General features: G+C 67.9%; 58 protein-coding genes, 1 tRNA gene and 1 pseudogene (1 of these 60 cut by a window edge). 24 read left to right on the forward strand and 36 right to left on the reverse strand.

What is annotated here, in order from left to right:
• Positions 1 to 80: 80 nt before the first annotated feature.
• Complete coding sequence (locus AU193_RS01860; RefSeq protein WP_064420661.1) at positions 81 to 1,106, forward strand: PAS domain-containing protein; 1,026 nt, start codon at positions 81 to 83, stop codon at positions 1,104 to 1,106.
• Here AU193_RS01860 and AU193_RS01865 read toward each other — a convergent pair.
• From AU193_RS01865 to ssd, 7 genes and pseudogenes are all read right to left on the reverse strand, one after another.
• Positions 1,103 to 1,435 (reverse strand): annotated as a pseudogene (locus tag AU193_RS01865) (Rv3654c family TadE-like protein); the annotation flags it as partial. The gene AU193_RS01860 and the pseudogene AU193_RS01865 overlap by 4 nt on opposite strands.
• 10 nt (positions 1,436 to 1,445) lie before the next feature.
• A complete protein-coding gene (locus AU193_RS01870; protein ID WP_082682793.1) occupies positions 1,446 to 1,727 on the reverse strand; it encodes a TadE family type IV pilus minor pilin in 282 nt (93 codons plus the stop codon).
• 41 nt (positions 1,728 to 1,768) lie between these two features.
• On the reverse strand, positions 1,769 to 1,972 hold the full coding sequence (locus tag AU193_RS01875) for a DUF4244 domain-containing protein (RefSeq protein WP_064420662.1): 204 nt from the start codon (positions 1,970 to 1,972) through the stop codon (positions 1,769 to 1,771).
• 26 nt (positions 1,973 to 1,998) lie between these two features.
• Entirely contained in the window at positions 1,999 to 2,571 is a 573-nt protein-coding gene (locus AU193_RS01880) for a type II secretion system F family protein (protein WP_064420663.1), read from the reverse strand.
• Entirely contained in the window at positions 2,568 to 3,344 is a 777-nt protein-coding gene (locus AU193_RS01885; protein WP_064420664.1) for a type II secretion system F family protein, read from the reverse strand. Before AU193_RS01885 ends, AU193_RS01880 begins: the two co-directional genes overlap by 4 nt.
• Entirely contained in the window at positions 3,341 to 4,507 is a 1,167-nt protein-coding gene (locus tag AU193_RS01890; RefSeq protein WP_064420665.1) for a TadA family conjugal transfer-associated ATPase, read from the reverse strand. The genes AU193_RS01885 and AU193_RS01890 overlap by 4 nt, the downstream gene beginning before the upstream one ends.
• Complete coding sequence (gene ssd / locus AU193_RS01895; RefSeq protein WP_305728592.1) at positions 4,504 to 5,565, reverse strand: septum site-determining protein Ssd; 1,062 nt, start codon at positions 5,563 to 5,565, stop codon at positions 4,504 to 4,506. The genes AU193_RS01890 and ssd overlap by 4 nt, the downstream gene beginning before the upstream one ends.
• Before the next feature lie 414 nt (positions 5,566 to 5,979).
• Here ssd and AU193_RS01900 point away from each other — a divergent pair, with 414 nt between their 5' ends.
• Positions 5,980 to 6,837, forward strand: coding sequence for an HAD-IB family hydrolase (locus tag AU193_RS01900; protein ID WP_064420667.1), 858 nt, complete (start codon positions 5,980 to 5,982; stop codon positions 6,835 to 6,837).
• Between the two features lie 486 nt (positions 6,838 to 7,323).
• Here AU193_RS01900 and AU193_RS01905 read toward each other — a convergent pair whose 3' ends face one another.
• Positions 7,324 to 8,082: a hypothetical protein gene (locus AU193_RS01905; RefSeq protein ID WP_064420668.1), complete on the reverse strand. Its 759-nt coding sequence runs from the start codon at positions 8,080 to 8,082 to the stop codon at positions 7,324 to 7,326.
• Between the two features lie 111 nt (positions 8,083 to 8,193).
• On the opposite strand from AU193_RS01905, the gene acs reads away from it, so the two are divergent.
• Entirely contained in the window at positions 8,194 to 10,161 is a 1,968-nt protein-coding gene (gene acs / locus AU193_RS01910) for an acetate--CoA ligase (protein ID WP_064420669.1), read from the forward strand.
• Positions 10,162 to 10,179: 18 nt separating this feature from the next.
• On the opposite strand, the gene AU193_RS01915 is transcribed toward acs, so the two are convergent.
• Positions 10,180 to 10,818, reverse strand: coding sequence for a S1 family peptidase (locus AU193_RS01915; RefSeq protein WP_064420811.1), 639 nt, complete (start codon positions 10,816 to 10,818; stop codon positions 10,180 to 10,182).
• A gap of 216 nt (positions 10,819 to 11,034) precedes the next feature.
• On the opposite strand from AU193_RS01915, the gene AU193_RS01920 reads away from it, so the two are divergent.
• Together AU193_RS01920 and AU193_RS01925 are read left to right on the forward strand one after the other, a co-directional pair.
• Entirely contained in the window at positions 11,035 to 11,544 is a 510-nt protein-coding gene (locus AU193_RS01920) for a phage holin family protein (protein ID WP_064420812.1), read from the forward strand.
• Positions 11,545 to 12,486 (forward strand): alpha/beta fold hydrolase, encoded by a 942-nt coding sequence (locus AU193_RS01925; RefSeq protein ID WP_064420670.1) that lies wholly within the window; start codon positions 11,545 to 11,547, stop codon positions 12,484 to 12,486.
• On the opposite strand, the gene marP is transcribed toward AU193_RS01925, so the two are convergent.
• Genes marP through nth form a run of 4 tightly spaced genes read right to left on the reverse strand, consistent with a single transcriptional unit; the run spans position 12,483 to position 15,798 of the window.
• Positions 12,483 to 13,670, reverse strand: a complete 1,188-nt coding sequence (gene marP, locus AU193_RS01930) for an acid resistance serine protease MarP (RefSeq protein ID WP_064420671.1) — start codon at positions 13,668 to 13,670, stop codon at positions 12,483 to 12,485. The two genes, AU193_RS01925 and marP, sit on opposite strands and share 4 nt — an antisense overlap.
• On the reverse strand, positions 13,667 to 14,443 hold the full coding sequence (locus tag AU193_RS01935) for a CoA pyrophosphatase (protein WP_064420672.1): 777 nt from the start codon (positions 14,441 to 14,443) through the stop codon (positions 13,667 to 13,669). Before AU193_RS01935 ends, marP begins: the two co-directional genes overlap by 4 nt.
• Positions 14,440 to 15,099, reverse strand: a complete 660-nt coding sequence (locus AU193_RS01940; RefSeq protein WP_064420673.1) for a TlpA disulfide reductase family protein — start codon at positions 15,097 to 15,099, stop codon at positions 14,440 to 14,442. The genes AU193_RS01935 and AU193_RS01940 overlap by 4 nt, the downstream gene beginning before the upstream one ends.
• An 18-nt stretch (positions 15,100 to 15,117) precedes the next feature.
• Complete coding sequence (gene nth / locus AU193_RS01945) at positions 15,118 to 15,798, reverse strand: endonuclease III (RefSeq protein WP_172798196.1); 681 nt, start codon at positions 15,796 to 15,798, stop codon at positions 15,118 to 15,120.
• A 246-nt stretch (positions 15,799 to 16,044) separates the two neighbouring features.
• Between nth and AU193_RS01950 the strand changes: the two genes are divergently transcribed.
• Positions 16,045 to 16,338, forward strand: a complete 294-nt coding sequence (locus tag AU193_RS01950; protein ID WP_064420814.1) for a hypothetical protein — start codon at positions 16,045 to 16,047, stop codon at positions 16,336 to 16,338.
• 88 nt (positions 16,339 to 16,426) lie between these two features.
• A complete protein-coding gene (gene crp / locus AU193_RS01955; RefSeq protein WP_064347819.1) occupies positions 16,427 to 17,101 on the forward strand; it encodes a cAMP-activated global transcriptional regulator CRP in 675 nt (224 codons plus the stop codon).
• A gap of 58 nt (positions 17,102 to 17,159) precedes the next feature.
• On the opposite strand, the gene AU193_RS01960 is transcribed toward crp, so the two are convergent.
• From AU193_RS01960 to AU193_RS23010, 3 genes are read right to left on the reverse strand one after another with little or no spacing between them, the layout of a single operon-like run.
• Complete coding sequence (locus AU193_RS01960; RefSeq protein ID WP_064420674.1) at positions 17,160 to 17,936, reverse strand: MBL fold metallo-hydrolase; 777 nt, start codon at positions 17,934 to 17,936, stop codon at positions 17,160 to 17,162.
• Entirely contained in the window at positions 17,933 to 18,388 is a 456-nt protein-coding gene (locus AU193_RS01965; protein WP_064420675.1) for a RidA family protein, read from the reverse strand. The genes AU193_RS01960 and AU193_RS01965 overlap by 4 nt, the downstream gene beginning before the upstream one ends.
• Entirely contained in the window at positions 18,385 to 18,546 is a 162-nt protein-coding gene (locus AU193_RS23010; protein WP_156425081.1) for a DUF4177 domain-containing protein, read from the reverse strand. Before AU193_RS23010 ends, AU193_RS01965 begins: the two co-directional genes overlap by 4 nt.
• Before the next feature lie 104 nt (positions 18,547 to 18,650).
• Between AU193_RS23010 and AU193_RS01970 the strand changes: the two genes are divergently transcribed.
• The gene (locus AU193_RS01970; RefSeq protein WP_064420676.1) at positions 18,651 to 19,670 is read left to right on the forward strand and encodes an ArsA-related P-loop ATPase; all 1,020 of its coding nucleotides are present in this window, start codon (positions 18,651 to 18,653) and stop codon (positions 19,668 to 19,670) included.
• 31 nt (positions 19,671 to 19,701) lie between these two features.
• A complete protein-coding gene (locus AU193_RS01975; RefSeq protein ID WP_064420677.1) occupies positions 19,702 to 20,826 on the forward strand; it encodes an ArsA family ATPase in 1,125 nt (374 codons plus the stop codon).
• A 21-nt stretch (positions 20,827 to 20,847) separates the two neighbouring features.
• On the opposite strand, the gene AU193_RS01980 is transcribed toward AU193_RS01975, so the two are convergent.
• The gene (locus tag AU193_RS01980) at positions 20,848 to 21,204 is read right to left on the reverse strand and encodes a WhiB family transcriptional regulator (RefSeq protein ID WP_064420678.1); all 357 of its coding nucleotides are present in this window, start codon (positions 21,202 to 21,204) and stop codon (positions 20,848 to 20,850) included.
• A 296-nt stretch (positions 21,205 to 21,500) separates the two neighbouring features.
• On the opposite strand from AU193_RS01980, the gene ponA2 reads away from it, so the two are divergent.
• The 5 genes from ponA2 (at position 21,501) to AU193_RS02005 (ending at position 27,558) form a co-directional block, all read left to right on the forward strand.
• Positions 21,501 to 23,966 carry a transglycosylase/D,D-transpeptidase PonA2 gene (gene ponA2, locus AU193_RS01985; RefSeq protein WP_064420679.1) on the forward strand — a complete coding sequence of 822 codons (2,466 nt, stop codon included), beginning with the start codon at positions 21,501 to 21,503 and terminating at the stop codon, positions 23,964 to 23,966.
• 72 nt (positions 23,967 to 24,038) lie between these two features.
• Positions 24,039 to 25,001, forward strand: coding sequence for a metallophosphoesterase (locus tag AU193_RS01990; RefSeq protein WP_064420680.1), 963 nt, complete (start codon positions 24,039 to 24,041; stop codon positions 24,999 to 25,001).
• Positions 24,998 to 26,119: a PLP-dependent cysteine synthase family protein gene (locus AU193_RS01995; protein ID WP_371259124.1), complete on the forward strand. Its 1,122-nt coding sequence runs from the start codon at positions 24,998 to 25,000 to the stop codon at positions 26,117 to 26,119. Before AU193_RS01990 ends, AU193_RS01995 begins: the two co-directional genes overlap by 4 nt.
• 252 nt (positions 26,120 to 26,371) lie before the next feature.
• Positions 26,372 to 26,445: transfer RNA gene (locus AU193_RS02000), tRNA-Pro, on the forward strand.
• Positions 26,446 to 26,538: 93 nt separating this feature from the next.
• On the forward strand, positions 26,539 to 27,558 hold the full coding sequence (locus AU193_RS02005; RefSeq protein ID WP_172798187.1) for an iron-containing redox enzyme family protein: 1,020 nt from the start codon (positions 26,539 to 26,541) through the stop codon (positions 27,556 to 27,558).
• Here AU193_RS02005 and AU193_RS02010 read toward each other — a convergent pair.
• Both AU193_RS02010 and AU193_RS02015 read right to left on the reverse strand, forming a co-directional pair.
• Positions 27,538 to 27,762 (reverse strand): CDGSH iron-sulfur domain-containing protein, encoded by a 225-nt coding sequence (locus AU193_RS02010; protein ID WP_064420682.1) that lies wholly within the window; start codon positions 27,760 to 27,762, stop codon positions 27,538 to 27,540. The two genes, AU193_RS02005 and AU193_RS02010, sit on opposite strands and share 21 nt — an antisense overlap.
• Positions 27,759 to 28,454, reverse strand: a complete 696-nt coding sequence (locus AU193_RS02015) for a HemK2/MTQ2 family protein methyltransferase (RefSeq protein WP_064420683.1) — start codon at positions 28,452 to 28,454, stop codon at positions 27,759 to 27,761. The genes AU193_RS02010 and AU193_RS02015 overlap by 4 nt, the downstream gene beginning before the upstream one ends.
• Positions 28,455 to 28,578: 124 nt before the next feature.
• Here AU193_RS02015 and AU193_RS02020 point away from each other — a divergent pair, with 124 nt between their 5' ends.
• Positions 28,579 to 29,250: a hypothetical protein gene (locus AU193_RS02020; protein ID WP_064420684.1), complete on the forward strand. Its 672-nt coding sequence runs from the start codon at positions 28,579 to 28,581 to the stop codon at positions 29,248 to 29,250.
• Here AU193_RS02020 and AU193_RS23295 read toward each other — a convergent pair whose 3' ends face one another.
• From AU193_RS23295 to AU193_RS02030, 3 genes are read right to left on the reverse strand one after another with little or no spacing between them, the layout of a single operon-like run.
• Positions 29,251 to 29,412, reverse strand: coding sequence for a hypothetical protein (locus AU193_RS23295; protein WP_164674022.1), 162 nt, complete (start codon positions 29,410 to 29,412; stop codon positions 29,251 to 29,253). It abuts the gene before it with no gap.
• A gap of 11 nt (positions 29,413 to 29,423) precedes the next feature.
• Positions 29,424 to 30,410 (reverse strand): LLM class F420-dependent oxidoreductase, encoded by a 987-nt coding sequence (locus AU193_RS02025; RefSeq protein WP_064420685.1) that lies wholly within the window; start codon positions 30,408 to 30,410, stop codon positions 29,424 to 29,426.
• 50 nt (positions 30,411 to 30,460) lie between these two features.
• Positions 30,461 to 30,925 (reverse strand): GatB/YqeY domain-containing protein, encoded by a 465-nt coding sequence (locus AU193_RS02030; RefSeq protein WP_064420686.1) that lies wholly within the window; start codon positions 30,923 to 30,925, stop codon positions 30,461 to 30,463.
• 71 nt (positions 30,926 to 30,996) lie between these two features.
• Here AU193_RS02030 and AU193_RS02035 point away from each other — a divergent pair, with 71 nt between their 5' ends.
• From AU193_RS02035 to AU193_RS02055, 5 genes are read left to right on the forward strand one after another with little or no spacing between them, the layout of a single operon-like run.
• Positions 30,997 to 32,184, forward strand: a complete 1,188-nt coding sequence (locus tag AU193_RS02035) for a hypothetical protein (protein ID WP_172798189.1) — start codon at positions 30,997 to 30,999, stop codon at positions 32,182 to 32,184.
• A 1-nt stretch (position 32,185) separates the two neighbouring features.
• Positions 32,186 to 32,839 (forward strand): DUF4129 domain-containing protein, encoded by a 654-nt coding sequence (locus AU193_RS02040; protein ID WP_064420688.1) that lies wholly within the window; start codon positions 32,186 to 32,188, stop codon positions 32,837 to 32,839.
• On the forward strand, positions 32,836 to 33,984 hold the full coding sequence (locus tag AU193_RS02045) for a DUF4350 domain-containing protein (RefSeq protein ID WP_064420816.1): 1,149 nt from the start codon (positions 32,836 to 32,838) through the stop codon (positions 33,982 to 33,984). Before AU193_RS02040 ends, AU193_RS02045 begins: the two co-directional genes overlap by 4 nt.
• On the forward strand, positions 33,981 to 34,943 hold the full coding sequence (locus AU193_RS02050) for a MoxR family ATPase (RefSeq protein WP_064420689.1): 963 nt from the start codon (positions 33,981 to 33,983) through the stop codon (positions 34,941 to 34,943). Before AU193_RS02045 ends, AU193_RS02050 begins: the two co-directional genes overlap by 4 nt.
• Positions 34,943 to 36,265, forward strand: coding sequence for a DUF58 domain-containing protein (locus AU193_RS02055; RefSeq protein WP_064420690.1), 1,323 nt, complete (start codon positions 34,943 to 34,945; stop codon positions 36,263 to 36,265). The genes AU193_RS02050 and AU193_RS02055 overlap by 1 nt, the downstream gene beginning before the upstream one ends.
• Here AU193_RS02055 and AU193_RS02060 read toward each other — a convergent pair.
• Positions 36,262 to 37,254, reverse strand: a complete 993-nt coding sequence (locus AU193_RS02060) for a stage II sporulation protein M (protein WP_064420691.1) — start codon at positions 37,252 to 37,254, stop codon at positions 36,262 to 36,264. The genes AU193_RS02055 and AU193_RS02060 overlap by 4 nt on opposite strands.
• A 28-nt stretch (positions 37,255 to 37,282) precedes the next feature.
• Here AU193_RS02060 and AU193_RS02065 point away from each other — a divergent pair, with 28 nt between their 5' ends.
• Positions 37,283 to 38,137 carry an RDD family protein gene (locus AU193_RS02065; RefSeq protein WP_064420692.1) on the forward strand — a complete coding sequence of 285 codons (855 nt, stop codon included), beginning with the start codon at positions 37,283 to 37,285 and terminating at the stop codon, positions 38,135 to 38,137.
• A gap of 59 nt (positions 38,138 to 38,196) precedes the next feature.
• Here the strand turns inward: AU193_RS02065 and glpK are convergent, their stop codons facing one another.
• Positions 38,197 to 39,774: a glycerol kinase GlpK gene (glpK, locus tag AU193_RS02070; RefSeq protein ID WP_064420693.1), complete on the reverse strand. Its 1,578-nt coding sequence runs from the start codon at positions 39,772 to 39,774 to the stop codon at positions 38,197 to 38,199.
• Position 39,775: 1 nt separating this feature from the next.
• Here glpK and AU193_RS02075 point away from each other — a divergent pair, with 1 nt between their 5' ends.
• Entirely contained in the window at positions 39,776 to 40,609 is an 834-nt protein-coding gene (locus AU193_RS02075) for a class I SAM-dependent methyltransferase (RefSeq protein WP_371259125.1), read from the forward strand.
• Between the two features lie 127 nt (positions 40,610 to 40,736).
• Here the strand turns inward: AU193_RS02075 and AU193_RS02080 are convergent, their stop codons facing one another.
• From AU193_RS02080 to AU193_RS02090, 3 genes are read right to left on the reverse strand one after another with little or no spacing between them, the layout of a single operon-like run.
• Complete coding sequence (locus tag AU193_RS02080) at positions 40,737 to 41,876, reverse strand: acyltransferase (protein ID WP_064420694.1); 1,140 nt, start codon at positions 41,874 to 41,876, stop codon at positions 40,737 to 40,739.
• Between the two features lie 28 nt (positions 41,877 to 41,904).
• Complete coding sequence (locus AU193_RS02085) at positions 41,905 to 43,563, reverse strand: catalase (protein WP_064420695.1); 1,659 nt, start codon at positions 43,561 to 43,563, stop codon at positions 41,905 to 41,907.
• 55 nt (positions 43,564 to 43,618) lie between these two features.
• Positions 43,619 to 44,437 carry an MBL fold metallo-hydrolase gene (locus AU193_RS02090; RefSeq protein ID WP_064420696.1) on the reverse strand — a complete coding sequence of 273 codons (819 nt, stop codon included), beginning with the start codon at positions 44,435 to 44,437 and terminating at the stop codon, positions 43,619 to 43,621.
• Between the two features lie 130 nt (positions 44,438 to 44,567).
• Between AU193_RS02090 and AU193_RS02095 the strand changes: the two genes are divergently transcribed.
• Positions 44,568 to 46,052 carry a hypothetical protein gene (locus tag AU193_RS02095; RefSeq protein ID WP_064420697.1) on the forward strand — a complete coding sequence of 495 codons (1,485 nt, stop codon included), beginning with the start codon at positions 44,568 to 44,570 and terminating at the stop codon, positions 46,050 to 46,052.
• A 30-nt stretch (positions 46,053 to 46,082) separates the two neighbouring features.
• Here AU193_RS02095 and egtE read toward each other — a convergent pair whose 3' ends face one another.
• The 8 genes from egtE to AU193_RS02135 all read right to left on the reverse strand — a co-directional run bounded on the left by egtE (position 46,083) and on the right by AU193_RS02135 (position 53,255).
• Positions 46,083 to 47,198: an ergothioneine biosynthesis PLP-dependent enzyme EgtE gene (gene egtE / locus AU193_RS02100; protein ID WP_064420698.1), complete on the reverse strand. Its 1,116-nt coding sequence runs from the start codon at positions 47,196 to 47,198 to the stop codon at positions 46,083 to 46,085.
• Positions 47,195 to 48,160 (reverse strand): L-histidine N(alpha)-methyltransferase, encoded by a 966-nt coding sequence (gene egtD / locus AU193_RS02105; RefSeq protein ID WP_064420699.1) that lies wholly within the window; start codon positions 48,158 to 48,160, stop codon positions 47,195 to 47,197. The genes egtE and egtD overlap by 4 nt, the downstream gene beginning before the upstream one ends.
• On the reverse strand, positions 48,157 to 48,849 hold the full coding sequence (gene egtC / locus AU193_RS02110) for an ergothioneine biosynthesis protein EgtC (protein WP_064420700.1): 693 nt from the start codon (positions 48,847 to 48,849) through the stop codon (positions 48,157 to 48,159). Before egtC ends, egtD begins: the two co-directional genes overlap by 4 nt.
• Positions 48,849 to 50,234 carry an ergothioneine biosynthesis protein EgtB gene (gene egtB / locus AU193_RS02115; RefSeq protein WP_082682796.1) on the reverse strand — a complete coding sequence of 462 codons (1,386 nt, stop codon included), beginning with the start codon at positions 50,232 to 50,234 and terminating at the stop codon, positions 48,849 to 48,851. Before egtB ends, egtC begins: the two co-directional genes overlap by 1 nt.
• Positions 50,231 to 51,526, reverse strand: a complete 1,296-nt coding sequence (gene egtA, locus AU193_RS02120) for an ergothioneine biosynthesis glutamate--cysteine ligase EgtA (RefSeq protein ID WP_064420818.1) — start codon at positions 51,524 to 51,526, stop codon at positions 50,231 to 50,233. The genes egtB and egtA overlap by 4 nt, the downstream gene beginning before the upstream one ends.
• A gap of 123 nt (positions 51,527 to 51,649) precedes the next feature.
• Positions 51,650 to 52,249 (reverse strand): sensor domain-containing protein, encoded by a 600-nt coding sequence (locus AU193_RS02125; protein WP_064420819.1) that lies wholly within the window; start codon positions 52,247 to 52,249, stop codon positions 51,650 to 51,652.
• A gap of 54 nt (positions 52,250 to 52,303) precedes the next feature.
• Complete coding sequence (locus AU193_RS02130) at positions 52,304 to 52,732, reverse strand: organic hydroperoxide resistance protein (protein ID WP_172798191.1); 429 nt, start codon at positions 52,730 to 52,732, stop codon at positions 52,304 to 52,306.
• A gap of 145 nt (positions 52,733 to 52,877) precedes the next feature.
• On the reverse strand, positions 52,878 to 53,255 hold the full coding sequence (locus AU193_RS02135) for a hypothetical protein (RefSeq protein WP_371259126.1): 378 nt from the start codon (positions 53,253 to 53,255) through the stop codon (positions 52,878 to 52,880).
• Positions 53,256 to 53,398: 143 nt separating this feature from the next.
• Here AU193_RS02135 and AU193_RS02140 point away from each other — a divergent pair, with 143 nt between their 5' ends.
• On the forward strand, positions 53,399 to 54,616 hold the full coding sequence (locus AU193_RS02140) for an oxygenase MpaB family protein (RefSeq protein ID WP_064420702.1): 1,218 nt from the start codon (positions 53,399 to 53,401) through the stop codon (positions 54,614 to 54,616).
• A 15-nt stretch (positions 54,617 to 54,631) separates the two neighbouring features.
• Here AU193_RS02140 and AU193_RS02145 read toward each other — a convergent pair whose 3' ends face one another.
• On the reverse strand, positions 54,632 to 56,563 hold the 3' portion of the coding sequence (locus AU193_RS02145) for an Ig-like domain-containing protein (protein ID WP_064420703.1). Its footprint extends 1,185 nt past the window's final position; the window shows 1,932 of its 3,117 coding nt (coding positions 1,186–3,117); its start codon lies off the right edge, out of view; the stop codon is at positions 54,632 to 54,634.

The following is a 56,563-nucleotide window of genomic DNA, read 5'->3' on the forward strand; positions in this document are numbered from 1 at the left end:
GTCTTCGGCCATCTCCACACCGACCAAACCAACCGACAAGAGCCTTGCCAACCGGCAGCGGCTTGACATAGGAGAAACCTATGACCCACGACTGGTTGCTCGTGGAGACGCTGGGCAGCGAACCCGTGGTGGTCGCGCAGGGCCGTCGAACCCAGAACCTGATCCCGGTCAGTGCCTTTCTGCGGCGTAATCCGCATCTCATGGCCGTCCAGACCGCGATCGGCGAAACGGTGCGCGGGAGACAGGGCTTGAGCAGCATCACCCCGAAGAACGACCGTGTCATCCGCACCGAGGTCGTGCAGATGACCGATGGCCGGATTCACGGCGTACACGTCTGGATAGGTCCGCCCGACATGGAACCTCCGGAGCGGCCCGTGCCCGGGCCGCTGGTCTGGGATCTCGACACCGGAACCGCGACGGCGACACCGGAATCCATGGCCAACAGCGGCTGGGACTCGCATCAGGAGCCGACCCAGCACCGCACATTCGCCGATGACTTGCCGATGCGGGAGCTCAACCCCAGCGAAGCCCAGGTGTTGACGATGGCGATCAAACGCGAGCCGGGCACCACGTTCTGCAGTACCTGGGACGTCACCGACCACCGCGGCGAGGCGATCAGTGTCGGCTTCGTGACGCGGACGGTGCTGGAATCCGGCGATGACGGCCCGGACCGGCTGTTGTGCCGAGCGATGAACTGGCGCAGCGAACGGGAGGAAGAGGTAACCGGACAGGATCGCCTGGCTCAGCGAATTCTCAACGGGCTGGCCCAGCCTGGTGTGCACCGCGCGCTGGTGGACCCGACGAACTGGACCTTGTTGAAGTGGCTCGACGATCCCGCGCCGTTCTTCGACTGGCGGGTGAGCCTGGCCGGCGAGCACGCTGTGCATCCCGATGACCGCGGCGAGATGGAGCGGTTAGCCGTCGAATTCGGCACCGGTATCGCCTCCGGTGTGCTGCGCATGACCGGTGTCGGCGGCAACGAGTGGGAACCGGTGCATGTGACGGTGAACCGGGTCGAACTCGACGACGACGTGTATGCCGCACTCGCAACGCTGCGCCGTCCCCATGCCACCGAGATCGCCCAAGCGGACCGACGTGAACCCTAGTTGCTGACATCGGCAGGGCCCGCGCGGGCCACCGCACGCGCGGCGCCCGCCCCGAACCGGCCTAACGTCACTGGGACCTCCACGGCGACAACGATATCCAGACCGGTTACGTCGCACCGCGCCATGTGGGTTCGCATGGCATCAGCCACCGCCGCCGCCCACGTGCAGGCTTCATCTGGGCCCATAGCGATCCGGTGCGCAGCCGCCAACGCGCCAAGGTCAGCGGCCGCTTGGGCGCGATGTCGCGCCGTCACCACCACACCGACGTAAGCGGCACCCACGGCGATCGTCACCGCGATCGCGATCATCGCCGCGGCGACGATCGTGGCCGAACCCTCGTCAGGCCGAGCCCGGTTCCACCGCCGCCACCGCTCGCGCCTCGACGGTGAACCCGGGCAGTATCGCCGACTGCGCGCTGACGGTGGAGATGACGAACTGACCGTCGCGGTGGGTGACCACGGTGGCTCCGTCTGGTGCGAGATCGCGTGCCGCCGCAACACCGTCGTGGCCACGGGCCGCCAGGCGTGCGGCCTCGCGCGCGGCGTCGACACACCGGATGTGCATCGACACCGCCGTGAGGCCGGCCAGACACAGGACGAGCACGGCGACCAGCGCCGCCACCGCGAACGCCGCCTCGACGGTGGCGCCGCCCCGCTCACCGGCTAGACGTTGGTGTTGAGCGCGCGGCTGATGATGTTGGTCAGCGCGCTGACGATCGAGTCGCCCGTGACGACCGTGTAGAGGATCGCGCCGAACGCGGCAGCCGCGATCGTACCGATCGCATACTCGACGGTCGACATTCCGTCGTCGGCCACGATCAGCATCGTCAGCCGTGCGTAAAGCGTCCGAATTCTGTTGCCCATCATCACTTTTTCTCCCCAATCGTTATCCTTCACCACAACATCCCGGACCGCAGCACGTCTCCGGCCAGCCCGGCGACGACCGGGATGATGCCCAGGCAGAAGAACGCCGGCAGGTAGCACACCCCCAGCGGCCCCGCAATCAGTACGGAGGCGCGTTCGGCCGCGGCTCGGGCGGTGTCCGCGGCGTCGTCACGTGAGCGGACTGCCAGTGCACTGACCCCTTGCGCGAGGGCGGTTCCGGAGGACGCCGACCGGCGTGCCAGCCGCAACAGCGCGTCGACGCTGCGATCGCCGTCGGGTGCAGTAGCCCACGCGGTCGACGGGTCGGCGCCCAGGGCAAGCAGATCCGCCGCACGGAGCAACACCCGGGCTACGCGCGGCGGCGCGGACGGCGCCGCGGCGGCTGCGGCGCAGGCCACCGCCATCCCCGAATGCAGGCAAGCCGCCAGAACGTCGAGCGCGGACGCGAATGCCAACGGGTCTTCTGACCGAACCACGCTGGGTGATACGCGATTCGGGCTGCGAGCACCCCGGATGCGCTCTCGGCCATCGGTGCCGCCGAGAAGCGCGGCGATCGCCAGTAGCAGCGCGGCGAAAGTCATCCGACCACCCGGCGGGTGATCCGATCCGACCAAACCAACCCCAGACACGTCAGGCCGGCACCGATGGCCAAGAGCCATTGGCCGGTCGAAAACAGGAAGCGCAGTGGTTGCGCACCGATCAATTCGCCGAGCCCGACGCCGAGCAACGGCAGGGCGGCGAGCACGGTGGCGGTGGTCCGGGCGCCGGCCATTCCTGCGCTCACCTGAGTCGAGAACCGTTCTCGCGCAATGATATCCCGCTGCGCGGTGTGCATCAGTGTCGCGATGGCAAGGCCGTGCGACTGAGCCAGATACCAACATACCGCGAGCCGTTGCCAATACGGGAGCAACGCCGATCGTCGTGCCACGCTCATCAACCCGGCCGCGACATCGCCTCCCATCCGCGCCCTGGCCGCCACCGTGCGCAGTGATGCCGCGACCGCGCCTTCAGCCTCGTTGGCCGCCGTGTCGAAGGCCGCGACCACATGGACGCCGATCCGCAGTTCCCCGACCAGGACGTCAAGCGCACCCTCCAGCGCATCGGCTTCCTTCGCCCGCTCCCGCTCTCTGCGCCGGCGACGGCTGCGGGCTTCGACGGTGACCGCAGCGACCACCGCCGCCACCACGACCCCGAGCGGAGCAACGACGATCAGGACGACGAGGGCGACGCTCAGCCACAGTGCCAGCGGGACGCGCCACGCACGGCGGCGTCTGCGGGGCGTCGGTGTGTACCGCCGCCGCGGACCGGGGGCGGTCAGAAGCGCCAGCGCCAAAGCCAACGCGGCGGCGCTCACGACCCGCCCCGCTCGCGGATGAGATCGCTCAGTCGCTGAGCGCCGCAGCCAAAGCCGTGCCCGAGACGCCACGCCGTCAAGGCACGGACCCGGCCGTCGGCGCCGGCCGTCAACACCGCGATCTCACTGAGCCGGCGCCTCCCCGCCCGGTCTCGGTCGACATGAATCACCACCTGCACAGCCGCGCCGAGTTGGCTGTGCAACGCGGCCCGGTCGAGACCCCCGAGCGCGGCCAGCGCTTCGAGGCGAGCGGGCACCTCTGCCGGACTGTTGGCGTGCACGGTTCCGGCGCCGCCCTCATGGCCGGTGTTGAGCGCGCCGAGTAGATCGACCACCTCGGCGCCGCGAACCTCGCCGACGACGATGCGGTCGGGTCTCATCCGCAACGCCTGCCTGACCAGGTCCCGCACGGTCACCTCGCCCGCGCCTTCGACGTTGGCGCAGCGAGCCACCAGCTTCACCAGGTGCGGATGGGTTGGAGCGAGTTCCGAGGCGTCCTCCACGCAGACGATGCGTTCGCTCGGGCTAACCGCGCCGAGCAGGGCGGCCAACAGAGTGGTCTTTCCGGCTCCGGTGCCTCCCGAGATCAGAAACGCGAGCCGTGCGCCCACGATGCCGTCGAGCAGCGTTGCCGCGGCCGGGTCGATCGCACCGGCGGCGGCCAGCGACGCCAGGTCATGTGTGGCGGGCCGCAGCACCCGCAGCGACAGACACGTCCCCGCCGAAGCGATCGGCGGCAGGACCGCGTGTAGGCGCACCGTGAACTGGCCGGTGCCCAGCCCGGTCAACTGCCCATCCACCCATGGCTGCGCCTCATCGAGGCGACGTCCTGCGACTAGCGCCAACCGCTGCGCGAGCCTGCGCACCGAGTTCTCATCGGGAAAACGGATCCCGCTGCGGCGCAACCCGTTACCGTCATCCACCCAGACCGCGTCGGGCGCGGTGACCAGGACATCGGTGGTGCTGTCGGCCGACAGCAACGGTTCGAGCACGCCCGCGCCGGTCAACTCGGTCTCCAGCAGCCGCAGACCGCTGAGCACTTCGCTGTCGCCGAGCACACCGCCCGACTCGGCACGTATCGCCGCGGCGACCACCGTCGGCCGAAGGGGTGCCGATTCGGCCGCGAGCCGCTCACGGACCCGGTCGATCAACGAATCACTCATGCGGTGACCGCCGGATGCTGCTGCAGAATCGCCAACACCTTGCCCGCCGCGCGCCCGAGCGGTGACCGCCGGCCGATGCGCAGTCCGCCCCGCTCGAGGGTGACTGCCACACCTGGTTGCGGACGCATCCCCGCCAGCAGCGGCAGCCCGACGATCTCGGCGACCTCCGCCGATCGCAGGCCGCCCGGTGCGGGACCGCGCACCACCACACCCGAATTCGGATTGAGCGTAGAGACCCACCGGGCGACCGTGTCCGCCGCGGCGCAGGACCGCACGTCGGCGGGTGTCAGGACTACCGCCAGATCCGCAGAGGCCAGCGCGGTCTCGGCGGCCGGCGTCGACCGCCTCGGGACGTCGCATACGACGGTCACGCCGCCGCGACTGCCCGCGTCGATCACGGCACCGAGCGGCACGGGATCGACGTCGGACCCAGGACGGCTGCCGGACAGCACGCTGACGTCTCCTACGCGCGGCAGCGCGTCACGCAAGGCCGGGTAGCTCAGCCGTCCGCCCTGCAGCCGCAGATCCGGCCAGCGCAGCCCGGATTCGGCTTCGCCGCCCACGACAAGGTCGATGCCGCCACTCCACGGGTCGACGTCGATCAACAGCGACTCGGGAGCGGTCAACGCCAGCGCGGTGGCGAAGACCGATGCGCCCGCGCCGCCACGGCCGGCGATGACGGCCGCCACCGCACCGCGACCGCCCTCCTCCTGCAACACCTCAGCAGCCTCGGCCAACTCCGCCATCAGCTCGTCGTCCTGCTTCGGCAGGGTGAGAACTCGCTGCGCGCCGACCTCGATGGCCGCCTGCCAATCCGCTTCGCGGGGTTCGGCGCGTCCCACCAGGACGACGCGCGGACGACGCGGCAGGGCACGGGTCACGCAGCGCCTGGCGCCGGTGATGTCGAGCACGACGGCGGCCGCCTCGGTCCAGACCTTGCGGCTGGAGGGCTCCGACACGTGGACGACCGGTACCCCCGCCGCCGCACACACCCGGTCCACGTCCTGCCGCAGCGCGGGGTCGGCGATCAGCGCGAGGTATCCACTTGACGAAGCCACCCTCTTACCCTGTGGCTGGGCGTGCGGCGGCGCCACCGAAGACATTCGATCTGTGGATCAACGCGAACTTGTGGACGAAATACGGGCAGATGCGTAAACGAAAACGCCGTTCCGCAACCACCGGGAACGGCCACACATATCCGGAATGCGAAAGGTCCACAAAAAGGGACGACCCCCGCCAGGGGGGGAGGAGGCGGAGGTCGTCGTGTATCAGCCCCGGGGGGTCGGGCTGATACACACCCGACATAAGCCGGGTAACGCTCACTATACACACGCCAGTCGGCCCAGGCGCAAGTGCTGCGCGCCAAGGAAAGCCGCCCGATTCACGGAAGTGTCGTATCTCCGACACGTGTCATAACCTGCCACTTTGTACACTCTCCCGGTGAATGTCACGCGGGCCCCTATGCTGGCGCTGTGAGCGCACCTAGTCCGGACGCCAAGGCGCCGTACGCTTCCGCGACGGGCGCCGCGACGGCCGGTCCGGTCCGAACCGCCGCCTTCTTCGATCTCGATAAGACGGTGATCGCCAAAAGCAGCACTCTGGCTTTCAGCAAACCTTTTTTCGAGCAGGGACTCATGAATCGCCGGGCGGTGCTGAAGTCGACGTACGCCCAATTCCTGTTTCTCATGTCGGGCGCCGACCACGACCAGATGGACCGCATGCGGGCGTACGTCACGAACATGTGCGCCGGGTGGGATGTCGAACAGGTCAAGTCGATCGTGGGCGAAACACTGCATGACGTCGTCGCCCCGCTGGTATTCGCGGAGGCGGCGGAGCTGATCGCCGACCACAAACTGTGTGGCCGCGACGTGGTCATGGTGTCGGCGTCCGGGGAGGAGATCGTCGCGCCGATCGCGCGGGCGCTGGGCGCCACACACGCGATGGCCACCCGGATGGTCGTCGAGGATGGCAAATACACCGGAGAGATCGCCTTCTACTGCTACGGCGAGGGCAAGGTGGCCGCAATCCGGGAGCTGGCCGCGCGCGAGGGCTATGCGCTCGAGCACTCCTATGCCTACTCCGACTCGATCACCGACCTACCGATGCTCGAAGCCGTCGGGCATCCCAGCGTGGTGAATCCCGACCGCGCCTTGCGCAAAGAAGCCGCAGCCCGCGGTTGGTCCGTGCTCAACTTCTCCAAACCGGTCTCGTTGCGAGACCGGATCCCGGCCCCGTCGGGCGCCGCCATGGCAACCACCGCGGCGGTCGGCATCAGCGCCCTGGCCGCCGGCGCGCTGACCTATTCGCTGTTGCGGCGCTTCGCGTTCTAGCCGACTCTTCGCTCGCCGCCGGGTCCGCGTAACGATCCGGAGTAGCGCCGATTTTGGGCCTTGATGTGACCGCGGTCACGGGGTACAAAGGAATCACGGAAGCTTGGAGAGGCCAAGATCGAGTCGGAAGAGAAGGCTCGAATCTCCCGCTTCAGGCTCCCCGGCACGGAACCCGGCACCCACGCGGAGCACATGCCGCGGAATAGGCAAAAGTGTTGCGGGCCTGCGTATTTGAGAAAAGCGGACGGCTACAGCGGCCCTTTGGGTGGGGTTGCAGTCGAAGCGCATCGACAAGACGCCGAGGCCACCCACGCAACCCACACGAGCACGCTTGGTAACCGGTGTCCGTGCTAGCGGGCGGCGAGCCGAACCACGTTCGGAGCGTCGCCCGCTTCGCATGGCGGGAGTGTGACGGCCGCCTCAGTACGGCCCCTCCGTACGGGCCCCTCAGTACGGCCCCTCAGTACGGCCCCTCAGGACGACGCCTCAGGACGACGCTGCGTCCTGCGCGATCGACAGCGCCTCGCGGGCGCCCGAGTGCAATGCCTGACAGCACAACAGGATCCACGCGGTCAGTCCGTCGGGCGTTCCCGACGAGAAGCCCCGCGCCGCGGTGTTGTAGTCCCCGGACCGGCGCATCCAATGCACCTCCGGCACGCCGAGCCCGTGGGGATCCAGTCCGGTGGTGATCGTCACCAACCGCGACGCGGCCCGCGCCACCACGCCGTCGGCGGCGCCGAACGGTGCGAGCGTGAGGAGTTCGCCGTGCACGACGGCCGCGAGCACCGGCGCGGAAACCCGGGTACCCCCCGTGACGATGTCGGCCAGCAGGGTCAGCCGCGTGCCCACATCCGCTTCCCGGCGGGGACGACCCAACCGTTCGTCTTCGGCGATATCGGCGGCCGCCAGCGCGTGCAGTCGGGCGATGGCCTGCAGCGGAGCGCGCTGCCACACGCCGACCAGTGTCGTCGCCCCACCCTCGACCGCTTCGGACACCCGCAGGGCCCCGGCCAGCACGGGGTCCGGGGTGCCGTCGTCGGATAGCGCAAGCGCACCGCCGTCCAACACCGACGACGCCCGGGCGGCCCGCAGCGCGGCTTCCGCGGCGCTCTTGGGCCAACCGCGAAGGTTGGTCCGGTGCCGGTGGGCGCGGCCCAGCGCTTCGCGGGCCTCCTCGGCGGCCTCCGCCACGCCGGGCAGTTCAGCCAGCGGCGCCAACGGGTCCTTCGCGAAGCCACCGGTCACGGCAGCACACGGTAGCCGACCGGGCGCGCGGCGAAAGCACGTCGTCGGCGCAGTGACGCCAACCGTGACATCCCAATGTGTTTCGTCGACAGGGTGGCTACCCTCACAGTTATGACCGACGCAGCGGCGAATGACACCGAAGTCCAGTCCGTCTATCCCCCCTCGCCCGAGTTCGCGGCGCAAGCCAACGCAACCGCGGAGCTCTATCGAGAGGCCGAGCGCGACCGGCTCGGGTTCTGGGCCGAACAGGCCCGCCGGCTTTCGTGGGAGACACCGTTCACCGAGGTGCTCGACTGGTCGGACGCTCCGTTCGCCAAGTGGTTCGTCGGTGGCAAGCTCAACGTGGCTTACAACTGCGTGGACCGCCACGTCGAGGCGGGCAACGGCGACCGGGTGGCCCTGTACTGGGAGGGCGAACCGGTCGGTGACTCGCACGCGATGACCTACGCCCAGCTCAAGGACGAAGTCTGCAAGGCCGCCAACGCGCTGACCGCACTCGGGCTGCGTACCGGCGACCGGGCCGCCATCTACATGCCGATGATCCCCGAGGCGATCATCGCGATGCTGGCGTGCGCGCGTCTAGGCGTGTTGCACAGCGTGGTCTTCGCCGGATTCTCATCGTCGGCGCTGGCGGCCCGCATCGAGGATGCCGAGGCCAAGTTGGTCATCACCACCGACGGCCAGTACCGCCGCGGTCAGGCGGTGCCGTTGAAAACGGGCGTCGACGAAGCGGTGAAGGGGCAGTCATCCGTCGAGCACGTGCTGGTGGTGGCGCGCACCGGCGTCGACGTTCCGTGGACCGAGGGCCGCGACGTGTGGTGGCACGAGATCGTCGAGGACGCCTCCACCGACCACACCCCCAAGGCGTTCGATTCCGAGCATCCGCTGTTCCTGCTGTACACCTCGGGCACCACGGGCAAGCCCAAGGGCATCGTGCACACCTCCGGCGGCTTTCTCACCCAGTCGTCCTACACGCACTACTACGTGTTCGACGCCAAGCCGGAAACCGACGTGTACTGGTGCACCGCCGACATCGGGTGGGTCACCGGGCACAGCTACATCGTGTTCGGCCCACTGTCCAACGGGTGCACACAAGTGGTCTACGAGGGCACTCCCAACTCCCCGAGCGAGCACCGCCACTTCGAGATCATCGAGAAGTACGGTGTGACAATCTATTACACGGCCCCGACGCTGATCCGCACCTTCATGAAGTGGGGCCGTGAGATCCCCGACGCCCACGACCTGTCCAGCTTGCGTTTGTTGGGGTCGGTCGGCGAGCCGATCAACCCGGAGGCCTGGCGGTGGTACCGCCACGTGGTCGGCGGCGACCGCACGCCCGTGGTCGACACCTGGTGGCAGACGGAGACCGGCGCGATCATGATCTCCCCGCTGCCCGGCGTGACGGCGGCCAAGCCGGGCGCGGCGATGGCGCCACTGCCGGGCATCACGGCCAAGATCGTCGACGACGAGGGCAATGATCTGGCGCCCGAGGCCGAAGGCACCGAGCATGTCACCGGCTACCTCGTCCTCGACCAACCGTGGCCGGCGATGCTGCGCGGTATCTGGAAGGACCCGGAGCGGTTCAAGGAAACCTACTGGAAGCGGTTCGAGAAGCAGGGTTGGTACTTCGCCGGCGACGGGGCCAGGGTCGACGCCGACGGCGACATCTGGGTGCTCGGCCGCATCGATGACGTGATGAACGTTTCCGGACACCGCATTTCGACCGCCGAGGTCGAGTCGGCGTTGGTCGGGCACTCGCACGTCGCCGAGGCGGCGGTCGTCGGGGCCAGCGACGAGACCACCGGCCAGGGCATCTGTGCGTTCGTCATCCTCGAGGCTCACGCCAAGGACAGCGACGACATGGTGCAGGAACTGTCAGCACAGGTCGCCAAGGAGATCGGAAAGATCGCTCGCCCCAGAGAGATTCACGTTGTGCCCGAACTGCCCAAGACGCGCAGCGGCAAGATCATGCGCCGGCTGCTGCGGGACGTGGCGGAAGGCCGAGAACTCGGCGACACGTCGACGCTGGTGGATCCCGACGTGTTCGAGGCGATCCGCGCCAGCAAGGCCGAGAGCTGAGCGAGCACCTGCGCAGGATCAGGCTGCCGAGCCCACCGGGACGAAGCCCGTCCCCGGCCGGTTCTTGGCCGTGATGTCGGCCAACTGCGTGTTAAACGACATCGTCACCGCGGGCGTGTGCAGCGGAATGTACTTGATGACGCACGTCGGCAGCTCCTCGGAGAACGCGCCGTGGATCATGCCGACCAGCCGGTTGTCGACGGTGACGGGCGCGCCCGAATCGCCGGGCTGACCGCACACCTGGTTGACGATGGTGCCCGGCTCCTCGCCCGGCCCCCACGTCACACCGCAGGAGTATCCGGTCGTGCGGCCGAGTTTGCAGGCGATGTCACCGGCGACCGGATCGGGGCCCAGGCCGTCGATCTGAAACCCCCCGACGTTGTTGACGGGGCGCACCTTCTGCGGATCGAACTCGATGACCGCGTAGTCGAGGGCGTCGTTACCGGCCACCATGGTGCCGAGCACCTCTGCGCCGTCCGCGCCCTCGGCGCCGACCTTCGCGCCGGGCCCGCCGCAGTGTGCGGAGGTAAAGCCCACCAGCCGTCCCCGGTTGTCGTTGCCGATCGCGGTGAGCGTGCACAGGGTTTCGCCGTTGACGACCAGGCCCGAGCCGCCCCCCAGCGGGACCAGCCCCTGAGCGTGCACCGCGGCGGACATCGCGACGAGGGCTGCCGCCGCGACGACGACGGTCGCGGCCAGGCGGCACAGCAGGAGGCCGCTGGTCTTCACGTGAACGTTTCCCCTATCGACGCGTCCCGACCTGCCCTGCCACTGATCCAGCCAGTCTATCGTCGGCCGGGATCGTTTGAGCGCACGCCACATGGCAACATGAGTCGCAACCGACACCATCGGGCCTATGCGGAAGGAACCGTCGTGAGCGATCGAAGGACTGGCGCGCCGACCACCGTCACTTCGATACCGCTGGTCGACCCGCACGCGCCCAAAGCCGACCCGTCGATCGGTGACCTGGTCAAGAATGCGACCGCACAGGTGTCCACGTTGGTGCGCGCCGAGGTCGAGTTGGCCAAGGCCGAGATCACCCGCGACGTCAAGAAGGGTCTCACCGGCAGCGTCTTCTTCATCCTCGCGCTGGTCGTGCTGTTCTACTCGACCTTCTTCTTCTTTTTCTTCCTCGGTGAGCTGCTCGACCTGTGGCTGGTGAAGTGGGCGGCGTATCTCATCGTGTTCGGCCTGATGGTCGTGGTCACCGCCATCCTCGCCTTCCTCGGTTACCTCAAGGTGCGGCGCATCCGCGGCCCGCAGAAGACGATCGAATCGGTCAAGGAGATCCCGGAGGCGCTGACTCCGGGCCACGACAAGACCAAGGAGATCACCTCGGGCGACGGAAAGCCCGCGGCGACTGCCGACCCGTCGGGCTGGTAAGTGCCACCACCCGCTCCGTCGGTCGTCCGCATCGACGGGCCATGGCGCCATCTCGAGGTGCACGCCAACGGAATTCGCTTCCATGTGGTCGAAGCGCAGAGCGACGCCACGGCGGGCACCGAGCGGCCGCTGGTGATCCTGCTGCACGGGTTCGGGTCGTTCTGGTGGTCCTGGCGCCACCAACTGCGCGGCTTGACCGGTGCCCGCGTGGTCGCCGTCGATCTTCGCGGTTACGGCGCCAGCGACAAACCGCCGCGGGGCTATGACGGCTGGACGTTGGCCGGTGACACGGCCGGTCTGGTGCGCGCGCTGGGCCATACGAGCGCGACGCTGGTCGGGCATGCCGACGGCGGACTGGTGTGCTGGGCGACCGCCGTGCTGCATCCTCGTGCGGTCCGGGCCGTCGCGGTGGTCAGCTCACCGCATCCAGCGGCACTGCGCGCCTCAGCGCTGCGGCGCCGCGACCAGGGCCGTGCGCTGCTGCCATGGATGCTGCGCTACCAGGTGCCGATGTGGCCCGAACGGACATTGACCCGCAACGACGGCGCAGCACTGGAACGCGTCGTGCGCAGCCGTGCGGGTGACAAATGGCTTGCCACAGAAGACTTCTCCGAGACCATCGCGCACATGCGGCGCGCCATTCAGATTCCAGGCGCCGCACACTCGGCACTCGAGTACCAGCGGTGGGCGGTACGCAGCCAGCTACGCGCTGAAGGCCGGCGGTTCATGCGCTCGATGAAGCGGCCGATCAACGTTCCGGTCCTGCACATGCGGGGTGACGCCGACCCGTATGTGCTGGCCGATCCGGTGTACCGCACTCAGCGTTACGCGCCGCACGGCAGATACGTGTCCGTCGACGGCGCAGGGCATTTCGGTCACGAGGAGGCACCGGACACGGTCAACGACCAGTTGTCGCGCTTCGTCAGGCAGGTATACGGCTAGGCGACGCAGGCTCCGGTCGACACGGGTTCGGTGTTGTTGAGTCTGGCGCGCTGGTGCGACACCTCGTCGGCGGTCAGGACGAAGCCGGTGTCGGCGTCATCGACTGCGGCACCGAACACCACGCCCAGCACCCGACCCTCCCGGTCGATCATCGGCCCACCGGAATTACCTTGGCGCACAGTGCCCCTGACGGTGTAGACCTCGCGCTCGACGGTGGTTGTGCGATAGATGTCGGGACCGCTCAGCTCGATGATCTCGCGGACGCGCGCCGGGGTGGCGACGAAGTTCCCGCCGCCGGGATACCCCATCACCACGGCGTCGGTACCGGTGGTGGCCGGGGTGTCGGCGAACGACAGTGGGGCCGAAGGCAGGTCGGGCACGTTAAGAATCGAGATGTCGGCTTGCGGGTCGTAGGACACGACGAAGGCGTCGTAGGTCTGCCCGTCGGCCTCGACGGTGACGCTCTCCGATCCGGCGACCACGTGCGCGTTCGAGATCACGCGATTGCTGGCCGCGACGAAACCGGTCCCTTCGAGCACCTTCTGGCAACCCGGAGCGACGCCGCGGATCTTGACGACACTGGGGCGGGCCGACGCCACGACGGGGTCTGCGGCCAGGGCGGCGTCCGGCGCATCGACAGCGACGATCGGGGTGCGCCCGAAAGGCTGCAGCACATCCGGCAGACCCGAGGTGTCCAACAATGCCGAAAGCCGCGTCGGCACCTCGCGCAGCCATGCCGGCGCCAGGTCGTTGACCTCCTTGAGCACCTGTGAGCCACGCACGGCCGCGGCCAGGTTCGGCTGGTCCGACGACTGCAGCGGGTACGTCAGCATCCACGCCGCCACCAGGACGGCCACGATCTGTATGGCGACACCGACCAGCGAGTCGACCGCGCGCAGGGGACGGTTGCGGATGGCGCTGCGCACCGCCCGGCCGAGCACCACGCCCGCGATCTCTCCGACGACGACCAACGCCAGGATCAGGAACAGCGTCACGAACAGCTTGGTGCGCGGCCCCTCGATGTGGGCGACCAGATGAGGTGCCAGCAGCACGCCGGCGACGGCGCCGAGAACCACCCCGAGAAACGACAGCATCGACCCCAGCGCGCCCGAGCGCCAGCCCGAAATGCCGGCTACGAAGGCGATGCCGAGGACAAGGAGGTCCACCCACTGTGACGATGTCATGGTTGTGCATCACCGTAACCGGCGCCGCGGCCGACGAGCGCCATTGCGTCCTCCAGTTCGCGCACGTCGTCGGTGTCCCACGGCTGGGCCCATCCGGCGACGTCGAGCATCGCCGAGATCACCTGGCCGGTGAAACCCCACACCAGCATCTCGTTGAGAAGGAAGGCCGGACCCGCGTACCGCCGCGTGTTTGCGCTGCGGTACACCATGATTCGGTTCTCGGGGTTGACGAACGCGCGTACCGGAACCCGGGCGACATGGGCGGTCTCGGCCTCGTCGACGACGCGCACCGGGCCGGGGTCCGGCGAGTAGGCGAGCACCGGTACGACGTGAAACCCCGACGGAGGGATGAACAACCGCTCCATTGTCGTGAGCGGATGTAACCGCCCGCTGTCGATACCGGTCTCCTCATTGGCCTCGCGCAGCGCCGTCTGCACCGGGCTGTGGTCGCCGGGCTCGACAGCGCCACCGGGAAACGCGGCCTGACCTGCGTGGTGACGCAGAGTGCCCGCGCGCACCGTGACCAACAGGTCGGCGTCGTCGGGAACGCCGCCGGTCGGGGAGTCGGCGGGCCCGGAGAACAACACCAGTACCGCCGCCTCGCGCGCGTCGGCCTGCGCTGGTTTCCCCTCGCTGGTGACCATGGCGAGCAGCTCGGGCGGTACCCGTCTGCGGTAGGCCCGTTTGATGTTGCCGGCGTTGTCGAGCAATGGTTTGAGCCAGGCTGGGGCGGCATCGGGCGTCAGACCGCTGCCATCGCTGACCCAGCTCACCGTGGCTCTCCCGTCCTCGCGCCGACCTGCGGCCCCACCGCTGCGGCGATCTCATCGGCGCTGGTGAAAGAGCGCGGCAGGACATCCGCAACGCTACCGTCCGCGCGCAACACCACGGTTGCGGGCATGACGTTCGGTACCCGCAGCGCAGCGGCGATCAGCCGCCTGCCGTCCTGCAGAGTGGGCAGCCGCACCCCCAGTTCGGCCAGCCGCAGCAGCGCCGCCGTCTCGTTCTCGTCCTGGTGCACGGTCAGCACGGTCACGGCCGAACCCATGCGCCGCTGATATTCGGCCATCGCCGGGAGTTCGGCGGCGCACGGCGCACACCAGTACGCCCACAGGTTGAGCACCACCACGCGGCCTGCGACTGCCTCTGCCACGTCGACCATGGCCCCGTCGCCTGCACACTCCAGCGTGATCCCGCGCAGAAGCGGCGGGCCCGCTCCGGACCGCGGTGCGGGACACGGCGGCAGGTCCGCCTCGGCCCGCGGGCCAGCCAGCGCTTCGGCGGTGTCGGCGGCGCGGCGGTCGCGCGCGCTGTGCTGTGACGGTGTTCCGGCGGAGTCGAGGTCGCGGTCCAGCTGCACCCACAGCGCCCACCCGAGCGCCACGAGGATCACGACCACCACGACGGTCCAACGGGTCGAGGTACGCACGGTCGATCGGGTGGTCGGTTACAGACCGGCCAGGGCCAGCAGATGCTCGGTCTCGGGCCCCTTGACCAGCGCCGCGGCGGTCAAGGGATCGGTCGGTCCCGTGCCGTACGAGGGACAGTCGTTGGCCAGCACGCAAACCCCACACGCCGGCTTGCGCGCGTGGCAGACGCGGCGGCCGTGAAAGATCACCCGGTGACTGAGGTCGGTCCACTCACTGCGCTCGATGAGCTCGCCGACCGCGTGCTCGACCTTGACCGGATCCTCTTCGTCGGTCCACCGCCAGCGGCGGACCAGCCGGCCGAAATGGGTGTCGACCGTGATGCCGGGAACCCCGAACGCGTTACCGAGGATGACGTTGGCCGTCTTGCGTCCGACGCCCGGCAGGCCGACCAGCTCCTCCATGGTCGCCGGTACCTCGCCGTCGAACCGTTCGACGAGTTCTTGGCCCAGCCTGATGAGCGAATTGGCCTTGTTGCGGTAGAACCCGGTGGGCCGAATGAGCTCCTCCAACTCGGTGCGGTCGGCCTGCGCATAGTCCAGGGCGGTGCGATATTTCTTGAACAACACCGGTGTCGTCAGGTTGACCCGCTTGTCGGTGCTCTGCGCCGACAGGATGGTCGCAACAGTGAGCTCGAGCGGGTTGGTGAAGTCCAGCTCGCAATACACGTGCGGAAATGCCTGTGCCAGCGTGCGATTCATGCGCCGCGCACGACGGACCAGACCAATCCGCGTCTCGCCGTCCCGATTCCGGGCGCGCTTGTGCGTGCCGGCCTTCTTTGCCCACGCCTCACCTAAGGTCACGAATGCCAGCGTACTGAGACGCTCGGACAAAGCCATCGCGAACTGCTGCCGACCGGTGACGATTCGTGATCCCGCTGAGACTTTGGGCGTGTTTACTTCCACCTTGTGTCGTGGTTGCTCGTTGGCCTGATTCCGGGGTTGCTGATGGCTGCCACGCTCGGGCTGCAGCGTCTGGAGGCCGGCCTGCACCGCGACACGGTCTCAGCCACCGATGTGGCGCAGTTCTTCGAGCAACCCGAGCCGTTGGATGTCGACACGCTGGCGCGCGACAGAATGAGTCGCGCGCTGGACGGTATGCACCGACGGCAACCCGTCGCACACCCGATCACCAGCGGATTGACGGCGCGTTTTCGCGACGCGGATTTGCCGGTACGGCGATATCCGCAGCACGGGATGAATCCGGAATTTCAGCAGACCCGACATGCCGATCGTGTGTAGCGTGGGCTGGTCACGGAATCGGGTACCTCTAGACTTATCTCGCTTACCGATAGAGGTCGGCTTCACCTAACAGCTTAAGAGGGGCAACGTGGACGAGATCCTGGCGCGGGCCGGAATCTTCCAGGGGGTCGAACCCAGCGCCGTCACCGCGCTGACAAAGCAATTGCAGCCAGTCGACTTCCCCCGTGGACACACCGTGTTCGCCGAGGGTGAGCCCGGCGATCGGCTCTACATCATCATTTCGGGCAAGGTCAAGATCGGGCGCCGCTCACCGGACGGCCGCGAGAATCTGCTCACGATCATGGGCCCGTCGGACATGTTCGGTGAACTGTCGATCTTCGACCCCGGTCCGCGGACCTCGAGCGCCACCACCATCACCGAGGTTCGCGCGGTGTCGATGGACCGCGACGCGTTGCGGGCGTGGATCGCCGATCGGCCCGAGATCGCCGAGCAGCTGCTGCGGGTGCTGGCCCGTCGGTTGCGCCGCACCAACAACAACCTCGCCGATTTGATCTTCACCGACGTTCCCGGCCGGGTGGCCAAGCAGCTGCTCCAACTCGCGCAGCGGTTCGGCACCCAGGAGGGCGGCGCGCTGCGGGTGACCCACGACCTCACCCAGGAAGAGATCGCCCAGCTCGTCGGCGCGTCGCGGGAGACCGTCAACAAGGCGCTCGCCGACTTCGCCCATCGCGGCTGGATTCGCTTGGAAGGCAAGAGCGTTCTGATCTCCGACTCGGAGCGGCTGGCCCGCCGAGCACGGTAGCCCGGTAGCGATTTGTGGAGCCGCAGCGGCGGTGAGAGCGCCGGTAGGACTCCACAGATCACGCGCGCAGGTAGTCGAGCTGCGCTTGAACGCTCCATTCCGCGTAGTCCCACAGCTTCTCGTCGACGTCGGTGTAGACGTGCTCGACGACCTGTCGGACCGTGGCGTCCTCGCCGAGCACCCGCAGCGCCGCGCGCACCTGGTCGAGCCGCTCCTCGCGGTGCGCCAGGTACATGTCGCTCACGGCTTCGAGATCCTCGAGATCGGGCCCATGTCCGGGCAACACGCTGCGTGGCCCGAGGCCGTGCAGCCGCCGCAGCGACTCCAGATAGTCGGCGAGGCTGCCGTCCTCCTTGTCGATGACGGTCGTCCCGCGACCGAGCACGGTGTCGGCCGTCAGCACCGCATCGTCGAGCAGGAACGACACCGAGTCGGCGGTGTGCCCCGGCGTGGCCATCACGCCGATGCGCAGCCCGGCGGCATCGATGACCTCACCGTCGGTGAGCGGTCCGCCGAGGCCGCGCAGGAATCCGCTGCCCACAGCACGAACCACCGCACCCGTGCGGTCGACGATCTTGTCGATGGCGCCAGTGTGGTCCTCGTGTTTGTGGCTGATCAGCACCAGCGCAACGGTGCCGAGCTCGGCGATCCGCCCGATGTGCTCGTCGTCGTCGGGTCCGGGGTCGACGACGACCATCTCGTCGCTGCCGGCACCGCGCAGCACCCAGGTGTTCGTGCCGTCCAGTGTCAGCAATCCGGGGTTGTCGCACAGCAGCACGGAAGCCGTGTCGGTGACCGGACGCAGCCGCCCGTACGCCGGATGCTCCGGCGTCACGCGACCTCCACGATCACTTCGATCTCGACCGGGGCGTCCCTGGGCAACTCGGACACCCCGACCGCGGAGCGGGCGTGCGCGCCGGCCTCCCCGAACACCTCGCCGAACAGTTCCGACGCGCCGTTGACCACACCGGGCTGACCGTGGAATCCAGGCGCGGACGCGACGAACCCGACCACTTTGACCACGCGGGTGACCGAGTCGACGCCGACCAGCGAGTGCACTGCGGCCAGCGCGTTGAGCGCGCACAACCGGGCCAGCCCATGCGCCTGTTCGGGGGTGACCCAGCCGCCGACCTTGCCGGTGAGCACCAGTTCGCCGTCGCGGATCGGCAGTTGGCCCGCGGTGTAGACGAGGTTGCCGGTGCGCACCGCAGGCACGTAGGCCGCCAACGGCGCCACCAATGGGGGCAGCTCGATACCCAGCTCCGCCAGCCGCGCGGAGACCGTCACCTCGGACGCTTGAGATAAGCGACGTGCTGTTCACCCGTGGGACCCGGCAGCACCGACACCAACTCCCAGCCGTCCTCGCCCCACTGGTCGAGGATCTGCTTGGTGGCGTGGGTCAGCAGTGGGACGGTGGCGTATTCCCATTTTCTCGCTTCGCTCATGCCGCCCACCTGGTTTCTTCGCTCATGCGCCCGAGCTTATCTCCGGACCGTTACCGCGCCGCGAACCTGGCCGAGCGCGAAACCCCGTTGGCTAGCATGCACGAGTGGCTTCCACTACCCATGACGGTAGATCCGTCGGCTGGCCCTCCCGGCTGAGCAAGGCCCGACTGCACTTCGTCACCGGCAAGGGTGGCACCGGCAAATCCACGATCGCCGCCTCGCTGGCATTGGCGTTGGCGGCGGGAGGCCGCAAGGTCCTGTTGGTGGAAGTCGAAGGGCGGCAAGGCATTGCGCAGCTGTTCGACGTGCCACCACTGCCTTACCAGGAGGTCAAGATCGCGACTGCCGAGGGCGGCGGTCAGGTCAACGCGTTGGCCATCGACACCGAGGCCGCGTTCCTGGAATACCTCGAGATGTTCTACAACCTGGGCCTGGCCGGGCGGGCGATGCGGCGGATCGGGGCCGTCGAGTTCGCGACGACGATCGCGCCCGGCCTGCGCGACGTGCTGCTGACCGGCAAGATCCGCGAGATCGTGACCCGCGGCGAGAAGGGTAAGCAGCCCATCTACGACGCGGTCGTGGTCGACTCCCCGCCGACGGGTCGCATCGCGCGGTTCCTCGACGTCACCAAGGCGGTGTCGGACCTTGCCAAGGGAGGCCCGGTGCACGGGCAGGCCGAAAGCGTGGTCAAGGTGCTGCACTCCGACATGACCGCCATCCATCTGGTCACGCTCCTGGAGGCGCTGCCCATCCAGGAGACGCTGGAGGCGATCGACGAGTTGCGGGAACTCGATCTGCCGATCGGCAGCGTCATCGTCAACCGCAACATCCCGGCCTATCTTCCCGCCGCTGCCTTGGACAAGGCGGCCGAGGGAGACATCGACGCCGACGCCGTGCGAGCCGGGCTGGCCGAAGCCGGAATCGCGTTGTCGGACAGCGACTTCGCCGGGCTGTTGACCGAGGCGATCCAGCACGCGACTCGGATCAGGGCGCGCGCCGACAGCGCCGAACAGCTCGACGCGCTGGAAGTGGCGCGCCTGCAGTTGCCGCAGATCGCCGACGGTGTCGACCTCGGCAGCCTGTACGAGCTCGCCGAAGAACTCGAACGCCAGGGGGTGCGCTGATGAGTGCCGGCGCGAAGAAGGGCGGTAATCGATGAGTGCCACTCCACCGGCCCTCGACATGGGCTCGATCCTCGAGGACACGTCGAACCGCGTCGTGGTCTGCTGCGGTGCCGGAGGCGTCGGCAAGACCACCACCGCGGCGGCGATGGCACTTCGCGCGGCGGAATACGGCAGGACCGTCGTGGTGTTGACCATCGACCCGGCCAAACGGCTGGCCCAATCGCTGGGCATCAAGACGCTCGGCAATACCCCGCAGCGGGTTCCGCTCGCCCCCGAGGTGCCGGGCGAACTGCACGCGATGATGCTCGACATGCGCCGCACGTTCGACGAGATGGTCATTCAGTACTCGGGAACGCAACGGGCACAAGAGATTCTGGACAACCAGTTCTATCAGACGGTGGCCACCTCACTGGCGGGCACTCAGGAGTACATGGCTATGGAGAAGCTCGGCCAGCTGCTGGCCGAGGACCGGTGGGACCTGGTCGTCGTCGACACACCACCGTCACGCAACGCGTTGGACTTCCTGGATGCGCCGAAGCGATTGGGCGGCTTCATGGACAGCAGGCTCTGGAAGTTGCTACTGGGGCCCGGCCGGGGAATCGGTCGGCTGGTGACGGGCGCGATGGGGCTGGCGATGAAGGCGCTCTCGACGGTGCTTGGATCGCAAATGCTCTCGGACGCAGCGTCTTTCGTGCAGTCCCTCGACTCGACGTTCGGTGGCTTCCGCGAGAAGGCCGACCGCACCTATGAACTGCTCAAGCGGCGCGGGACGCAGTTCGTGGTGGTTTCGGCGGCCGAGCCGGACGCTCTTCGCGAGGCCTCCTTCTTCGTCGACCGGCTCTCCGAGGAGCACATGCCGCTGGCCGGGTTGATCCTCAACCGCACCCATCCGATGCTGTGCGATCTCCACGCCGAAAAGGCCGAGGAGGCCGCCGAGACCATCGAGAAGAGCGATGCGGAGTCACTGACGGCCGCGGTGCTCAGAATTCACGCCGACCGGGCCATGACCGCCAAACGTGAGATCCGGTTGTTGTCCCGCTTCACCGGGGCCAACCCGCACGTGGCGATCGTGGGCGTGCCCTCGCTGCCGTTCGACGTCTCGGATCTGGAGGCGCTGCGGGCGATCGCCGATCAGATCACCGGCGATACGGCGTAACGGCGTAGGCGCCGGTGCGGATCAGACCGCGTTGCGGTGCTTGCGCTGGGCGTTGAAGAACTCCGCCCAGGAGACGACCTCGGGATGTTGTTTGAGCAGAGCGCGGCGTTGCCGTTCGGTCATTCCACCCCATACGCCGAACTCCACCCGGTTGTCTAGCGCATCGGCGCCGCACTCGAGGATCACCGGACAATGTCGGCAGATGACTGCGGCTTTGCGCTGTGCGGCCCCCCGGACGAACAGCTCATCAGGATCGGCTTGGCGGCATCGGGCCTGGGACACCCAGGCGATGCGGGCTTCGGCTTCGGCGCCGTGGACGACAGTGTGAGCCGACGACGTCATCGCGGTGCCGCGCGCCGCGGGCCTAGTAGCTGACACCAGAGTTCCCTCCGTTCCAACCGCCCCCCGGTCAACACCGGTACGGCGCGATCCCTGGTAGTAGAACGCTGATGCGGTCTACGTCACATTGCGAGGGGTCAGTGTGACCTGTATCGCACTGTCCGACCAAATTAGATGGTCAAAGCCGTCTTGCGCAATATGTACGCCCTCACTTTTTTGGGACGACCGTGCCGTCAGACGCCTTTATTGACGTCCGCGCCGCTCCGGCGGGTTTTTGCGCTCCGGTGATCGCCCGTGCCGAGCCCGCGTTTTGCGGCGTCGTTAGTCTGTAGGTCATGCCGGACAGCCCGCCGAGTCCACCGACGACCCCGCCTCCGCGGATGGCGACGGTGATCAAGCTCGCCTGGTGCGTTCTGCTGGCCAGCGTGATCACCGCGGCGTTGATGTTTCCGGTCGTCGGTGGATTCGGTCTGGTCTCCAACCGGGCCTCTGATGTGGTTGCCAACGGTTCGGCGCAGCTGGTCGAGGGTGAGGTGCCGCAGGTGTCGACGATGGTCGACGCCAAGGGCAATGTGATCGCCTGGCTCTACAACCAGCGCCGCTTCGAGGTGCCCAGCGACCAGATCGCCAACACGATGAAGCTGGCGATCGTCTCGATCGAGGACAAACGGTTCGCCGAACACAACGGCGTCGATTGGCAGGGCACGTTGACCGGCCTGTCCGGTTACCTGTCCGGCAATCTGGACACCCGCGGCGGTTCGACGATCGAGCAGCAGTACGTCAAGAACTACCAATTGCTGGTGATTGCCCAGACCGACGCCGAGAAGCGGGCCGCCGTCGAGACCACCCCCGCCCGCAAGCTGCGCGAAATCCGGATGGCGCTGACGCTGGACAAGACGTTCACCAAGTCCGAGATCCTCACCCGCTATCTGAACCTGGTGTCGTTCGGCAACGGCGCCTTCGGTGTGCAGGACGCGGCGCAGACGTACTTCGGCGTCAACGCCATAGACCTGAACTGGCAGCAGTCGGCCCTTCTGGCCGGCATGGTCCAGTCGACCAGCACGCTGAACCCCTACACCAACCCCGAGGGTGCGCTGGCCCGACGAAACCTGGTGCTGGACACCATGATCCAGAACATCCCCGAAGAGGAAGAGGCGTTGCGGGCCGCCAAGGAGACGCCACTGGGTGTCCTCCCGCAGCCCAAGGAACTGCCACGAGGGTGCATCGCCGCCGGCGACCGGGCGTTCTTCTGCGACTACGCCCTCGAGTACCTGGCGCGTGCGGGCCTCAGCAAGGAACAGGTCGCCCGGGGCGGATACCTGATCAGGACCACCCTCGACCCCGACGTCCAGGGACCGGTGAAGGCGGCGGTCAACCAGTTCGCCAGCCCAAATCTCGACGGTGTCGCCAGCGTGATGAGCGTGGTCAGGCCCGGTAAAGAATCGCATCCGGTGTTGGCGATGGCCAGCAGCCGCACCTACGGGCTGAACCTCGATGCCGGTGAGACCATGCAGCCCCAGCCGTTCTCGCTGGTCGGTGACGGCGCGGGGTCGACGTTCAAGCTGTTCACCGTCGCGGCGGCGATGGAGATGGGAATGGGCATCAACGCCCAGCTCGACGTGCCGGCGCAGTTTCAGGCCAAGGGCCTCGGCAGCAGCGACACCCCCGGTTGTCCGGCCGCGACCTGGTGTGTGAAGAACGCGGGCGGCTACCGCGGCGCCATGAACATCACCGACGCGTTGGCGACCTCGCCGAACACGGCCTTCGCCAAGCTGATCTCGCAGGTCGGTGTGCAGCGCAGCGTCGACATGGCGGTCCGGCTGGGGCTGCGCTCCTACGCGCTGCCGGGCACCGCGCGCGACTACGACCCGGCCAGCAACGAGAGCCTGGCCGATTTCATAAAACGGCAGAACCTCGGCTCGTTCGTGCTGGGTCCGATCGAGGTGAACGCACTCGAATTCTCCAATGTCGGAGCGACGCTGGCCTCCGGCGGTGTGTGGTGCCCGCCGAATCCGATCGCCCAGGTCATCGACCGTCACGGCGAGGAGGTCTCGGTGACCACCGAGGCCTGCGAGCAGGTCGTGCCCGAAGGCCTGGCGAATACGCTGGCCACCGCCATGAGCAAGGACGATCAGGGCGCGGGCACCGCGGCGGCAGCGGCGGGTTCGGTCGGCTGGGACCTGCCGATGGCGGGTAAGACCGGTACCACCGAGGCCCACCGCTCGTCGGCCTTCCTGGGGTTCACCAACACGCTTGCCGCCGGGAACTACATCTACGACGACTCCACCGCGCCCGGCGAACTGTGTTCGTTCCCGCTGCGCAAATGCGGATACGGCGATTTGTACGGCGGTAACGAACCGGCCAGGACGTGGTTCGCCGCGATGAAGCCGATCGCCAACAACTTCGGCGAGGTCCGGCTGCCGCCCACGGATCCGCGCTACGTCGAGGGCGGCCCCGGCTCGCGGGTGCCCAGCGTTTCGGGCCTGACGGAGAGCGCCGCCCGCCAGCGGTTGCGCGACTCCGGCTTCCAGGTCGCCGACCAGGCGTCGTCGGTGAACAGCAATGCGTCACGCGGCTCCGTCGTCGGCACGGTGCCGGCCGGCCAGACCGTGCCCGGATCGATCATCACGATCCAGGTCTCCAACGGCATCCCGCCCGCCCCGCCGCCGCCCCCGCCTCCGACCGGCGGAATACCGGGCCTGCCCGCGCCGGTCGGACAGACGGTGGTGGAGATTCCCGGTCTGCCGCCGATCACTGTGCCGGTGCTGGGACCCCCTCCACCGGCGCCGCCTCCACCGTGACCGATGTGCGGTTGCCCACGCCCGGCCGGTCGAGGGCGCTCAGTCGGCACCACTGGCAGTAGGCTCTGCAGCATGTCCGCCCGTTCGACGAGGATCTTGAAGAACTCCGCCGCGGCGTCCGCCGGCGCGCTGATCGCCGGGGTCGGCTACGCATCGGTGATCGAGCGCAACGCCTTTGTGGTGCGCGAGCTGACGATGCCGGTGCTGGCGCCCGGATCGTCGCCGTTGAAGGTGCTGCACATCAGCGACATCCACATGCGTCCCGGACAGCGGCGCAAGCAGGCCTGGCTGCGGGAACTGGTCGCCCTGGAGCCCGATCTCGTGGTCAACACCGGCGACAACCTCGCGCATCCCAAAGCCGTGCCCGCTGTGGTGCAGTCGCTGTCGGAGTTGCTGTCGGTCCCCGGCGTCTTCGTGTTCGGCAGCAACGACTATTTCGGACCGCGACCGAAGAACCCGCTCAACTACCTCACCCGGCCCGGCCACCGCATTCACGGCGAACCGCTGCCGTGGCAGGACCTGCGGGCGGCATTCACCGAGCGTGGCTGGCTCGACTTGACCCACACCCGCCGTGAGCTGGAGGTTCGGGGTCAGCTCATCGCCGCCGCCGGCGTCGACGACCCGCATCTGTCCCGGGACCGTTACGACACCGTCGCCGGTCCGGCCAGCCCGGCGGCCAACCTCACACTGGGGTTGACCCATTCGCCGGAACCACGGGTCCTGGATCGGTTCGCGGCCGACGGCTACCAGCTGGTGATGGCGGGGCACACCCACGGCGGCCAGTTGTGCCTGCCGTTCTACGGCGCCCTGGTCACCAACTGCGGCCTGGACCGTTCGCGGGTCAAGGGCCCCTCCCGCTGGGGTGCACACACCCAGCTGCACGTCTCAGCCGGCATCGGCACGTCGCCGTACGCCCCGCTGCGGTTCTGCTGCCGTCCCGAGGCCACGCTGCTGACACTGGTCGCGGCGCCGATCGGCGGCCGGGACGCGGATGTTCGGGCGGGTACGTCCCATCCGAGCGTCGCGGTGCGGTGACCGACGGTGCGGTGAACGACAGGGCCCTCACAGCAACTCGTAGCAGCCCACGCGCGTGGGTCGACGACGCCGTCCGGCTGATCGAGGCCGACGCGCGTCGCAGCGCCGACACCCACCTGTTGCGATATCCGTTGCCGTCGGCCTGGTGCGACGGCTGCGATCTGCAGCTGTATCTCAAGGATGAGACGACGCATATCACCGGCAGCCTCAAGCATCGGCTCGCGCGGTCGCTGTTCCTCTACGCGCTGTGCAACGGGTGGATCGACCAGAACACCACGATCATCGAGGCGTCGTCGGGATCGACGGCGGTCTCGGAGGCGTACTTCGCAGCGATGCTCGGCCTGCCGTTCATCGCCGTCATGCCGTCGTCGACGAGTGCCACCAAGATCGCGCTGATCGAATCCCAAGGCGGCCGTTGCCATTTCGTCGCGGAGTCCAGCCAGGTTTACGCCGAGGCCGAACGGTTGGCCGAAGCCACCGGCGGGCACTACATCGATCAGTTCACCAACGCCGAGCGGGCCACCGACTGGCGCGGCAACAACAACATCGCCGAGTCGATCTTCGAGCAGATGCAAGACGAAGCCCACCCGGTGCCCGACTGGATCGTAGTGGGCGCGGGCACCGGGGGGACGAGCGCCACCATCGGCCGCTACATCCGCTACCGCCGCTACGCCACCCGGCTGTGTGTGGTCGACCCGGAGAATTCGGCCTTCTTCCCGTCCTACGCGCAGGGTCGCGACGATGTGGTGACCGGTGTGTCGTCGCGCATCGAAGGAATCGGTCGACCGCGGGTGGAACCGTCGTTCCTGCCGGGCGTGGTCGACCGGATGGTCGTCGTGCCGGACGCCGCCTCGGTGGCCGCCGCCCGGCATGCCAGCGCGGTGCTGGGCCGGCGGGTGGGTCCGTCGACCGGGACGAACCTGTGGGGAGCGTTCGGCCTGTTGGCCGAGATGAGGGACGACGGGCGCAGCGGATCGGTGGTGACACTGCTCGCCGACAGCGGCGACCGCTACGCGGACACCTACTTCTGCGACGAGTGGCTGACCAGCCAGGGGTTGGAACCCTCGGAGTTCTCCTCGGTGCTGGCCGAGTTCGAACGCTCGGGGCGCTGGCCCTGATCGTCGCCGCCGATCAGCGGGCCGTCGGAGGTGAGGAACAGCCACACCGCGGCGAGCACGAAGAAACCCAGGTAGATAGATGCGCCAAGACCGGTCATCTCGTCCTCGCTTCGTCGATTGCTTACATGATGGACAACACCACCGACAACTGGTTGCTTCCCGGCGCGTGTCGCGCGAAACCGGGAAGCCGCCGTCGCCTCTATGCGTTTGGCTCAGCGGCCCACCGGTGCGATACGCTGTCGTGGCTTCACGCGGGGTGTGGCGCAGCTTGGTAGCGCGCTTCGTTCGGGACGAAGAGGTCGTGGGTTCAAATCCCGCCACCCCGACAAGTGGGGCATCGACTCGGGATCGGCTGGCAACGGGCTTCTCCTGCCCGAACATGTGTTTGACCGGGGCGAATGCCGGGTAATGATGACGGCGTGACTTTGCCGTCGACGCTAGTCGAACCTGCCCTCCCGAAGGCCGTCGGACCGTTGTCGGCCGCCGTCATCGAACTGCTGCGGCGGGGCCGTCCCGCGCTGCCGCTGCGTCCGATCGATGTGCCGATGTTCGACGCCGACCCCTACGGTCTCGACCTTCAGCTCGCCCTCTACATCTGCTACGAGCTGCACTACCGCGGCTTCGCCGGCGTGAGCCCGCGCTGGGAGTGGAACCCCGCGCTGTTGCACCTGCGCGGCCGGTTCGAGGAGGCGTTTCTCGACGCGGTGAGCCAGGACGTCGGCGAGATCGCCGAGGGCGAAACCGCTCAAGCCGAGATGGACAAGCTGTCGATCGAACCGGTCGACGGCGAGGGTCCGTCATACTTCCTGCGCGACAAGGGCACCTGGGAGCAGATGCTCGAATACTTCGTGCACCGTTCGGTGTACCACCTCAAAGAGGGCGACCCCCATGCGTGGACGATTCCTCGCCTCGCGGGACATGCCAAGGCGGCGTTCGTCGCGGTCGAATTCGACGAGTTCGGCGGCGGCCGTGGCGAACACGTGCACCAACACCTCTACGCGGAGCTGATGGACGCGGCGGGGCTCGATTCGTCCTACCTCGGCTACCTCGACAGCGTCGCCGCCGACGCATTGGCGTCGGTGAACCTGATGTCGCTGTTCGGGTTGCACCGCGACCTGCGGGGCGCGTCGATCGGGCATTTCGCATCGACGGAGATCACCTCGTCGCCGGGGTCGCGACGGCTGGTGGAAGCGTTGCGCCGCATGGGCGCTCCCGATGCCTGCGTGGCGTTCTACCAGGAGCACGTGGTGGCCGATGCCGTCCACGAGCAGGTGGTCCGCACCGATGTCGTCGCCGACCTCGTCGCCAGGGAGCCGCATCTGGAGCGCGACATCGTGTTCGGCATGCGAGCGCTGGACGTGGTCGAGGGACGCCTTGCCACACACCTGATGAACTGCTGGACCGAGAACCGCTCGTCGCTACGCAGGCCGCTGAGCTGACGCGATCTTGTCGGCACGCTTGCGGCGCCGGTGGCTGGTGTCGCACAACGGATACTCCTTGCTGCGCCGGCAGGTGCACACCGCGACCATGAACCGGTCCGACTCGACGACCCGGCCGTCGGGCATCTCGATGCGCACCGGCCCCTGAACCATCAACGGGCCGTTCGGCACCACCCGCACGGTGCGCGGTTCGGCATCGCTCATGGCTTGTCCGCCCGGATCACCAGCAGCTCCTCTTCGCGGCGGCCCGGTTCCAGCCGGCCGCACTCCTCGAGCCACAAAGCCCTCGAGGACAGCACGGGACCGAACGGAATCCATTGCCGTGCAACGATTTCGGTGTCAAGACCGGCGCTGGCGAGCGCGCCGAGCGTCTGTCGCGGATCAGCGAACTCCGACTGCACCAGCAGCAGGCTACCCCCGTGGTCGAGAAGATCGGGCACCGTGGCGCAGAGCGGGTCGAGTACGAGCCGGCCATCGCATCCGGCATCCCACGCCCGAGGCGGCCCCACGTATTCCGGGAGCGGCTCGCATTCGGCGCTCGGGTCGTGCGGCACATACGGCGGGTTGCAGACGATCAGATCGTAAGGGCCGAATTCGACTGCGCGCGCCCATGATCCGAGGTGCACATCGACGTCGACTCCGGACGCCATCGCGTTTGCCCGCGCACACCGCACCGCACGCTGACAGATATCGAAGGCGGTCACCGACGCGGCGCCCTGCTCGGCGGCTCCGATGGCGACGACGCCGCTTCCGGTGCACAGGTCGACCACGTGGCGACCGCGCGCCAGTGCCAACTGGTCCATGACCTCGATGAGCAGTTGCGAATCTTCCTGCGGCGCGTAGACGCCCTCATCCGCGACCAAGGGCCCGCGGACGTCGGTGTATGCGGTTGTCACAACGGCCTTTCGACAGGTTCTCCTGCTGCGCTGTGCAGCACTGCCCGCAATTAATGCCCGGTATCGGAGGGGTTGAAACGTCAGCGCTCGTTTTGCCGCCACCCCGCGCGGGCACTCGTCTTGGGTGCAAGCCTCCGATATTCTCTCGCTTCCCATCCGCTTCGGCGCCGCCATCCGCGACAGGCGGCTGTTCCATCCCTCAGGAGTGATGGCCGAGGGCGTCCTCGAACGCATCGCGCCCGAGGGCGAGGGGCTGCCGATGAATTCCTGTGATGTCATCGCACGCGTCTCCAAGGGTGTCGGCCTGCCCGGCGCCGCCCCCGATGTCGCCGGTCTGGCGTTTCGGATTCCGCCGCCGCCGGATCTTCGGTCCTGCAGCCCGTGGGACGTGCTGCTGGCGTCGACGGTCTCGGGGACACGTGTGGGACTTGCCCCCGTGCTGTCGTGGTCCGGGACGACATTCTCGAGCCTGATGCCGCTGCGGTATCACGACGCCCTGTGGTGGGTGCGGGCCCGGCTGGCCACCAAGATCGAGGCGCCGGGGCTGTCGCTCGCCGCGGTCGAAAAGCAGATCGACGCGTCCGGGCTCACATTCAATGTCGAACAGGCGCCGGGCAGGGGAGGGTTTCACCCGCTGGCCCGGTTGACCCTTCGTCACGTCGACCCGAGCTGTGACGACATCGCGTTCGATCCGGCCATCCACAGCGATCCCGAGGTCGAGTTGGCCCCGCGCTGGCTCGGCGACTTCCGGCGCTCGGCTTACAAGCGCAGTAGGCAGGGCCGCGACGCCGAGTGATCAGGCCGTAGGTTCCCCGCCGGACTCCGCCACGTCCGGGGCGTTCTCGCGTGTGGCCATGCCGCCGTCGCCGCCCTCGTCCTTCGGTCCCGTGCGCTGCGCTTTCCGCTTGTCGCGCTCGTCGGCGTCGTCGTCGTCGTAGATGCCTTTTCCGGTCGGCATATCGGTCCCTTCTAGTTGGCTGCGGTGCGCAGTTTCTCCAGCAGCGGCGCCGCCGCCTCGTTGAGAAACTGCTCCTGGCCCTCGTCGCCGATCTGGACGAGCGCGATGTCGGTGAAGCCGGCCTCCCAGTACTTGCTGACGGCTTCGACGATCGCGTCGAGGTCCGGCCCACACGGGATCGACTCCGCGACGTCCTCGGGCCGCACGTACTGCGTCGCGCCGTCGAAGCCGGCCGTGGTGGGCAGATCGGAGTTGACCGCCCACCCACCGCTGAACCACCGGAACTGGTCGTGTGCGCGGCGCACCGCGGCGTCCTTGTCGGTGTCCCAGCAGACCGGGATCTGCCCGATGACGCGTACGTGGCCCGGCAGGCCGGTGCCGCGCCTGGCGTCGTGCCAGGCGTCGACGAGGTCCTTGTTCGGTTCGACGGCGATCAGGTGGTCCGACAGCGGCGCGAACGTCTCGACCGACCGCTCACCGGATACCGCGGTGGCGATGGCGACCGGCGTTTCGGGCACGTCCCACAACCGCGCCGAGTCGACTTCGAAGTACTCGCCCTTCCAGTCGACGAGGTCACCGGTGAACAGCTCGCGGATGATCTGGATCGCCTCGCGCAGCATGTCCTGGCGCCGACCGACCGTCGGCCACCGTTTGCCGACGACGTGCTCGTTGAGGTTCTCACCGCTGCCCAAGCCCAGCGTGAACCGGCCGTCGGCGAGGATCTGCACGGTGGCGGCCTTCTGCGCGACGACGGCGGGGTGGTAGCGCATCGTGGGACAGGTGACGTACGTGAACAGCTCGACCCGTTCGGTGACGTGGGCGACGGCGCCCAGTACCGACCACGCATACGGCGCATGCCCCTGCGCGGCGAGCCACGGGAAGTAGTGGTCGGAGGACACCTCGAAGTCGAACCCCGCGCGTTCCGCCGAAACCGCGTAATGGACAAGCTCTTTTGGCCCGCTCTGCTCGGTCATCAGGGTGTAGCCGAACCTGGTCATGGGGCGGGGGTACCCGAGGCCTACCCGACGAAAACTGTGTGGCCTGCCCGCTACAGGCGGGCTTTCACCGCCGCGGAGAGCCGGGCGCCGTCGGCCTTGCCTGCCGCGATCGCGGTCGCGGCCTTCATCACCAGGCCCATCTGTTTGGGCCCGGGGCGCTCGCCTATCTCCTCCGCGACCTGGGCGATCGCGGTGTCGGCGACGTCGGCCAGTTCGGCTTCGGTCAGCGGGGTCGGCAGGTACTCGTCGATGACCTGTGCCTCGGCATGCTCGTTGGCGGCCAGGTCGCCGCGACCGTTCTGGGTGTAGATCACCGCGGATTCGCCGCGCTTCTTGGACTCCCTCGCCAACACCTTCAGCACCTCGGCGTCGGTCAGCTCCCGCGACTGTTTGCCCGCGACCTCTTCTGTGGTGATCGCGGCGAGCAGCATCCGCAATGTGGCGGTGCGCAGCTTGTCCTGCGATTTCATCGCCGCGGTGAGGTCGTTTCGCAACCGCTCCTTGAGTTCGCCCATGAGGCAAAGCTACGCCGCTCGACCGCCCGGCGGCGTTGTCAATTCGGACCGTCCTCGACAGGATGGTGGCCATGAGCACCTTCGCCGGCGGGTCCGGTTCTGCAGGCCCACCGGCACCGGGTTATCCACCTCCGGGCTACCTCCCGCCGGGTTACGCGCCACCCGGTTATGGGCCACCGGGGTACGGACCGCCGCCCGGGTACGGGCCACCACCGGGGTACGGACCGCCACCGGGGTACGGACCACCGGGGTACGGACCACCGCCGGGTTACGGGCCACTCGCGCTCAAGCCGGGCGTCATCCCCCTGCGCCCCCTGACACTTTCGGACATCTTCAACGGCGCGGTCGGTTACATCCGCGCGAATCCGAAAGCGACACTCGGTTTGACGACCATCGTGGTGGTCGCGACCCAGCTGATCGCCCTCATCCTGTCCATCGGTCCGCTCGCCGTCGGCGGACAGCTGATCCCGACACTCAACGGTGAGGAGGACGTGTCGGCGGGCGTCCTGGTGAGCACCGTGCTGTCGAGTCTCGCGGGATCGGTCGCGACCGGACTGGCCTCGATCCTGCTGAGCGGTCTGCTCACCGTCGTCGTTGGAAGGGCCGTCTTCGGTTCCGGGATCACCATCGGACAAGCGTGGCAACGACTTCGGGGCCGGCTCTGGGCGCTCATCGGCTTCTCGGTTCTGGAGGTGCTCGGCGCGCTGCTGTTGATCGCCGCGGTGGTCGGCGCCATCGCCGGAGTCGGGGTCGCGGCGGGCGGCGCGGCCGCGGTGCTTGTCGGTATCCCGTTGGTGCTGGCGCTGATTGCGGCGCTGGTGTACCTGGGAACGATGCTGACGTTCGCTCCGGTCATCATCGTTCTCGAGCGACTCGGCATCGTCGACGCGGTCAAGCGATCGTTCGGGTTGATCAAACGAGATTTCTGGCGGGTGTTGGGCATTCGCCTGCTCGCCGTGATCGTCGCGCAACTCGTCGCCGGCGCTGTCGCGTTCCCGTTCAGCCTCGGCGGGCAGATCGTGCTGATGGCGGCCACGACGACGACTGCCGCGTTGTTCGCTTTGGTCTTGTTGTCCGTCGGAGGGGCGATCGGCCAGATCATCACCGCACCCTTCAGCGCGGGTGTGGTGGCGCTGCAGTACACCGACGGCCGCATCCGCAGAGAGGCCTTCGACCTGGTGCTGCAGACCGGCGCCGGCCCCGGTCACGCCGCCCCCTCCGACTCCACCGACGATCTGTGGCTGACCCGCCGGGCCTGACGTGCCGACGATAGACATCGACAGCGATGCCGCGCACGAGGCGGCGCAGCGTGAGCTCGCAAAGCCGATATATCCCAAGCCTTCCCTGACCGACCGTGTCGGCGAATGGATCGATGATCTGTTGTACCGGCTGGCCGCAGAGGGTGCGTCGATACCGGGCGGCTGGGTGACGATCACGGTGCTGCTGATCCTCGTGGCAGTCGCGGTGGTCGTGGCAATCCGGATAGCGCGACGCAGCATGCGAACGGGCCGTGGCCCCGCCGAGGCGTTGTTCGGCGAGCACGATATGACCGCGGCTCAGCATCGGGCCGCCGCCGAACAGTGTGCAGCGTCGGCGGACTGGGCCGCGGCGATCCGGCACCGGCTGCGGGCCGTAGCCCGACAGCTGGAGGAAACCGGTGTGCTCGACCCGGTCCCCAGCCGCACCGCGACCGAACTCGCCCGTGACGCCGGCCGCCAACTACCGCATCTAAGGAACGAATTATCTGCTGCGTCAGCGATCTTCAACGATGTCACCTACGGCGGAATGCCGGGCACCGAGAAGTCCTACCGGCTGATCGCCGATCTCGACGACCACGTGAGGTCTCGGAGTGCGGCGGCCGCCTCCACCGCTGTCACGCCTGCCGCGTCCGACGGGTGGGCGGAGATCCGATGACTACCGACACCGCCGTGGAGCCGACGCTGCGCACACGATGGCGCGGGGCGCGCTGGATCGTGTTGGCTGTGGCGGTCATCGTCGGGTTCGCCGTTCTCAGCGCCTATCTGACCGCGCCCCGTCCCGGGGGGCGGATGGATCCGGACTCCACCGGACCCGACGGGGCGCGAGCCCTGATGACGCTGCTGTCCGAACACGGTGTCGATGTCGTCGAAGCATCCGACGTGGCAGCGGTGGAGGCGGCCGTCCGGCCCGGCACCCTTCTGGTCGTGGTGCAGACCTACCACCTCGTCGACGACGACGTCCTTCAGCGCCTCGCTGCGCTAACGACCGATCGCCTGCTCGTCCAACCCAATTCACGCACCCGTGACGCCCTGGCGCCCGAGGTGAAGGTGAGCGCAGCCACCACGTTCGGCGGTGGCGAGCGCCCGGATTGTGACCTCCGGGAGGCCACCCGCGCCGGGGCCGTGCAGTTCAGCGTGAGCGACGCCTACGAAGCATCCGGCGACGACATCGACCTGACGCGCTGTTACGACGGGGCATTGGTCCGCTACAGCGCCGACGGCCGAGACGTCACGCTGGTCGGCGATTCCGGGTTCATGACGAACCGCGGATTGCTCAAAGCGGGCAACGCCGCACTCGCGATGAACCTCGCAGGCACGAATCCGCGGATGATCTGGTATGCGCCGCAGTTCACCGAGGGCCAATCCGACGGTGCTGCAACCCTGTTCGACCTCGCCCCCGAGCACGTTGGCTGGATCCTGTGGCAACTGGTCGCGGTGGTAGTGCTGCTGGCGCTGTGGAAAGTCCGCCGCATCGGTCCACTGGTCGCCGAACGCCTGCCCGTCGTCGTGCGGGCCTCCGAGACCGTGGAGGGACGCGGCCGGCTCTACCGCTCGCGACGCGCCCGCGACAGCGCGGCCGACGCCTTGCGCGCCGCCGCGCTGCAGCGCATGCAGCCCCGCCTCGGCCTGGGCGTCAACCCCGATCCGACCGCGGTGGTCCAGGGGGTGTCCGCGCACTGCGGCGTCCATCCCCAGGCGGTGGCACACACGTTGTTCGGTCCGCCACCCGGCGACGACGCCGAGTTGGTCAATCTCGCACGCGCACTCGACAACATCGAAAGGCAGGTCGCACGCTCGTGACTCAGGCAGGCCGAAACGATTCCGCGCGAACCGCATTGCTGGCGTTGCGCGCCGAGATAGCCAAGGCGGTCGTCGGGCAGGATGCCGTTGTCAGCGGACTGGTGATCGCGTTGCTGTGCCGCGGCCATGTTCTCCTCGAGGGAGTTCCCGGCGTCGCCAAGACGCTGCTGGTGCGCACGCTGGCCTCGGCGCTGCAGTTGGACTTCAAGCGCCTGCAGTTCACGCCCGATCTGATGCCCGGTGACGTCACCGGCTCACTGGTCTACGACGCTCGCACCGCAGAGTTCGAGTTCCGGTCCGGACCCGTGTTCACGAACCTGCTTCTGGCCGACGAGATCAACCGGACGCCCCCCAAGACGCAAGCCGCGCTGTTGGAGGCCATGGAGGAACGTCAGGTCAGCGTGGAGGGCAACGCGCGTCCCCTTCCGGATCCGTTCATCGTTGCAGCCACGCAGAACCCGATCGAGTACGAGGGCACCTACCAGCTGCCCGAGGCGCAGCTGGATCGCTTCCTGCTCAAGCTCACCGTGCCGCTGCCGACACGGGAGCAGGAGGTCTCGATCCTGAATCGGCACGCGCACGGCTTCGACCCCAGGGACCTGTCGGATGTGCGACCCGTCGCAGGAGCGGCGGAGCTGGCCGCCGGGCGCGCCGCTGTGCGCCAGGTTCTGGTCGCCGACGAGGTGCTCGGCTACATCGTCGACATCTGTTCCGCGACAAGGCATTCGCCCTCGCTGCAGTTGGGCGTGTCTCCGCGCGGCGCGACGGCCCTGTTGGCGACGGCCCAGTCGTGGGCCTGGCTGTCGGGGCGCAACTACGTCACCCCCGACGACGTGAAGGCGATGGCGCGCTCCACCCTGCGTCACCGCATTCAACTGCGGCCCGAGGCGGAGTTGGAAGGCGCCACCCCCGACGGCGTGCTCGACGGAATTCTCGCGGCAGTACCGGTGCCACGCTAGTGATCCTCACCGGACGCTCCGCGCTGGTCGCCTTGGTCTGCGTCCTGCCGATCGCGGTCTCCCCCCGGCCGGCGTCCACCTTCGCCGTCCTGCTCGGTGCGCTCGTCGCGCTGATCGCGCTCGACGCCGCGCTGGCAGGCAACACCCGCCGGCTGCGGTTCACCCGGTCCGGTGACACCACCGCCCGGTTGGGCCAGGACGTCACGGCCGTCCTGCTGGTCGAGAACACCGGGAGACGCCGCGTCAAGGGCGTCGTGCGCGACGCGTGGCCGCCGAGTGCACGAGCCCATCCCCGCCTCCAGCCGGTGAGCCTGGTTGCGGGACAACGACTTCGAATCGAGACGACGTTACGGCCGGTGCGACGGGGCGATCAGGAATCGTCGTTGGTCACGGTCCGCGCAACCGGGCCGCTCGGGCTGGCCGGACGGCAGAGCTCGCACCGGGTGCCGTGGCGCATCCGGATTCTGCCACCATTCCTGTCGCGCAAGCACCTTCCGTCGCGGCTGGCCAAACTCCGTGAACTGGAAGGCAATACACCGGTTCTGATCCGCGGGCAGGGCACCGAGTTCGACTCGCTGCGCGAATACGTGATCGGCGACGACGTCAGGTCGATCGACTGGCGCGCCTCTGCCCGCCGGGCCGACGTGGTGGTCAGAACGTGGCGCCCGGAACGGGACCAGCGTGTGGTGATCGTGCTCGACACCGGTCGCACCTCGGCGGGCCGCGTCGGCATCGACCCCACCTCGAACGATCCGTCGGGGTGGCCGCGGCTGGACTGGTCGATGGACGCCGCGCTACTGCTGGCCGCGCTGGCCTCGCGGGCCGGCGACCACGTCGACTTCCTGGCCCATGACCGGGTCACCAGGGCCGCGGTGTTCAACGCCTCGCGTACCGAGCTGCTCGCGCAGCTGGTCGCGGCGATGGCCCCGATCGAGCCCGCGCTGATCGAATCTGATGCGGGCGCGATGGTCGCCGCGGTGCTACGCCGCGTCCGCAGGCATGCCTTGGTGGTGCTGCTCACCGACCTCAACGCGTCGGCGCTCGACGAGGGCCTGATGACCGTGCTTGCCCAGTTGACGGCCAAACACGCCGTGCTTGTCGCCGCAGTGGCCGACCCCCGCGTCGAGGCGCTAGCCGCCGGCCGCGCCGACGCCCCGCAGGTCTACGACGCCGCTGCGGCCGAACGGGCGCGCAACGAGCGGCGCGCGATCGCGTCTCGGCTGCGTCGCCGGGGCGTCGATGTGGTCGACGCCGCGCCCGACGAGTTGGCGCCCGCCCTGGCCGACCACTACCTGGCGCGCAAGGCCACCGGCCGGCTCTAGCCGATCGGTACGACGTCGGGCGCGTCCTCGACGTCTCCCGTCTCGCCGGCCCGGTCGGCCTTGCGCCCGAAGTGGAAGATGTAGGCGAGGAACGCGATCTCGGCGGCCACGCCGATCGCGATGCGCACCGCGGTCGGTAACGGCGACGGCGTCACGAGCGCCTCGATGAGGCCCGAGATCAACAGAACCGCCACCAGCCCGCCCGCCACCGCGCCGATCGCACGACCCTGCTCGGCCAGCACCTGTCCGCGCGGCCGGTCGCCCGGTGAGATCACGTTCCAGCCGAGCCGCATACCCGCCCCGGCCGCCAGGAACACCGCGGTCAGTTCGAGCAGCCCGTGGGGGGTGATCAGACCAAGGAAAATGTCGCCTTTGCCCGCACCGAACATCAGACCCGCGGCCACTCCGAGATTGGCGGCGTTCTGGAACACCACATAGGGAATCGGAATGCCCAGCAGAATCGCAAAACCGAGGCACTGCAACGCAATCCACGCGTTGTTCACCCAAACCTGCAGTGCGAACGAGGCGGCCGGGTGCTCGCTGTAGTACGCGGCGAAGTCGTTGTTGACCATCTGGTCGATCTCGTCGGCTGTGCCGATCATGGCCCGCACTTCGGTACTGCCCGAAACCCACACCGCGATCAGGGCTGCCACCGCGAAGAACGCGAACGCCGTACTCAGCCACCACCACCGCGACCGATAGGCGACGACGGGGAACGATACGGTCCAGAACCGCACGAACTCGCGCCACAGCGGGGCGTGGGCACCCGTCACCGCCGCTCGTGCCTGCGCGACCAGGCCCGAAAGCCGGCCGATGACCACCGGATCGGCGTTGGCGGTGCGCACGATCGACAGATGCGTCGACACGCGCTGATAGAGATCGACCAGCTCGTCGACTTCGGAACCGGTGAGCTGTCGACGCCGCTTGATCAGGTGCTCGAGCCGGTCCCACGTCGGACGGTGCGCCAGCACGAACGCGTCGACATCCACGTGGTGAATCCTAGTAGCGTTGACGCTTATGGTCTGGCAGCAGGAACCCGTCGTCACCGGCGACGCGGTGGTCCTCGACGTCCAGATCGCCCAGCTACCGGTGCGCGCCGTCGCCGCGCTGATCGACATCTCGGTCGTGTTCCTGCTCTATGTGATCGGCATCCTGCTCTTCAGCCTGACGTTGACCGAGTTGGACCCGGCGCTGTCGGCGGCGGTGCTGATCATCTTCACCGTGCTCGCCCTGCTGGGATATCCGCTCGTGTTCGAGACCGCGACTCGGGGCCGTTCGCTGGGAAAGATGGCGATGGGCCTTCGGGTGGTCTCCGAAGACGGTGGCCCGGAACGGTTCCGGCAGGCGTTCTTCCGCGCGTTGTCCGGTGTGATCGAGATCTGGATGCTGGCCGGCGGTCCGGCGGTGATCAGCAGCCTGTTGTCGGCCAAGGGAAAGCGACTCGGGGACATCTTCGCGGGCACCATCGTGATCAGCGAGCGGGTGCCCCGGATGTCTCCTCCGCCGCCGATGCCGCCACAGCTGGCGTGGTGGGCATCGTCGTTGCAGCTTTCCGGGCTGCGCCCCGAGCAGGCCGAACTGGCACGCCAATTCCTCGGCCGCTCAGCGCAATTGCATCCGGCGGTGCGGGATCAGATGGCGTACCGGATCACCGCCGATGTCGTCGCGCAGATCTCCCCGCCTCCGCCTCCGGGGACGCCACCGCAGCTGGTGCTCGCCGCGGTGCTGGCCGAACGTCACCGCCGCGAACTGGCGCGACTGCAGGCGACGTCCGCACCACCGCCACCGTCGCCGTGGACCGGGCAGGGGCGACCCGTCTGGCAGCCGGCTCCGCGGTCACCGGACAACGGCGGCTTCACCCCTCCCGGCTGACCTGGATGGATTTGTGCACGTCTTGTTGCGCTGAGCGCTCCAAAACGCACACAAATCGCTCAGTCGACGTCGACCCAGTCCAGCGTGCGCTGCACAGCCTTCTGCCAACCGGCGTAAGCGAACTCGCGCTGCTCGTCGCTCCACGACGGGGTCCAGCGCTTGCCTTCCTGCCAGTTGGCGCGCAGGTCGTCGGCGTCCTCCCAGAACCCGACCGCCAGCCCGGCGGCGTAGGCCGCGCCCAGCGCCGTGGTCTCGGCGACGACGGGCTTGACCACGTCGACACCGAGCACGTCGGCCTGGATCTGCATGCACAGGTCGTTGGCGGTGATACCGCCGTCGACCTTGAGGACCTCCATGTGCACGCCGGAATCGGCCTCCATCGCATCGACGACGTCGCGGCTCTGGTAGCAGATCGCCTCGAGCGTGGCGCGAGCGAGGTGCGCGTTCGTGTTGTACCGCGACAGCCCGACGATCGCTCCGCGGGCGTCCGAACGCCAATACGGCGCGAAGAGTCCGGAGAACGCCGGCACGAAGTAGACGCCACCGTTGTCGTCGACCTCTCGCGCGAGCGGTTCGCTGTGCGCGGCGTCGCGGATGATGCCGAGCTGGTCGCGCAGCCACTGCACAGCCGATCCGGTGACCGCGATCGAACCCTCAAGGGCGTAAACGGGTTTCGCGTCGCCTTTATCTCTGGGCGCGAACTGGTAGCACACCGTCGTCAGCAACCCGTTCTCCGACCGGACGATCTTCTCTCCGGTGTTCAGCAGCAGGAAATTGCCTGTGCCATAAGTGTTCTTGGCTTCCCCCGCGCTCAGGCACACTTGTCCGACCATTGCCGCCTGCTGGTCGCCGAGCGCTCCGGTCAGCGGCACCTGGCCGGCAACGGGCCCGTCGTCGCGGGTGATGCCGTAGGACTCCGGGCACGACGACGGCTTGATCTCGGGCAGCATCTGTCGCGGAATGTCGAAGAACGACAACAACTCGTCGTCCCAGTCGAGCGTTTCCAGGTTCATCATCATGGTGCGGCTGGCGTTGGTGACGTCGGTGACGTGAACCCCGCCGCGGGTGCCTCCGGTCAGGTTCCACAGCACCCAGGAGTCAGGAGTACCGAACAGGGCGTCACCGTTCTCGGCGTCGCGGCGTACACCGTCGACGTTGTCGAGGATCCACTGCACCTTGCCTGCGGAGAAGTAGGTCGCCGGGGGAAGGCCGGCCTTGCGGCGGATGACGTCGCCGCGTCCGTCGCGGTCCAGTGCCGAGGCGATGCGGTCGGTGCGGGTGTCCTGCCAGACGATCGCGTTGTAATACGGTCTGCCGGTCCGCTTGTTCCACACCAGCGCCGTCTCGCGCTGGTTGGTGACGCCGAGCGCGGCGAGGTCGGTTGCCGACAGGTTCGTCTTGTTGAGCGCGGACATGACCACCGCGGCGGTGCGCTCCCAGATCTCGACGGGATTGTGCTCGACCCAGCCGGCCTTCGGCAGGATCTGCTCGTGCTCGAGTTGATGGCGACCGATTTCGACGCCGCCGTGGTCGAAGATCATGCATCGGGTACTCGTGGTGCCCTGATCGATCGCGGCGACGAACTCGGCGTTTCCGGCCAATGCGCACTCCCCTCTTTGCTGCGGTTCGTCGTCCATCATGGACTACATGGCCGATAAGCCCGCCGGTATTGAAGCCGGACGACCGAGCGCATCCACCATCGACCGCATGCCGCGCGGCGGGCCCGACGCATCCTGCCTGGACCGCCTGTTGCAGACCGATCGGCTCGAGTATCTGGACCGTGACTCCGACGCGCCGGGCGACACCGCACGCAGACGCAGCGTGATCCGCGCGCTCGAGTGGACGGGCCGATGGTTCGGCACCACCGAGCGGTTCGCCGAATTCACGCTCGGCGAGGTCGAAAACGTCGCGGACCCGAAGATCCTCGAACTCGGGGCGGGCCACGGTGCGCTCTCACGCAAGCTGCTCGACTGGCACCCCTCGGCCCGGTTGACCGTCACCGATGTGGACGCGGCGAACGTGGCGGCGATGGCCGCGAGCGACCTCGGGGCCAACCCACGCGCCACTATTGGCCAAATGGATGCCACGGCGATCGACGCTGCCGACGGCTCGTTCGACCTCGCGGTCTTCGCGCTGTCGTTTCATCACCTGCCGCCGGCGGCGGCCTCGCAGGCAATCGCCGAAGGCACCCGGGTGGCCGACAAGCTGCTCATCATCGACCTGCCGCGGCCTCCGTCGCCGTTGCATCTCGTGCGCCTGGCGACCATGCTGCCGTTTGTTCCGGTGCTGCCCTTCGCACACGACGGCGTCATCAGCTCGCTACGCTCCTACAGTCCGTCGGCGCTGAGGACGCTGGCCGCGTATGCTGGCGCCGGGATCGAGGTCGAGCTACGCGGCGGGCCGTTGAGCCCTCAGGTCGTGGTGGCTCAGCGCGGCGCCCCGGATCCGTTGCGGCCGAACGGCCAACGCTGATAGCTGAACTCGATGAAGGAATCGAGCACGTCGTACAGACCCGGATGGCGCGCTAACAGAGATCCAATCATCCTCATGCGGAGGGTGATACCCCGCTGTTCGCGTGTCAAACGTCGGTCGTTGCAGGTCAGGCCCGCGGGCGGGTGAGCCGATGGAGAAGCCACGCAACCGGAATCGTCAGAATCAGGGTCACGACGAACAGCACGACCACCGAACCGGTGTACACCCGCCACTGCAGAACCGACACCATCGCGATCTCCATCACGATCACGTGAAGCAGGAAGATCTCGTAGGAGATCTCCCCAAGCCACACCATGGGTCTGCTGCTGAGTAGCCCTGCGTACCAACCTGTGTCGCCGAGGGCCAACGGCGCGACAACCAGTGTCGCGATCGCCGCATAGAACATCACCTTGACGATGTCCTGCCCGAGGTCGAGCGTCGGCGTGTCGATGCGCCCGGCGATTGGTGTCGACACGACCAGGTATGCCGCCACCGCGAGCGGCAGCGCGATCAGGCCATAGCAACGAAAACCCGTGCGCGCCAGCACGCTGAGCGTCATACCGCCGATGAACCACACCAGGTAGTGCGGCAGCCACAACCCCGCGCCGTTGGGCAGCCAGTCCGTCGTGTGGATGACCACGAGCCACAGCGGGCTCAACGCACCGAGCATGGCCAGCGCGGCCAACAACACACCGGGGCGCCACTGGCGTCGGCACAGCACGACCAGCAGTAGGTAGGCCAGCACGGGCAGCACCGCGTAGAACGCCACTTCGACCGCCAGACTCCACATCTGGGTCAGCCCCTGATGCATGTAGGCCGTGACGTAGTTCGGGCTGTAGATCTGGGTGAGCGTGAGGTTGCGCACCAGGCCGAGCCAGGTGTGGCCGGGATTGGGTTCAATTGCCCGGAACTCGTACAGCGTGTATGCCAGCAACACCGTCACCACGTAGGCCGGCATGATGCGCCGCAGGCGATTTCGGGCGTAACGGCGTGCCGGTGGCGGCGCGGTGCCGGTCGCGGCCGCCTGCACCCATCCGTTGAACAACAGGAATCCCGACAACACGAAGAAGATCGCGACGCCGATCTCCATGCGAGCGAACACCAGCCCGAGGTAGCCCCGGTTGTAGGCGCCGGTGCCGTACGCGGCGTGGGTGGCCATGACCAGCAGCGCGGCGATCGCTCGGATGCCGGTGAGCGCCGGGACGCGGTCGACCCTCGAGACCTGTTCCAGACCCCCTTGGTCGAGGTCGCCCGGTGTCGAGCCCACCCGGCCAGTATGCCGGTCAGGTGCGGCCTTACGTGGCCATCACCACGCGTTCGTTCGGCACACAATGCGTCATCTTCAACCCCTCGACGTCACGCGGACCGTTCTTGCCGAGCTGCTGCCGACGCTTTTCCTCGTCCTCTGAAAGTGTCTGCGATTTCAGCGGTTCCAGGTCACGCACATCATCGACCGAAATGCCGAGGCCTTCGCCGACCCGGGAGCCGAGTTCGTCGTCGCACATGAAGAAGTGCCACACCATCCGCTCCTGCACCTCGCGGGTGGCTTCGGAGATGTTGGTGACGAAATTGGCGACCAGGTCGTCCTTTTCCCACTGTTCCATCAACTGGTAACGCTGGCCGGCCTGCTCATAGTCGTTGGTGCGCGGGATGCGCTTACGCGTCAGACGTCCCGAGATCTCCGGGCCCACGTCGTCGGGTATCGGCGCCGACGCCTCACGCAGGCCCCCCGTGATCGACGGCTCGTAGTTCACATGGGGATTGGCCCCGACATTGTCGACGCCGTACTGCATCTGGCCGCCCTGCTGGTTCGTTGCGACCTTCGCGTTCTTCGGCCGATTGACGGGCAGCTGCAGGTAGTTGGGTCCGACGCGGTAACGCTGGGTGTCGGAGTATGAGAAGGTGCGGCCCACCAGCATCTTGTCGTCGGAGAACTCCAGCCCGTCAACCAGCACACCGGTGCCCAGCGCGATTTGCTCGGCGTCGTTGAAGAAGTTGTCCACGTTGCGGTTCAACACCATTCGGCCGACCAACTTGGGCGGGAACTCGTTCTCCGGCCACACCTTGGTGTCGTCGAGCGGATCCCAGTTGAGCTCGGGATGGTCCTCGTCGCTCATGATCTGCACGAGCAGTTCCCACTCGGGATAATCGCCGCGTTCGATGGACTCGTAGAGATCCTTTGTGGCGCTGCCGAGCTCGGTGGCCTGGATGGCCGCCGCGTCGGCCTCGGTCAGGCTCTTGACCCCCTGCTTGGGCATCCAGTGATACTTGACGAGGTGGGTTTGTCCCTCGGCGTTGACCCAACGGTAGGTGTTGACCCCGAAGCCCTGCATCGTCCGGTAGTTGGCCGGGATACCGCGCGGGGAGAACAGATTCACGATCATGTGCATGGTCTCCGGCGTCTGCGACATGAAATCGAAGATGCGCGCCGGTTCCTGGCGGTGGGTGACCGGATCCGGCTTGAGCGCGTGGATGACGTCGGGGAACTTGATCGCGTCGCGGATGAAGAAGACGGCCAGATTGTTGCCGACCAGGTCCCAGTTTCCGTCCTCGGTGTAGAACTTCACCGCGAACTTGCGCGGATCGCGAGCCACCTCGGAAGAATCCCGGCCGCCGATGACCGTGGAGAATCGGATCGCCAGATCGGTGCGCTTGCCGGGCTCGGAGAACACCTTGGCCCGGGTGTACCGCTCGATCGGCTCGTCGCCCCACTTGCCGGTCGCTTCGAAGTAGCCGAACGCCACCGCGCCGCGGGCGTGCACCACCCGTTCGGGGATGCGTTCCCGGTCGAAGTGGCTCATCTTCTCCAGGAAGTGATAGTTCTCCATCGTCGCCGGGCCGCGGGCACCGATGGTGCGCTGGTTCTGGTTGTCGTAGATCGGATGACCCTGGCGATCGGTCAAGATGTCGCGGGTGTCGTCGGGATCAGGTGGTATCGAGGAGACGTCGGTCATCAGAGATCCTTCCGGTTCTGTCGCTGACCTTGCCGCCTACCCACCGGCACCGGGATTAAACGGTGACCGAGGAACCACGCTCCAGTTCGATGATCCGGTCGGACAGGCCCCGTCGCTTCATCTCCTCGACGAAATCGGACAGCGGTGAGGCGAACACCCCGTAGTCGTCGAAGTGCACCGGAATCATCCTGGGGAGGTCGAGCAGTTCGACGACGTCGGCGCCCTGCCGGCCGTCCATCGTCACGGTCAGCCCGAACGGCAGGTGCCTGCCGAACGGCAGCCGGGTGCCACCCAGGTGCAACACCCCGACGTCGATCGATTCGAATCGCACTGGTATTTCCCGAAGTTCGTCGACGAACAGGGTATCGCCGGAGACGTAGAGCCGTCGCCGGGCGGTGCCGTCGGAGAACTCGATCATGCTGCCCATCACGGGCGGCAGGAAGCGGTCGACCGGGGTGGGCGCGTGACGCCCGGGCAGGCTCGTGACGGTGACGCTCACCGCGCCCTTGGTGATCGTGTGGTGCTGCCAGGTGTCGAGCGCCAGCGCCCGGCCGAATCCCCGGTGGGCCAGTCGCTTGGCGGCGTGCGGGGTGGTCACGATGGGCAGTCCCTGATCGAGCCGGCTCTGTGTCACCCGGTCCCAGTGATCGCCGTGCATATGCGACAGGACCACCGCGTCGAGCGCGGGCAACTCTTCGATGTCCAGCGCCGGTCCTTTGAGGCGCTTGGACAGCAGCCCGTACCCGAGGTACGCGTGCTGGCCCCGGTGCAGGAAGTTCGGGTCGGTCAGCAGAGTGATCCGCTCATCGCCGTGATCCCGGCCCCCGGTGATCAACGTGGTGGCGGTGCCGATGAAGGTGACGGTGACGTCCATCGTCCCCGACTACCCGTCGCGATGGGGTTTATGCGGGCCGCCGCTGTCGGCGAGTGACCGCAGAACGTCTCGCGAATCGCGGCGTGTCGGGTGCAGACGCGGACGCTCGCCGACGATGGACAATGGCGGAGTGGGCGAGGAAGTGAAGGGCACCGGTTACACCGGCGCGCACCGCCGGGAGTACCGCCGCAAGGTGCAGCAGTGCCTCGACGTCTTCGAAACCATGCTCGCCCGGTCGAGCTTCGACTTCGAGCGGCCGCTGACCGGGATGGAGATCGAGTGCAATCTCGTCGACTCGGCGTATCAGCCCGCGATGAGCAACGCCGAGGTCCTGCAGGCGATCGCGGATCCGGCGTATCAGACCGAGCTGGGCGCCTACAACATCGAATTCAACGTGCCGCCGCGGCGGCTACCCGGGCGTGCCGCCCTCGACCTGGAGACCGACGTTCGGGCGAGCCTGAACGCGGCGGAGACGAAGGCCCACCGGCACGGCGCGCACATCGTGATGATCGGCATCCTGCCGACGTTGCTGCCCGAACACCTCGCGGGCCGCTGGATGAGCGAGTCGACGCGGTATCAGGCGCTCAACGACTCGATCTTCACCGCCCGCGGCGAGGACATCCTCATCGACATCGTCGGGCCGGAGCGGCTGAGCCTGCAGACCGCCACGATCGCACCGGAGTCCGCGTGTACGAGCATGCAACTGCACCTTCAGGTGTCGCCGGCCGACTTCGCGCAGAACTGGAATGCCGCTCAGGTGCTCGCGGGTCCGCAAGTCGCGCTGGGCGCCAACTCCCCGTACTTCTTCGGCCACGAACTGTGGGCCGAGACGCGCATCGAGCTGTTCGCTCAGGCCACCGACACCCGGCCCGACGAGCTCAAGGCGCAGGGCGTCCGGCCACGGGTGTGGTTCGGCGAGCGCTGGATCACGTCGATCTTCGACCTGTTCGAGGAGAACGTGCGCTACTTCCCGTCGCTGCTGCCCGAGCTGTCCGATGAAGACCCCGTCCGCGAGCTCGCCGAGGGCCGCACCCCCAGACTTTCCGAGCTGCGGCTGCACAACGGCACCATCTACCGGTGGAACCGGCCGGTGTACGACGTCGTGAACGACCGTCCGCATCTGCGCGTGGAGAACCGCGTGCTGCCCGCCGGCCCGACGGTCGTCGACATGATGGCCAACGCCGCCTTCTACTACGGCACGCTGCGCACGCTGTCCGAGGAGGACCGGCCGCTGTGGACGAAGATGACTTTTGCTGCCGCGCAACACAATTTCGTCGAGGCCGCCCAGCACGGTATGGATGCGCGGCTGTACTGGCCCGGCTTCGGCGAGGTGACCGCCGACGAGTTGGTGCTGCGCGAGTTGCTGCCCATGGCCGACGAGGGACTGCGCCGCTGGGAGGTCGCTGCCGAGGTGCGCGACCGGTATCTTGGCGTCATCGAGGGCCGCGCGAAGACCGGCCGCAACGGCGCCACCTGGCAGGTCGCGACGGTGCGCGCGCTGCAGGAACGCGGTATGGCGCGGCCCGCCGCGCTCGCGGAGATGCTGCGCCGGTACTGCGCGCGGATGCACAGCAACGAACCCGTCCACACCTGGGACGAGGGATTCGAAGAGTGAGAGCGGCCGTGCGCCGGACCGGCTGACGCCTCACCCGGCGGCGGCCAGCGCCTCGGCGAACCGGGCGAGTTCGTCGTCGGTGACGTCGACGTGCGGTGACGCCCGCAACACCGGTGTCGTCATCTCGAACGGGGCGCGCTGCACATCGGCGTACGTGGTGACGATGCGGTGTTGTGCGATCAGCCAGTTGCGGACTTTCTGCGGATCGGCGCCGTCGGTGGGGACCAGCGTGGTGATCGCGGTCGGTTCGTCGTGCGGCTCGACGACCCGCCATCCCTCGAGGTCGGCCACCGCGTCGCGGGTCATCCGGCCCACCTCCACAAGCCGCGCCCGCAACCGGGCGGGGCCGTCGGCGAGATGTTCGCCCAGTGCCACCGAAAACCCTACGCGGGCAGCGATATTCGCCTCGCCATGCTCCAAGCGCTGCAGCACGGGCAAGGGCAGGTTCCACTCCGGCGGCGGTAGCCGGGGCCGCAGCCGCTCCGCCAGCTCGCGGTGAATCCCGAGGAATCCCACGCCGCGCGGCCCGGCGATCCACTTGCGCGACGAACCGTAGATCGCCGCCGGCGTGACCGCGCAGTCCAGATGCCCCAGCGCCTGCGCGGCGTCGACGACCAGCGGCACACCGAGCTCTGAGCACGTGGCCGCCAGTGCCGCCACCGGCTGTGCCAATCCGCGGTGGCTGGCCAATGCGGTCAGGTGCACCAGCGCCGGCGGGTCGGCGGCGAGTTGCCGCGCGGCAGCCTGGACGTCGAGCCGGCCGTCGCCGTCGGCGGGCAGCGCGCGTACGGCGAAACCGTTGGCGGCCATGATCGCCAGGTTCGGCCCGTACTCGCCGGGCAGACACGCCAGCGTCCGCTCGCCGGGCCACGCCCCCAGAAGCAGGTCCAACGCGTTGTTGGCCCCGGTGCTGAACACGAAGTCGGCGCTCGCCAAGCCGGTCAGCGCGGCGAGCGCGGCGCGCCCGGCGTCCAGTACCGGTTCGGCAGCCTCGGCCGCGACGTAACCACCGACTTCGGCTTCGTGGCGCGCGTGCCGGGCGGCGGCGTCGATGACCGCGAGGCTCTGGCGGGAACAGGCCGCGCTGTCCATGTGCACTCCGGCCACCGCGGGCCGGGCCGAGCGCCACCGCTGAGCAAGGTTCATTTCGTCGACAGCGACAGTCCGAAGTCGCCGGCGGCGTCGGTCCACCAGTGCGTCATTCGGAGGCCGGCGGCGGCGAGTTCGGCTTCGACGCCCTCGCGCCGGAACTTGCACGACACCTCGGTCAGCATCGCCTCACCGGCCGCGAACTCGACCGTCAGCTCCAGGTCGCGCACGTGCACGCGTTGCGCGTCGGTGGCGCGCAGCCACATCTCGATGCGCTCTTCGTTGGCATTCCACACCGCGACGTGTTCGAACTTCTCGAGGTTGAAATCAGCGTGCAGCTCGCGGTTGACGACCGCGAGCACGTTGCGGTTGAAGCGCGCGGTCACGCCCGCGCCGTCGTCGTATGCCCGCACCAGGCGTTCGGCGTCTTTCACCAGGTCGGTGCCCAGCAGCAGGCTGTCACCGGGTCGCAGCGTGTCGGACAGGGCGGCCAGGAAGTCGGCGCGCGGACCGGCGGTGAGGTTACCGATCGTCGAGCCGAGGAATGCGATCAGGCGGCGCCCGACGCGGGGAATCGTGTCCAGGTGCTTCTCGAAATCCCCGCAGACGGCCTCGATCTCGAGTCCGGGATACTCGCCCGCAAGGGCCGAACCCGCCGCGGCGAGCACAGTGGCGTCGACGTCGAACGGAATGAACCGGCGTAACGACCCGCGGTGTTGTAACGCATCGAGCAGCATGCGGGTCTTCTCCGAGGTGCCGCTGCCGAGCTCCACCAGCGTGTCGGCCCCCGAAGCCGCGGCGATCTGCGCCGACCGGGCCTCGAGGATCTCGGCTTCCGCTCGGGTCGGGTAGTACTCGGGCAGCCGGGTGATCTGTTCGAACAACTCGCTGCCCACCGCATCGTAGAACCACTTCGGCGGCAACGACTTCGGCGTCTGCGTCAAGCCGTCCAGCACGTCGCGGCGCAGCGCGGTCGCTGCCGAGCTCGCGGACAGGTGGTTCGACAGTGACACCGTCATGACGAGCCTTTCAGTGCAACCGATTGCACGCGTGAAGACGTGACCTCGACGAGGTGACGGTCCGGGATCTCCTCCCAGCCCGGGTCGTCGTCGAACGGTTCGCTGGCCAGTACGACACCGTCCGGGCGACGAAGCACCGACAGCGTATCCCCCCACGTGGTGGCGAGCAGTCGTGATCCGTTGCCCGCCAGGATGTTCAGCCGTGCGTTGGGGTCTGCCGCGGCGACGTCGACGACCGTCTCGCCGAGCGAATCCAGCCCGCGATCGAAGATCAGCGCCGCGAGCAGAGCGCTGTCGTTCGTGGACTCGGCGGTGGCCGTCATCGGGAGGACGGCGCGGTCGACCAGACCGTTGTGGGAGAGCAGCCAGTGTCCGTCGGTGAACGGCGCAACGGCCGTCGCCTCGATCGGCATGCCGATGCTCGCGGAACGCACCGCAGCGACGATACAACCGCTGCGCAGTGCGGGCGCAACCGAGGCGAGCGAGGCGTCCGCCCACATCGGCGTCGCGCTGCGCCAGCGCCGCGGCGTCTGGCCGTCGAAGAAGCCCACTCCCCACCCGTCGGCGTTCATCAACCCGTGCTTCTGCCTGCGAGGCGAATACGATTGCACTAGAAGGCCATTGGCGGGCTCGAGGATCAACGACGCCACCGAGGCCGGTTCACCGAGCCACCCGAGATGCCTGCACATCAAATGTTCTCTCTTCGCGCAACCGGCTCATCGCCAGCATTTCCTCTTCGCGCAAGCGGCTCATCGCCAGCATTTGCTCTTCGCGCAAGCGGCTCATCGCCGACGTCCCAGGCCAGCCGCACGCCGGAGAAGATCTGGCGCCTGATCGGGTGGTCCCAATTGCGGAAACTGGGCCGCAGGATGTTGGGCGCGACCGCCCACGATCCACCGCGCAGCACTTTGTAGTCGCCAGCCCCCACGCCTTCGAAGAAGGGCTGCGAGTAGCGCTCGTAAATCATCGGCGTGAATCCCGGCCACGGGCGCAGTGGCGACGTCGTCCACTCCCACACATCGCCCAGCATCTGTTCGGCACCGTAGGCCGATGCGCCGGCCGGGTAGGCGCCGACGGGTGCGGGCCGCAGCGCGTCGCCGCCGAGGTTGGCCAGCGCATCGGTGGGTTCGGTTGCGCCCCAAGGGTAACGGCGGCGTGCGCCGACCGCCGGGTCCCATGCGCAGGCCTTCTCCCATTCCACTTCGGTGGGCAGCCGGGCCCCCGCCCAGGCGGCGTAGGCCTCGGCTTCGAAGAAGGTGACGTGCTGGACCGGCTCGGAATCGGGGATCTCCTCGACGTGACCGAACCGGATACGGGTGCCGTCCGGATTCCAGAACTGCGGCGCGCGCAGACCCGCTTCGGTCCGATGCTGCCAACCGCGATCCGACCACCATCGGGGATCGTCGTATCCGCCGTCGTCGATGAACTCGCGCCACTCGCCGTTGGTGACCGGGACGCGGCCGATGCGGAAGGCGGGCACGTCGACGATGTGTGCCGGCCGTTCGTTGTCCAGTGAGTACGGTTCTGTGGTCGCGTCGACGCCGAGGACGAACTCGCCACCGGGCACCACCACCGAGGTGCCCGCGACGTCCGGGCGGCCCTCGGGCAGCGGTGTTCCTGTGTCGAGCAGCGGTGGGCCGCTTCGCAGGTTGAGCGCCTGCAGCATGGTTTCGTCGTGCTGGTTCTCGTGGCTGATCACCAGGCCGTAGGCGAAACCGGGCTCGTCGTCGGGTAGGACGTCCAGCGCGTCGAGCACCATGCCCCGCACCGTCGCGCAATACGCCCTGGCGTCCGACGGCGGGAGCAGCGGCAGGTTCGCGCGGCTGGCGCGGGAGTTGACGAACGCGTCGTAGAGACGTTCGACGTCCGGGCGCAGCAAGCCGGGCCGGTCGGGGTTGCCGTCGCGCAGCAGCCACAGCTCCTCTTGCTGCCCGATGTGCGCGAGGTCCCACACCAACGGGCTCATCAGCGGGCTGTACTGGCGGGCGAGCTCGGCGTCGTCGAAGTCGACGAGGCGCAGCGTGCGCCGGCGGGCCGTGGTGAGTTCGCGCGCGATGGTTTCGCGAGGTGTCACAGTTCCCCTCGTGCCAGTTGCGTGACCGCGGGCGCGATCCCGTGTTGTGCGGCGCGGTCGCGGAAGTCGTCGGCCGGACACCGTCCCTGTTCGACCGAACGCACCAACCGGCGCATCGATTCCTCGAGTTCGGCAGGCGCTCGTTCCGCGGCCAGGCCCACGCACCGTTCGGCAGCGGCCTGCAACCGGCGATCGGCCAGTCCGAGGTGGGCCGCCTCATCCCAAGCGGCGGCGACGGGTTCGGTGGCTTCCGCGGCGAGGTCGGCTGCCGTCGGGTCGTCGAGCAGGGTGGTGAGCGTGAACGCGATCGCAGGCCAGACGGTGTCCGGCACGCTGTCGAGATAGCGGATCTCGAGCCACTTGCGCGGTCGGACCGGAGGGAACAGCGTGGTCAGGTGATAGTCGAGATCGGCAGCGGTGGGACGGCGGCCGCCGAGTGCCACCCTCCCGTCGGCCCAGTCGGCGAACGGCACCCAGTCCGGGACCGGTTCGGCATCGGCACCAGCACCGGCAGTGTTGACCAGCATCACCGGAGCCTTCAGCGCGTACTGTGCCCAGTCGCCGGCTGGGTCCTCCCCGTTCCCGCCGAGGATCGGGCCGCAGCGGGCCGAATCCAGTTGGCCCCACACGCGTTGCCGCGCCGACTGCCAGCCGGTGTCTTCTCCGCTCAGCAGCGGTGAATTCGCGGTGATCGCGATCATCGTCGGCCCGAGCGCATGCGCGAGCCGGACCCGGTCCGCCCAGCCGTCACGTGGGCCCGCGTCGAGATTGACCTGAATCGAAGCCGTCGAGGTCATCATCGCCGCAGCGGCGGCGGCGGTGCCGCTGGCCGCGAAGAAGGTTTCCATAGCGCGGTAGCGCGCGCCTGGATTGACGCGCTTCGGAGGCCGCAGCGGATCGGCGCCCAGCAACACCAGTCCGAACCCGGCGCCCGCGAACGCCGCGCGCAGCACCGTCCGGTCGGCGACCATCGCATCGATCGCCGCGAGCGCGCCCGGTAGCGGCGGACCGGACAACTCGACGGCGCCGCCGGGTTCGACGGTGACCCTGCTGCCGCCCGGTAGTGGTGGCAGGCCGGCGATGGTGGCGGTGAGCTCATCCCAGCCGGGCCTGCGCGCGGGATCGGTCAGGTCGAAACAGTGCGCCTCGATCTCGAGCCCCACCTGGCCCACCGGGCCGTCGCGCAGACATCCGGCGGCGACGTGGAGAGCCGCGGCGTTCGCGCCGGTCAGCTCGGTACAGGGGCTCGGCGGCGGGTGCGCGTCCACTTCGGACGTGATGGTGAAGGTCATTGCAACCATCCCCTTCCGGGAGTGGACCGCTCGCCGCCTTCAACTATCTTCCAGACCGGACCGACAAGTCTCGCGGTTTTCCGATGACGCCTTCGTTACGAGTACCTGTACACCGCCCGGGGGTTACTGGCCGAGGGTGTTCTGCATCGCGCCGGCCAGCGCATTCACCGCCGGCCCGCCGTTGCCCGACTGGCAGACCTTCGCCTGCAGCAGGACGTTCTCACGCTTGCGGGTGGTGGTGAAGCAGCGCCGGTCCGTGCCCGCCTCCTGTTTGACCCAGTCGGCGTCCGTCGCCGTGGCGGGCCCGCCGGTGAAGGTCCACACCTGGGTCGTGAAGTTGTCCAGGTGCATCGCGGTGGTCTGCCCGTTGCAGCCGACCGTGCGGTCCACGACGCGACGGAAGGCGCGGTCGGCGGCGTCGGTGGTCGCGAACACGCCGACCGCTTGTTTGACCAGATGCGTGGCATCCGTCGGTGACTCCTGCGTCACCGCACCGTTGAACGACGCGAGATCCGGGTCGGCGTACACGTCGGGCAGGCCGATGTCCGCCCAGTTGTTGCACGCCGGAAGTTCGACCGAGAAGGTCTGCACCGGCTCGGTGAACACCGACTCGAATCGCATTGTGGCGCCGACGATATTGCCCACCGAGCCCTTCGGAAGCACGGCGTAGTTGACGACGCCCGGATCCGAGGGGCGCGCGGCGGCGGGACCGGCGGGCGCCATGACCGACAGCCCGATGGCCACGCCGACGCCCGCCGCGGCGACCGCCCGCACCGGTCAGACCTTCGCGGACAACTTGACCTCGATGTTGCCGCGGGTGGCCTTCGAGTAGGGGCAGAAGTCGTGCGCCTTGGCCATCAGATCGTCGGCCACACTCTGTTCGAGGCCGGGCAGGTAGCCGATCAGATGAGCCGTGAGCCCGAAGCCGCCGTCGGAGTCCGGCCCGAAGCCGACCTGCGCGGTGATCGAGGTGGCTTCGTCGATGTCGATCTTGTTGTTGCGGGCCTGCAGCCGCAACGCGCCGAGGAAGCATGCCGCATAACCCGACGAGAACAACAGCTCGGGGTTGACGCCTTCGCCGCTGCCGCCGAGCTCCTTGGGCGGACGGGTGTCGAGATCGATCTTGCCGTCGGAGGACCGGACGTGACCGTCACGGCCGCCCCCGGACGCGGTGGACTCTGCGGTGTACTTGACTTCAATGCTCATGGGCTCGATCATGCCAGCCCACCCGCAGACGGCAAGCCGCCCGTCTCGCACACCGTCAACTCCCGGCTGGTGTGCATCCAGATCGTGGTTTCGGCAGTCTTGTGGCCCGATTGTCGATCTGAGTGCACACCAGACGGGAGAGGCGTTACGGGCGGGATGGCGCCGTCGTCGTCGGAGCCTCGGGGGACTGCGGCGGCTGGACCCCCGGCCCGTCGGCGCCCGGCCCGAACGGCGGACGCTGACCCTGCCCGCCCGGCATCATCGGGAATCCCGGCGGCGGCCCGCGGTGGAAGATCGACACGTCGCGATCGTGGCCGCCGTGATGGCCACCGCGGTGGCCTCCGGAATGCGCGCCGAGGACGAAACCGGAGAAGAAGATCACCGCGACGATGAACACGACCCCGGCGACGATGCCCACCCATGCGGCGACGGCACCGAGCCTGGAGTGGCGCTGGACGACGTGGTCGTGCTGAGGTACTGCGGCCGCGGGGGCGGTCGCGGGTTCGGATGGTGTTTCGGTCATGTCTGCCATCATGCGAGCCGTCTCGATGAGCTCGTCATGTGCCACCTATGAGCAGGCTGTGAAAAATCCGATTGACATCGAGCGAGCCCGCCGAATAGCTTCGACTACACGCGTTGTCAGTTGGCTGGAAGGGAACCGAGAGCATGCAGCGCCGCATCCCGACCCGTCACCCCGAGCGGCCCCGTCCCGTCCCGGCCAGCATCCGCGTCATGGCCAAGGCGCTGGGCATCGGCGAACCCACACCTGCGCAGTGGCTCAGGCTGGGCGAGCGGCTGACCGTCGGCGACGAACCGATGGACCGCCTCGTCGAGTGGATGTCAGGCGTCGGTGTCAAACACACGCGGCCGTTGTTCGACCGGGCACTCACCTACGGAATCGATGCGGTTGCTGACGCCCCGGAACCGTTGCGGGAATTCTTCACAGCGGTGGAAACGCTGCCCGACTGGGTCGACCCGGTGAAGCTGCGCCGCGGGCAGCGGGCGCTGCGTCGCGGTGGTGCCGACGGCATGTACGTCGCACGCGACGTATCGCTTCTCGGCGGCTACCAGTTCTCGGGCTTCAACAAGACGCTGCTGCGCACCGGGGCGCTCGAGAAGGGGTCGAACAAGCGCTTCGCCGAGACGATGCAGTGGGCGCTGGACGTCATCTCCGACGGTGGTCTCGAGCACCTGGGCGCCGGTTACCGGTCCACCCTTCGGGTCCGGCTGATCCACGGACTGGTGCGCCGCCACGTAGGAGCGATGCCTGACTGGCGTGCCGATGAGTGGGGAGTGCCGATCAACCAGACGGATATGGCGGCGACGCTGATCGGCGCGCTCGTGGCACCCGCCGTCGGCGTCGTGGGGATGGGAATCGTGTTGCGGCCGAAGGACTACGACGCCGTCGCCCACTTGACCCGCTATGTCGGATGGTTGATGGGCGTGGAGGACGAGTGGCTGCCGCGCGGGTTCCGCGACAGCATCCGCGTCCTCTATCACACCCTCGGCGCGCTCGCGGAACCCGACGAGTCGTCGAGGCAGCTGGCAGTTCCGATGGCCGACGACCCGCTGATCTGGCATTACGACTCCATGCCCGGCATTCGGCGTCGTATCGCACGCGCACAACATCTTTCGGTCACCAGCGGCTTCCTGGGACCGCGGACCATGCGGACACTGGGGCTGCGGCCGCATGTGCCGTGGTATCCGGTGCTGCGATTACCCGTGAACCTGAGCCGCAGCGTGGCCGCGGTCGCCCTGCCCGGCGGCATCGCCAGGGCAACCGCCCGCGGCGACCGCGAGCACAAGGCGTTGATGCGGACGATCATCGGCGATTCCGGTGCCACCATCGGCGAATCCGCCGAGCACGTCAGCACCGTCGCCTGACCAGGGCGTAACCGGTCACAACATAACGGCTACCGGTGGGGCCACTTTGATCGCTGACACATGAGCGGTGCCCTTGCCCGTGCTGTAGTCGAAAGTGAAGGTCGTCTGGTAGACGGTGCCGCTGTCCACCACCACGTGGCCGGCCGGTCGGCCCGGTAGTTCGATGGTGGTGGGGTGATCCGGGTCGGCTGGGTCGATCACCGTCACGTGAGTGGTGTACTCGCCTGTCGCGGCGTTTTGAACCTGCGTGGTTTGGTAGACGAGACCGTCGACCGCGACCAAAGCGGTTGGGCCACCGGATACGTCGACGGTTTGCTGTTGGTCGGGATGAGCCAGGTTGATCACCGTCACATGGGTGGTAACGCCCGCGGCGTCTTGGGTACTGGTGGTTTGGTAGGCGAAGCCGTCGTCCACCACCACACCACCGCTCGGCTCACTCGACACCTCGGCGATCGGCCGGGCCTGACCGAGGTCGTCCGGGTCGATCATCGACACATATGTGGTGAATGTGCTTGTGTCATTGTGGTATTCGTACGTTGTCAGGTAGGCGCGGCCCTCGGCGACCGCCACCTGGCCACGCGGTATGCCGGGCAGGGCGGCGCTGGTTTGAGCCGGCTCCGGGGCATCGGGGTCGATCACCGATACCTGGGTGATGAAAGTACCGGTGTCGTCGAAGTAGCCGGTTGTCTGGTAGACGACGCCGTCGCCCAGCACCACTGGCCCATAAGGCGTTCCGGGCAGATTTGTGCTGGTCCAGGGATTCTCGGGATCATCAGGATCGATCACCGACACACGAGTGGCGCTGGTGGTGGGATCGTAGTCATAGGTCGTTTGGTAGGCACGGCCGTCGACCATGACCACACCTCCCTCCGGTCGACCGGCCAGCTCTGCCCTGGCGGGATGCTCGGTGTCGGCCGGGTTGATCACCGTCACGTAAGTGGTGTAGTCGCCGTTCGCGGCGCTCTCGTCGTAGGTGGTTTCGCTCGTCTGGTAGAGGAAGCCGTCGGCTACCACCACACTGTCCGTTGAGTAGCCAGGCATGTTGATGACGACGGGATCATCAGGAGCGGTCGGGTCGATGATCGATACGTAGGTGGTGTAGGCGGTTTCGCCGGTGGTCGGATCGGTAAGCCTGGCCTGTGACGTCTGGTAGGCGCGATCGCCGACCGCCACGATGCCGAAGGTGGCTTCGCCGGGCAAATCGACCTTGGTGTAATCCTGTGGGTGGGCTGTGTCGATCACCATCACATAACCGCCGTCGGTGCCGTTGACGGTCTGGTACACGAAGCCATCAGCCTCTACCGCTTCGCCGACTGGTGCGAACCCGACCAACGTGGCGGTTTTGGGGTTATCGGGATCGGCCGGGTCGATCACCGACACATGAGTGGTGTAGTTGCCGGTGGTGAAGTCGTAGTCCGCGGTGGTCTGGTAGAGGAAGCCGTCGGCGACACCGACGCCGTATTGGGCTCCGCCGGGAATATCCGAACTTTCGATCACCGCCGCGGGGGTCGGGTCAACGTTCGCACTGATCGCTTGTTGGGCGGACTTCTCCGTATCGCTGACGGTGACGGTGAAGTGGTCCTGTTCCACGACGTCCGTGGTGCTGTAGGCGTCGACGCGCTCTCGGGCGGCCGGAGTGTAGGTGAAATGCCAAGTGCCCGTGACCTGTTCGAAGACAGCGTCCGACACCGTCCCGCTGCCGTCGGCTGGCTGGGTGACAGTGACGAGTAGATCTTTCGGCGCGGTGCGGTCGTCGCTGGCTGTCACCGCGTAGGTGATCGAGCCGTCGGCGTGGTTGACGGTGCCGGCGTTCACCGACTCGATGACCGGCGCCATGTTGACCGGGGTGTTGGCATCAGTGACGGTCACGGTGATCGAGTCGCTGCGAGTGTGCGCTTGTCCCGGGCCATGGACGTGGTATCCGGCCGTCGCGTCGGAGGCCGTGAT

The sequence above is a fragment of the Mycobacterium sp. GA-1285 genome, from assembly GCF_001499905.1.
Classification (GTDB): Bacteria; Actinomycetota; Actinomycetes; order Mycobacteriales; family Mycobacteriaceae; genus Mycobacterium.

Coding starts and splice junctions, on each gene's coding strand:
- AU193_RS02135 (WP_371259126.1), bottom strand. CDS start 53,255: ATGACCGAAACACCATCCGAACCCGCGACCGCCCCCGCGGCCGCAGTA.
- AU193_RS01915 (WP_064420811.1), bottom strand. CDS start 10,818: ATGTCCGCCGCGGTGCACGCTCAGGGGCTGGTCCCGCTGGGGGGCGGC.
- AU193_RS02130 (WP_172798191.1), bottom strand. CDS start 52,732: ATGAGCATTGAAGTCAAGTACACCGCAGAGTCCACCGCGTCCGGGGGC.
- AU193_RS02025 (WP_064420685.1), bottom strand. CDS start 30,410: ATGACCAGGTTCGGCTACACCCTGATGACCGAGCAGAGCGGGCCAAAA.
- AU193_RS01875 (WP_064420662.1), bottom strand. CDS start 1,972: ATGATGGGCAACAGAATTCGGACGCTTTACGCACGGCTGACGATGCTG.
- AU193_RS02140 (WP_064420702.1), top strand. CDS start 53,399: ATGCAGCGCCGCATCCCGACCCGTCACCCCGAGCGGCCCCGTCCCGTC.
- AU193_RS23295 (WP_164674022.1), bottom strand. CDS start 29,412: ATGCCGACCGGAAAAGGCATCTACGACGACGACGACGCCGACGAGCGC.
- AU193_RS02085 (WP_064420695.1), bottom strand. CDS start 43,563: ATGACCGACGTCTCCTCGATACCACCTGATCCCGACGACACCCGCGAC.
- acs (WP_064420669.1), top strand. CDS start 8,194: ATGACCGACGCAGCGGCGAATGACACCGAAGTCCAGTCCGTCTATCCC.
- egtC (WP_064420700.1), bottom strand. CDS start 48,849: ATGTGCAGGCATCTCGGGTGGCTCGGTGAACCGGCCTCGGTGGCGTCG.
- egtD (WP_064420699.1), bottom strand. CDS start 48,160: ATGACGGTGTCACTGTCGAACCACCTGTCCGCGAGCTCGGCAGCGACC.
- AU193_RS02090 (WP_064420696.1), bottom strand. CDS start 44,437: ATGGACGTCACCGTCACCTTCATCGGCACCGCCACCACGTTGATCACC.
- egtA (WP_064420818.1), bottom strand. CDS start 51,526: ATGACCTTCACCATCACGTCCGAAGTGGACGCGCACCCGCCGCCGAGC.
- AU193_RS02065 (WP_064420692.1), top strand. CDS start 37,283: ATGGTCTGGCAGCAGGAACCCGTCGTCACCGGCGACGCGGTGGTCCTC.
- ponA2 (WP_064420679.1), top strand. CDS start 21,501: ATGCCGGACAGCCCGCCGAGTCCACCGACGACCCCGCCTCCGCGGATG.
- AU193_RS02030 (WP_064420686.1), bottom strand. CDS start 30,925: ATGGGCGAACTCAAGGAGCGGTTGCGAAACGACCTCACCGCGGCGATG.
- AU193_RS02125 (WP_064420819.1), bottom strand. CDS start 52,249: ATGGCGCCCGCCGGTCCCGCCGCCGCGCGCCCCTCGGATCCGGGCGTC.
- glpK (WP_064420693.1), bottom strand. CDS start 39,774: ATGGACGACGAACCGCAGCAAAGAGGGGAGTGCGCATTGGCCGGAAAC.
- AU193_RS01975 (WP_064420677.1), top strand. CDS start 19,702: ATGAGTGCCACTCCACCGGCCCTCGACATGGGCTCGATCCTCGAGGAC.
- AU193_RS02075 (WP_371259125.1), top strand. CDS start 39,776: ATGGACTACATGGCCGATAAGCCCGCCGGTATTGAAGCCGGACGACCG.
- nth (WP_172798196.1), bottom strand. CDS start 15,798: ATGAATCGCACGCTGGCACAGGCATTTCCGCACGTGTATTGCGAGCTG.
- AU193_RS01860 (WP_064420661.1), top strand. CDS start 81: ATGACCCACGACTGGTTGCTCGTGGAGACGCTGGGCAGCGAACCCGTG.
- egtE (WP_064420698.1), bottom strand. CDS start 47,198: ATGAACCTTGCTCAGCGGTGGCGCTCGGCCCGGCCCGCGGTGGCCGGA.
- AU193_RS01990 (WP_064420680.1), top strand. CDS start 24,039: ATGTCCGCCCGTTCGACGAGGATCTTGAAGAACTCCGCCGCGGCGTCC.
- AU193_RS01950 (WP_064420814.1), top strand. CDS start 16,045: ATGGCTGCCACGCTCGGGCTGCAGCGTCTGGAGGCCGGCCTGCACCGC.
- AU193_RS01880 (WP_064420663.1), bottom strand. CDS start 2,571: ATGACTTTCGCCGCGCTGCTACTGGCGATCGCCGCGCTTCTCGGCGGC.
- AU193_RS02045 (WP_064420816.1), top strand. CDS start 32,836: ATGACTACCGACACCGCCGTGGAGCCGACGCTGCGCACACGATGGCGC.
- AU193_RS23010 (WP_156425081.1), bottom strand. CDS start 18,546: ATGAGCGAAGCGAGAAAATGGGAATACGCCACCGTCCCACTGCTGACC.
- AU193_RS02010 (WP_064420682.1), bottom strand. CDS start 27,762: ATGAGCGATGCCGAACCGCGCACCGTGCGGGTGGTGCCGAACGGCCCG.
- AU193_RS01890 (WP_064420665.1), bottom strand. CDS start 4,507: ATGAGTGATTCGTTGATCGACCGGGTCCGTGAGCGGCTCGCGGCCGAA.
- AU193_RS02035 (WP_172798189.1), top strand. CDS start 30,997: ATGAGCACCTTCGCCGGCGGGTCCGGTTCTGCAGGCCCACCGGCACCG.
- marP (WP_064420671.1), bottom strand. CDS start 13,670: ATGACATCGTCACAGTGGGTGGACCTCCTTGTCCTCGGCATCGCCTTC.